The sequence below is a fragment of the Stieleria tagensis genome (genome assembly GCF_024129865.1).
Classification (GTDB): Bacteria; Planctomycetota; Planctomycetia; order Pirellulales; family Pirellulaceae; genus Stieleria; species Stieleria tagensis.
Genome location: NZ_JAMYFE010000058.1, coordinates 115,344 through 164,234 on the forward strand (window position 1 = coordinate 115,344; position 48,891 = coordinate 164,234).

Sequence of the window (48,891 nt, forward strand, 5' to 3'; positions counted from 1 at the left end):
CTATTGAGTGGTCTGTGCGGTCATCGGCAGCGCAAGTGTCGCGCTCGGCCTGAATCCGGAAGTATAGGAATGCTAAAAACTTACCGTCAATAGAAGGCCGACTATTCGGCGGCGTGCTCCTGCAGCTCCTCAAGCGACGCAAATTCCAGCGAGGAAATGTGTGTGGACGCCAGCACCACATCCGGTGCCTGGCCCGCGTCGTAAGCTTCTTTCCAGCGGGCGGCACACAAACACCACCGGTCGCCTGGCTGCAGCCCCGCAAAGCGGAACAGTGGGTTGGGCGTGCTCAGATCGTTCCCCCGAGACTTGCTGAAGGCCAAAAATTCGGCACTCATCACACAACAAACCACATGCAATCCCGTGTCCGAAGCCCCCGTGTTACAGCAACCATCACGATAAAACCCGGTCATCGGGTCGGTGCTACAGCTTTCCAAATCGGTACCAAGAACGTTTTTGGCCATGTCAGGTCAAATCGGTGAACAGCGGGACGGAGAATCAACCCTTCAAGTGTAGCGTTTGCCCCAGCGAAATGTGCGCCGGCGTGGCCGGTCCTGCCGCGATCGCTATGATGGTTTGTTCCGCATTCTACGCCTCGCTTTCGATCTTGTTTTTTGCCGCCCGCACCAGCCATGGATGATCCCCACAACGATGCCGTCGACAACTCGCTGTATCGAGAATTGACGCCGCCCCAACGAGACGCGGTCGGGCACATCGACGGCCCGATGTTGATTTTGGCGGGCCCCGGCAGTGGCAAAACACGCGTGGTGACGCACCGCATCGCCTATCTGTTGTCGCAAGACATTCCCGATTGGCAAATCGCCGCGCTAACGTTCACCAACAAAGCCGCTGACGAAATGCGACTGCGAGTCGATCGTCTGGCGCCCGGCCAAAATGTTTGGATGGGGACCTTCCACCGGTTCTGTGCCCAACTGCTGCGACGCTACGCAACGATGGTCGGGCTGCACGAAAATTATTCGATTTACGATACCTCGGACTCCAAACAGGCGATGAAGCGGGCGATCGAGGCCGCCGGGGTCAGCACCAGTCATGCCTCGCCAGACCAAATCGCCAACTCGATCAGCAAAGCCAAAAACCAGCTGATCACGCCCGAGGTCATGCAGAATCAACATCTGTCACCCAAAGACACGGTGGCGGCCAAGGTCTATCCGGTCTACCAACGGCAATTGCTAACGGCCAACGCGGTCGATTTTGACGACTTGTTGCTACACATCGCGAATCTGCTGCGGCATAACCCGGAACTGCGCTCCGAACTGGACCAGCGGTTTCGCTACATCCTGGTGGACGAATACCAAGACACCAATCTGGCTCAATACGCAATCGTCCGCGCACTGTCGATCGACCACCCCAATCTGTCGGTCACCGGCGATCCGGATCAATCGATCTATGGCTGGCGCGGCGCGGACTTGAACAACATTCTGGATTTCGAAAAGGATTACCCGGCGGTCAAAACGGTCCGCCTGGAACAAAACTATCGCAGCACACCAAACGTGTTGCGAGTCGCCGACCAACTGATCCGTCACAACCGTCGCCGCAAACAAAAGGACTTGTTCACCGACAACGACGAAGGCGATGCGGTGATTCTGCGGTTGTTCGAGACCGGGTACGAAGAAGCCGATTCGATCGCCGATGAAATCGTTGCCGCAATCTCGTCGGGCACCGCTCAAGCCAACGACTTTGCGATTTTCTGTCGGATGAATTCGCTGACGCGTTCGCTGGAACACGCCTTACGCGGACGCGGTGTGCCCTACCAAATCGTTAACGGCGTCGAGTTTTATCAGCGCAAAGAAATCAAAGACGTCTTGGCCTATTTGCACCTGATCAATAACCCCGGACACGACGTCGCCCTGACCCGTGTGATCAACACACCGACTCGCGGAATCGGTGCCAAAACGGTGGAGCGAATTCAACAGTTCGCAGACATCAATCGAATCCCGATGCTCGAAGCAGCACGCCGCGCCGACCAAATCGAATCGCTTGCCAAACGTAGCAAGACGATGGTCAAAAAGTTTATCGCGATCTATGACCGTGTGGCGACCAAAGCCACCGCGCCGCTGGAAGACTTGATGCGGTTCTTGGTGCAAGAAACCGGGTATGACAAATTCCTGGAAAAGAGTGCCGTTGATAGCGATGATGCCAGTGCCTTGGCAAATGTCGACGAACTGATTAGTGCCGCGGTTGACTTTGACCGTCGCCATCCCGACGACGGATCGCTGGAAGCATTTTTGGAACAGGTCGCCTTGGTCAGTGACACCGATGCCTTCGAAGAAAGCGACCAACGCGTCACGCTGATGACGCTGCACGCCTCCAAAGGACTGGAATTTCCACGCGTGTTCATCGTCGGCGTGGAAGACGACCTGCTGCCGCACAAACGGTCCAAGGAAGACGACGCCCAATTCGAAGAGGAGCGGCGATTGTTGTTCGTCGGGATCACCCGCGCCCAACAATGGTTGCAACTGAGTTGCTGTAAACGACGCATGATTCGCGGCGATACCCGTCCGGTGATCCCCAGCCCGTTCTTGAACGAACTTCCACTGGACGAAATGCAGCGGATCGAATCAGCCGTCCGTCGTGATTGGTTCGACCAAGACGTCGATCAAAGTTGCCCCGACACATGGGATCTACCGGAAATCCAAGTCAATCGGGCCGCCACCGCGGACAATGGTGCCGACACGTCGTTTGACTTTGGCGCCAACCACGCCGCAATCGATGACGACGATGCATTGATCGATCAAACCAACGAACCGGTCACCGCATTTGACGCCAGCGATTCCAACCCGCCGACAACCGCATCACCAGACAAAGCGTCGGCAAACAATGCGATCCCTGACATCGGCGTCCTCAAGACGGCAGCCGATCTGTTGACGACCAACCGCCCGCCCCTGACGGCGTTTCGCGAAGGCACCACGGTGCGGCACTACGAGTACGGCGAAGGCACGATTTTGGCCGTCAGCGGACGCGGCCCCAAACGAATGGCCCGCGTTCAGTTTGCCGACGAAGAACGCAATTTCCGCCTGGCATTCGCCAAACTAGAAGTCGTCCAATAGCTCCACACCGTTGGAGTTCACGCTTTAGCGTGTCGGTACCCAACCCCAACCGTAACAACCTGAAGGTTGAACTCCACACCGTTGGAGTTCACGCTTTAGCGTGTCGGTACCCAACCCCAGCCGTAACAACCTGAAGGTTGAATTCCAACGGTTTGGAATTCACGCTTCAGCGTGTCTGGCCCCACCTGAATCCCACAACCTACAACTTGATTGCCAGCGGATCTTTCATCTCTTGCTGTAGAGCTTTGAAACGCTGCTTCAGTTCCTGCAGCGTTTCGGCATGCTGCGGCGATGCCGCCAGGTCGTTCATCTCCAATGGGTCCGCTTGAATGTCAAACAACCGCACCACGTCGACATCGGGATAGATGATCAACTTGTATTGGTCAGTCCGCAAACTTCGTTGCTTGTCCAGATAGGCACCATAGATCACGTCGTAGGGACTTTCACCACCTTCGATCATCGGCAATAGACTGTGGAACTGGACGTGGTTGGGTTTGTCGACGCCCGCCAATTGCAAGGTCGTCGGCATGATGTCCTGCAAGTACACCGGAGCATCGATCTTGCGGCCGGCTGCAACGTCCGGCCCGATCACAAACAAGGGCACTCGCACGCTGTGGTCATACAGATTTTGCTTGCCCATCAGCCCGTGCTGTCCACAAGCCAAACCGTGATCTGCGGTGAAGAAGATCCAGGTGTTGTCCGCTTTTCCCGACGCCTGCAGGGAGTCCAAAATTCGTCCGATCATCGTGTCCATGTGCGTGATGATCGCGTAATATTCTTGACGATTGGTTTTGACCGCGTAGGGCGTCCGGGGAAACGGTGCCAATCGTTCGTCACGCAATTTGTGCCCGGCCCCCATCGCTTCGGCATAGGGATACTCTGGCAAAAAGTTTTCTGGCAGCTGAACCTGCTCGACGGGATACTTGGCGACATATTCCGCGGGCGATTGCCTGGGGTCGTGTGGTGCATTGAAGGCCAAGTACATGAAGAACGGATCGTTTTTCTGACTCGCTTCTTCGATGAAATCCACCGAGTGTTTCGCGACGACTTCACTCCAGTGTGTGCCGCCTTCCCAGAACCCACCAAACTTCGGATCACTGGGCGACCACGGATCGGTGATTTCACCGGATTCTGGATCAACGATCGGCCGGTTGTATCCCGTTTCCGTTTGCTTGGGCATCCCGCCACGCACGTCACGAACTACATCAAACGACTTGGCGGCGTCGGCCCGGCAGTGCCATTTCCCGGTCATGTAGGTGTGATAGCCGGCGGATTTCATGTACTCGCCCCACCATCGCCCCTGCTGACGCTCTCGCTCGGACGTCGCCCAAACCGGTTCGGCGTCCCAAATGAACCGCCCTGAATTCAACATCATGCGACTGGCGACACAAACCGCACCGGACCAAGACCCCATGTTGTAGGCATGTGTGAACGTCGTGCCTCGCTTGGCCAATCGATCCAAATTCGGCGTTTCCACTTCTTCGTTTCCCAGTGCCGCGATCGTGTCAAAGCACTGGTCGTCAGCAAAAATGAAAACGATGTTAGGTCGTTCATCGGCGCGAGCGACCGATGACAGGCCGACCGTGGACAAACAGGCAATCAAATAGGTCAAGCGTGCAAACATGAGAGAGTGAGTGTGTTGGCAGGGGAACGTGGGGAATCGCTCAGAGCGGTATCCGCCCAAGATAATCCAAAACAGCACTGTCCGGGGAAGCCGCGCGCACGATGCTGAAACCTCAGCCTGTCCCCCTTGTCACTCTCTGGGCACTACGACCGACGGCGTCGCTGCCAGACGAACATCGTTCCGATGCTGGCCATTAACGCCATGCAACTGGGTTCCGGAACCGCGGTGATGGTCAGATTGTCCAACGCGAAATAGGACGGTGTGTTCATCCCGTAGTCGCTCGTATCGCTCGATTCCAAGTTAAAATGCAGACTACGAGCACCAGCGAGAGAACCGAAATCGAGTGTCGTCCAATCGTCAACGATGTAGTCATCGGCGCTATCGGCGAAACGAAAATCCGCCAACAGAAAGTCGACGGTTGTCCCCAAAACCTGGTCACTTGCGTCGACGCCATATACGGTCAACTTCAAAAAATCCGGGTCCGTTCCACCGGCGCCCCCAAATTGCTTGGCAAATCCGTCGCCGTCTCGCATCGAAAGTCCAGTGTAGGTGGTATTGGTCACCATGGCTGACCGGGCCACTGTGTTGGCAGGCAAATAAAGACTTGGCAACTGTCGCAGTTGGTTTGCATCGGTCGGATCGAGAACCAACGACGGTCCGATCACTGGCGTGGTTTGGGTGTCACGGTAGCCAAACGCGACCCCATAGTTGGAAGACCCCAGGGCACCTGAACCGGCGATGGCGCTGTACTGGTTGCCGAAGCCCGGCGTCAAGCTATCGGTGTGGTTGGAGACGGCAAAACCACCCCAACTGAAATCGCTACTGCTGTTGGAAAACCCGACTCCGTCCACCGCAAATGTCCCGACCTGTTCCTGTTGCGATCCCCACCAGTAGTGTCGAGTTTCTTCCACCGCATTTGCTGCGGGGCCGTCGAAGACGCCTGTGGAATCAAGTGAAAAACTTTCGAAATCAACAATGGAATCGGCGTGGGTTGTCACGGACATCGCCATCACAATCACCGATGACAAAAAAATCAAAGAGGATGGACGTCGTGGTTGCATCAGTTTCATTTTCAATCATTCAAAGGGTTTAAAAATCAGTAATCCATTCGCCGCCACGTCGTGACAACAAGGCGGCAAACACTGCCAAATCAAGCTGCTCGGTGATCAATCGCGCCGAACCGTCGGCCAACAGGAAATGCGATCCGCCGGGGTGATAGCTGTGAAACTCCTGGCCAAAATCACAGAAACCGCCTTCTAGACTTTTTAGCGCTGGTGAGCATGACGACCAAGACGTTCCCGCTTTCACCTGGGCGTTGATCGGTGCACTTTGGTCAAACAGGTTCTTGTGTCCGATCCAAATCGAATGTCGGCCTTCGGGGGCTTCGCCGAGCGCGATGGTGTTGGATGAACCATCCAGGATGTCTCGCATCCCGATCTGGGGATCTTTGCCAAACAACAACACACCGCGACCGGTGCCGGATGAAATTCCAATGTCGGCATAGTTGTTCTGGCAATTGGTTCGTGGCGCACAACGCAAACCACGTTCGCCATAGTTGCCACCGTAATCGGTGCGTCCAAACCGCACCGTTGCTGTCAACGTGTCCCCATTGGGTCGACGAAGCACGGACTTGGGCGCCGAGGGACACAGATAGGTCGGCACGATCACAGCCCCCGGGGCGTGGTTGACGCGATCCAAGTAGGGCACGTCCAAATCGATCTGTTGATACAACGCGGACTGTTCAATGAATGGCAACAGCGCCGTGCCCCAACTCGGTCGCCACAAACGTTTCAACGCCGGATTGGTTGCACTGGCGACACCTGCACCACCAAAGGGGAACTTGTTGTAGGCCGCGTGGTAGCTGTGCAGCCCCAGCCCCAACTGTTTCAGATGATTGACACATTGCACCCGCCGAGCCGCCTCGCGAACCGATTGCACGGCGGGCAGCAACAGCGCTATCAAAATGCCAATGATGCTGATCACAACCAGCAGTTCGACCAAGGTGAATGCCGGACGTTTGGGCAACGGGACCGCTTGTTTAGCCGCCAGCCGCGCCCGTGCCGCGACGACGACCTGTTGTCGCCGCTGGTTGTCCAGCGAACTCCATGACGCGATCTCATTGCGAGTGCGACCACAGCCGATGCAAACCTGATCAGCTGCCAGCGCACAACGCGCGGTACACGGCGATGGCAGCGGACCTGGCGCCGGTTCTGAATCTGCCGCTCTCAAAGAGTCTGACATCGGTTGAAACACCCTGTTTGATCACCCCTGACGGAGCAATCCATCGCTGAGCGCACCCTCGCGGTCGGCTTCGGATTCGAAACTCAGCTGCGTGATGATCGGAAATGGTCCAATGCAGGGCAGGTGCCACACATTGCAACGTTTGCCTCAATCCAAGAAGGCACGAAAACGTCTCATTCAAGGTAGGTCTTCTGACTCACCACCATTTCCAATCGCTCACAGCCTTCTCACTTGGTTTTGACGTTCGAAACTCGCGTTCCCAACAATCCAATCACAAGCAATGGCTCTTCCAATAGAAGGAGCGACGGATGCGATCCCCTGGATCGCAGGCGGCACACAGCGGCCGGACCGTCCCGGTATTTCACCGGAGTTCCCTGTTCGCTCGCCCGACAGAAATCGAACGAGTCACCTTGAACGCACGACAAACTACTGGCTGGCAGGGCTTTGTCAACTGCCTTTCCAATTCAATTGGAATGCCAAAACGCCACCTGGAATCCTTCACTCTCCCCAGCCCTTCAAGCCCACTGGTGTGGTCGGCCGATCAGCGATTCTAGATCGGCAAAGAATTCGGGATAGGTTTTTCCGGTGCAGGCGGGATCGACCACCGCGACGTTGTCGGCCGCCAGCCCGGCCAGCGAAAGACTCATCGCCATTCGATGATCGTGATAGGTTTGCAACACGGCCGGACGAATCCCATCGGCGGGCGGATCGATGGTCATTCCATCTTCATGCTCCTGCACCGTCGCGCCCAACTTTCGTAACTCCGTTGCCAAGTCACCAATGCGATCGGTTTCCTTGAAACGATTGTGGGCGACACCACGCACCCGCGTCGGTCCATCGGCGAACAAAGCGACCACGGCCAAGGTTTGCACGGTGTCACTGATGGCATTCATATCGACATCAATCCCCCGCGCGGCGCGACCCGAGATCGTCATCCCATCAGAATTCGATTCAAAGGCACATCCCATCTGTTCCAAGACGCGGCAAAACCCCACATCACCTTGCATCGCGTCGGGCGTCAAACCTTGCACGGTCACGCGGCCACCGGTGATCGCCGCCGCGGCCCAAAAGTAGCTGGCTGCGGAAGCATCGGGCTCGATCGCGTAGGAGATCCCTTGGTAGCCCCCGCCACTGACGACCACTCGCGTGGAAACCGTTTCTGTCGCTGACCGATCGATATCGTTGATCGCGACCGTCGCGCCGAACGAGCGCATCACCGCTGCCGTCATTTCCACATAGGGACGGGAAACCAATTCGCCGATCACATCGATTTCAATCGCATCGACAGCGGTGTCGCCGCGGGCGAATAGCGCGATCGGTGCGGCCATCATCAGCCCGCTCAGGTACTGGCTGCTGACACTGCCGCCGACCTGCATGCAGTTGTTTTGCCAACCGCTTGAATCGATCACCACCGGAGGACAGCCCTGTGCAGACTCGGTTCGGATCCTGCCGCTTTGAACCATCGACAACGCATCCACCAAATCTGCGATCGGTCGTTGGTGCATCCGATCGACGCCATGCAAGCGATATTTTCCTGCAGCCGCCGATAAGGCAGCGGTCAAGAATCGAATGGTGGTTCCACTATTGGCGATGAACAATTCTTGTTGAGTGTCATCACAGGGTCGCCGTTGGGTGCCGTCGACCAACAATGTCTGGCCGCCGTCTTGAACGTCGATCATGACGCCGCACTTGCGCAGCCCCTGGATCATCACCGTCGTGTCTTCGCTGCGCAGCGCGCCGCTGAGGGTGGACTGTCCGTTGGCCATTGCCGCACAGACCAGTGCGCGATTGGTCAGACTTTTGCTGCCCGGGGGGCGAATGATGCCGTCGACCGGACCGCCGGGTTGGACCGAGACACGAGCCGGTGTGGACTGGGCCGGTGTGGACTGGGATTGAGAATCGGTGGAAGACGTCATTCGATCGATGGGTCAGCAGGTACGACTTGGCGGCAGATTCAACGCTCAGAACAAAACGTCTGATCGTGAGCGATTATTGCGAATCGCCGCCAAGTCCATAACCCAGAGACCTCCGAGCCGACCGACATCGGGGGCGGATCTTTAACAAACTCCACGACCGCACTGAGAGACTCCACTACCGCACAGAGAGACGACTGCGAGACGACCGCACAGAGAGTCAGATTGCGATTTGGCCTTCGCGGCTGGGAACCATGAACACGCCCAAGACCATCATCCCTAGCGTCATCGTGTGGATCAACCAAACCTCGTCGTGGCGGATCACCGTTCGCAACGTGACCAAACTGATGATCACCAACGCGACCAAGAACCGACGTTCGGCACGGCGCAATGCTTCACCGACACACAATTTGGTTGCCAGCAAAGCCCATAATCCAAGGAGTGGCAGGGCCGAAGCATCAACGACAGCGGCAAGTAGGGAGAGTTCAGGCATGGCGATCCATCGTCCAGGCAAGCGAAAAGATGAGTGAGCTGGCAGGGCGCGTCATACGCCCTGCCAACGACACAATCGCAATTCCGCAGTCGACCTGGGAAGTCGGACTTTAACGAAAATTGAAAAGAATGCGAAAAAACTTGCGGCCGCCGCTAGCTGCGGATCATCACGCCAACGGCATCCAGGTACTTTTGCACCGTTTCCACGTCCACGTCGCGCCAGTCGGTGGCTTTGTGCCGCAACACGGATAACTTCAACATTTCGACGGCGTCGGACAGGTCATCGGGCAAATTGGGCAGTCCGATGAAGGGCTGAACCGGTGCTGCCGACCCCGCCTCGTCCATCTCGACTGCACCGGAATCTCCGCTGCCGCCGTCGGCCTGACCGGCCAGCGATTGCAATTCTTCCTCGTCGCCAAAATCAGGGCCTTCGAACGACGGTCCGGCGGCGACGTCCCCGCTGTCGTTGTCGTACTCGCGGTCGCTGCCGCCACCTTGGGCGGGCAACGTCACGTCTTCGTCAGTCTCAACTTCGACAATCTGGCTGTCAGTCGGACGCTGCCCATCAACAGCCCCTTCGGCTTGCCAGCGTTTTTCACGCATCGCCGAAATACTCCAGCGTTCTGCCGCAGCGCCTTCTAACCACATCGGAGCGTCCTCCCAGTCCAGAGCCGCCAGGAAGTGACTCCAATACAACGCGTCGTAGGACTGATAGGTTTCGGCAAAACGGTCGTAAACGCGGCGCAAGCGACCGACGTGGGGTGCGGTGACACCTCCGACGCGGCGTGACCAAGCTTCATCGGAATACTGGGTCGCGTCGACACCGGATTCGATCAATTGTTGCCGCCACTCGCTAATGATCCGGCCTTTTTCCCAATTGGTGGTGCTGATCAGCGTGTTCCAACGACCGACATAGGGTTCGGCCAATTCGGCGGCCTGACGCAGCGCTTCGTCGCTGATCACGGCGTCAGTCGACGGGGCATCGTCTTCCCAAGCAGCTTTGGCCGCGTCCAAGTCGTCATCCTGAATCGGCTCGGGCTGGACCGCAGCTTCGACCGACGAGCCGTCCATTTGGGTCTCGGCGCTGGACTCGGCTGTCGCAGTGTCAGCGGATCCAGTTTCATGGGGATTCAATTCACTGGGATCATCCGTCGTGATGGTTTGCTGGGCATCCATTTCGGTGTCGATGGTTTGTGCGTCGGTCTGGTCGGCGGCAGAAAGTTCGTCCTGAGGCATCACGGTCCGTATGGTTGTTTATCAGTCGCGGGGAAGGGTTCGGTGACTCGGTCACGAGGGTGCACACGCTACCGCAAGAAACCGTGTTGGAGAAACGGTCGGCGCCCAAGGTTCCGGCGACTCGACGATTTTCGGATTCACAGACGCCGACTGGGCAAACTTTGTCATGTGGAAAGACTGTCGGCCGACGCGACAAGAAGCGGTCGACCGTATTGCCCCGGCCCGAACGGGGGGGCATGGCGGCTGCTCTGCGGCGGCCTCTGGGTTTGGAGAGTGAGCGGCGAGCGGCTATTCTATAGGCCCCACCTTCAATCTCTCCCGCCGCTCGATTCATGAATCCATTCCACTTGATTGCTCTCGCGATCAGTCTTGCCGTGCTCTCGTTGACGACCACTGCGGATAGAGCCACCGCCGCTGAAGCACCGGCCGAGACGATCTCCAAAGACGATGAATCGTTTTTCGAAGCGAAGATCCGCCCGCTGTTGATCGAGCATTGCTATGAATGTCACTCGCGTGAAACCGGCGAGTCATCCGGCGACCTCTTTTTGGATGATGCCGCGTCGACACAGCGCGGCGGCACCCTGGGCCCCGCCTTGATCGCTGGCGATCCGCAAAACAGCTTGATCATGAAAGCGGTTCGCTACGACGATTCTGAATTGCAAATGCCTCCCGAAGGCAAACTCGACGACAGCGAAATTGATTTGTTGGAACAATGGATTCGCCGCGGCGCCCCCGACCCCCGCAGCGCCCCGCATGGCACCGATCCGTCTGGCCCCGACAAAATTTCTCCGATGGAGATCGATCCACGGTCTCACTGGGCATTCAATGTTCCCCTGCCCTCTCAAACCACAACGCCTGGCGACGAAAGTGATCGTGATTTGATCGACACCATCGCACGGCAAGCCGCTGATGCGGCGGGGATTGCGATTTCGCCGCCCTGTGATGACGAACAATTGATCCGTCGTTTGTATCACGACCTGACGGGATTGCCGCCGAACTTGGATCAAATCAAGACCTACTGTGAATCCGATCAAATCGATAAACGCGAGCGGTTGATCGACCAACTATTGGCCTCGCCTGCCTACGCCGAACGCTTCGCCCGCCACTGGATGGACATCGCGCGTTATGCCGACACGGTGGGCTATGCCTTGGCCGGCAAAGAACGCCGGCTCGAGGGCAGCGAGCGCTATCGCGACTGGCTGATCAAAGCCTTTGCCAGCGACATTCCCTACGATGAAATGATTCGGCTGCAAATCGCGGGCGACCGCCTTGACCCGGACAACAAGGCCGGCAACCTGGACGCGATGGGGTTCCTAACGATCGGACGACGGTTTCTCAATCGTTTCGATACCATCGACGACCGGATCGACGTGATCACTCGTGGACTGTTGGGGATGACCGTTGCCTGTGCCCGTTGTCACGATCATAAGTTCGATCCGATTCCAACCAAAGACTATTACTCATTGCTGGGGATCATTGACAGTAGCGAGCAACCCAACGAGGGTGCGAGCCCTCTGATGATGGTTGACAAAGAATCGCCGGCGGACAGCAAGGTGTTCGTGCGTGGCCAACCACACAATCGTGGCGAAGTCGCTCCGCGACAATTTTTGACCGCACTGCGCCAGCCCGATGAACCCAGGTTTAACGACGGCAGCGGCCGACTGGAACTGGCCCAGCGAATCGCATCAGCGGACAATCCGTTAGTGGCTCGGGTGTATGTCAATCGAATTTGGACGAACTTGATCGGACGTCCGTTTGTCGATTCGGCCAGCGACTTTGGCGTCCGCACCACCGCGCCGCCGCTGGTTGAATTGTTGGACGAATTGGCGGTGGATTTTTCCAGCGACTGGAGCGTCAAGCGTTTGATCCGCCGGATCACCAATTCGCGTTTGTATGCCCAATCGGCGGAAGCGGGCGATGCCGACGCGTTGCAAGCGGACCCGGAAAACCGCTTGGCTGCGCGAGGAAATCGTCGTCGCCGCGATTTCGAATCTCTCCGCGACTCGATCCTCGCCGTGTCCGGACAATTGGATCGCAGGGTCGGTGGTGCGCCGGTGGAAATCCATCTCGGTTCGCCCAGCCCGCGGCGCACGTTGTACGCGATGATCGATCGTCAAAACCTGCCGTCCTTGTTCCGCACCTTCGATTTCGCCAGCCCCGATGCGCACACGCCCAAACGGTTCTTCACCACCGTTCCCCAGCAGGCGTTGTTCCTGATGAACCATCCCCAAATCGGAACCCTGGCTGAATCCATCGCCACGCAATCCGAACCGTCCAGCGTCGACCACCAGATACAGGTCCAGCAGTTGTTCAATCGCATCCTTTCGCGAGCTCCAAGTCAAATCGAACTCGAAGAATGTGTCGCCTTTCTCAGCCAAACGGCTCGGTCACGTCAACCGCCTTTCGATTCGCGTCGTGCGTGGCAGTACGGAACCTCACCAGCGAACCCGGAAAGCCGCGTGGAAACGTTTCGTCCATTGCCGGTTTTCACCGGATCCAGCTGGCAAGACGGCCCTGAAATCCCGGCCGATACCGAACTGCGCTATGCGTCGATCGGCGTAGAAAATGGGCACCCCGGCCCCAGACACGCGGTCGTTCGTCGTTGGACAGCACCGGCCGACGGACGCGTCACCATCAGCGGCATGGTCGGCCACCGCAACGAACAAGGCGATGGTGTCGAATTGGCGATTTGGGTCGGCGGCGAGCGTGTTTGGCGCGAGAACCAAAAGAGCAACAACCGACCGTTCAATCAGATTCACGGCGATATCCAAGCCGGTCAAACGGTCGACTTCGTCGTCTCACCACGAGAATCGGACAACAGTGATAGCTTCTACTTGCGCTGCCAAATCTCGCTGGCCGGCAGCGATGGAGAGTTCTACGAAGGCGATTCGCAAAGTGATTTTGCTGGACCGCAAACCGATGAAGCGTCCGAGTCACTAGACCGATTAGCACAGCTTGCACAAACGCTGATGTTGTCCAACGAATTTATCTTTGTGGATTGATCCATGCCATTGGCATCGATCGGCGTGAATTCATCGTCGTAAATTTGTTACGAGAACCAGTCAGAAAAGATACTGCGCCAATCAACCGGCACGCGCTAGCGTCCGGTCCCTCGGACTTGGCAATGTCACGCAGACGGAACCGTGAGCTAGCGTTCAACGGCGGATGAATCATCCGCGGCGAGACGTCTGGCTTGGGTGAGCTCGTTACTGATGGAGCGGCGGCGTTAGCTGGCTTTGGACCAGGTTCGTTTATGGCGGCGCCGTTGCTGTTTGGGAACGCTCAGGCGGGCGTGGGGATCAAACCGGATCAAGCGCGGTGGCTCGATTTCGCTCGTCTGTCCGACCGTTGATTCGAGGTCGTCAGCGAGGTTCGCGGAGGTAGTTTGGCGAGCGCGGAAACGAAGCGGGTGGGGCTGTCGCCAAAACTGTGCCATCACGATTTTCTTTAAGGTGCAAGCGAGCAGGACCGCGAGCATAGGGGGACCTTCTTTGGCAGCAGGAGAGGTGGGGAGGGAAAAAGATCCGCTCATTCTCGCCAGGAGGAGGGAGCCTGTTGAGAATGAGCGGATCAGGCAGTCGGTTCCGAATCAAGGTGCGTGCCGGCAGGATGGAGAAGACCGGCTTGATTCGTTGCGTTTGCCGAAAGCATCTTCGATGCAAAGCATCATTCGCGTCGTGTCGCGTCGTGCTGAGTTCCACGATTACGGGCAACCTCAATCACGTCGCTGAGACGGAAATTCACTTCGTCGAACACACTTTGGGCTGCGTGGACCCACTGCATCAGTGTGGCACTGGCCTGGGCGAGCGGTTGCTCCATCACGGGCTGCGTCATGCGCCCCTGCGGCAACTGCTCCGCGGCCTCGGCTCGGGCCAACAACTTTGCTCCGCTACCCGGCTTCGGTTCTGGCGGCGCTGGTTTGGTCGGCCATAGTTGGGCCAATCCGTCTGCCATGTGCGCCGCCACCTCGTCGCTGCTCACCACCAGCGATGCGACGTTGCGTCCGATTGCTTGCGGCCGGAGCTGATCGGCCCATTTCACTAACACTCTCTCTGCTGAATCGACCAGGGCCGGGTCGACAGCAGGCATCGCCTGTTTGTCCGCTGTTGCCGAATCGATGGCTAGCGGACTCCAACCGGGTTCCCTAAAGGCGGCCAGGGAACGAATACAGAACGGCTGTTCGGCGGGTGAGAACAGTCCGTCCGCCCAGACCAATTGGGGTCTGTCTGTTTCGGCGGAGGGTGGCGTGACTGGCAGGTCGTCGGTACTGACCTGCGAATCCAATTCGGGATCGATGTCACGCTCAGCCAAATCATAGGGCAGGTATGCTTCGGGGATCGAGACGATCACCGCAGAACTGCCCCGCAGCAGATCGCTGTTGTCTGCCTGGGCCACAACCGCCATCGCGGGCGCGTCCACCTGGCCGTCAAAATCCACCAGCGGAACAAATTCCGTGGGCGGCAGGCTTTCAACAGGTGGCACGCTCTCAACTGCGATCGAATTCGGTTTGGTCACGGGAGGCTTGATGTCGGCCTGCGTGATCATCCGCATGCTTTCGTCAAACCAGCCTTGGAAGGACGTGATTTGGCTGTCGCCGCCGGCCGATCCGATCATGGCGAACGGTTCGGTCCAATGGCCAAACGGAATCGGATTGCCGGTCGTGGCCGACGCTGCGATGACGGCAAGCACCGAGTTGAAATCGGTTCCGGTGCGTGACGATGCGGTGCGGGTGTCGGTGGTGACTCGCGGCGTCGGTTCGCTGACCGCTGCCGGCGTGTTGGCTTGTTCAATAGCCAGCGCGTCAAGCTCGCTGAGGATTTCAGCGGCGACTTGATTCGCCGGCGGTTCGGTACTCGGCAGATCCGCCGCCTCCACGACCTCTGCGACGTGTGGATCTGTGCTGGGCAGATCTTCGGCGGTGTAGGCACCGGCCGCTAGGTCTGCAGCGGCCAAATCGGTCACCGCCGTAGCACTCGCAGTCTGGTTGGCGTTGCCCAGGGTATCCGCCAACCAGGTATCGTAGTTGCAGGTGTTGATGGAAAGTTGTTCGCTAAAGGTGATCGCGAAGAACTGTGGGACCAAGATTTCCGTCGATCGGTTTTTGCCGACGTTGGCTGACTGAGTGACCGGATTCGCTGCCGCTGAATCCGGTCCAAATTCAGTGTTTGAGAGGTCTTCGACCCATCCGCACAGATCGGATGGAAGAGGGCTGCTGTGGCGTGTGTCCGCTGCGACGCTGAATCGGGAGGATTCGAAGCCACCGACGGTGGTGGCTGCCACTAGGCACAGTAGTGCATAGCGTCGAAGTCGTTTGCGGATCGTCCGTGTGATTGTCATCGTGACTTTGCTCCTTCCTTCAAAAAGACTCCATCCCTGGTGGTTGCCGATCGTCCGGCTGCCGAGAACGTTCGATCAATCAGCCACCGGGCCGGCAAGAGTCACGCTGCTTCGAAGCGCGTTCCATCCCTCTTGTTTGGCCCAGCCCCGCGTCATGCGGAAGCCGAGAAATCGGTTGCTCTGGTCAGAGTGTGAGAGTCCTTTCTGCTGGATGAACCTGGGTGGTGTTTAGGCGGGAAACGGTTTGGGAGAACCTTGATCGTGGGGCCTGTGTGATCAGGCGGTTATCCCGGCCGGTTGTTGTGGGAAGCGATACCGTTTGCGGGACATGAACACCTATCGGAAACTTTGACGGCTGCGGCTTCTGTTGTGCCTGGGAAAAGATTGGGTTTCGCTAAAGCGAGTCTGGTTGTGCAGACAGTGTACATCGGTACGACTGAGACGTTTTCGCGGACTGCGAGAGTCAACGGCACAGCCGGCTTGTTGCGCGGCATCATGACGCCAGTTGATGGTTGGCATGCGATGCATTCGCAATGCCTTTCATGTTCCACCGATCGCGCGGTTGCAAGGCATCAATGTTGTGCATTGCTCCGTCAGTCTGTCGCAATGAAAGCGTGGGTGACTCTGACGCAGTTTCCAATGGTGCAGTGCGATTGTGGGGTCACGGTTCGGTTTAGCACACAGAGGCTGTGTTAAGACTGGCATCGTAGAGGCCGGCGACAGTGGTTGAAGAGAGGCTGCAAGCCAGTCACCGGTGACTGGCTTGCCAGCGCGACGGGTGACCCGGTGTCGCGGGTGGGGATCTGTGTGAAACACGTGAAACTGGAAAGCCGGTTTTGGAAACTTGAATCTAAGTTAGACACTGCCTATCTTTTCTTTGCCGACGGATGAGCGGCGAAAGGAATCTGAGGCCATGGCAGCGCTAGACGTTGCTTTCTGCGTAGGCAGCGCACGACGGGGCCGCGATGAGATGAAAGAACTTGAATCTTTTTCTACGTCGCAATTGAATCGACCAGCATAAAAAGAACGTCGCGCGTTAATCCGTAGCGATCAAACCAGCTGGTCCGGTTTCCCGTCGGACGGTTTTTTGACCGGGCATCTTTTGTGTCCTATTATTCGCGTGGCCGCCCGCTGTGGGTGTCTTTCGCGGCCGTTATGAGAGCACGTTGACCGGCCCGGTTTTACGACGGCTCTTCGCCCTCCCTCCTCCTTCCTAGAGACACCCCATGAGCCGAATCGGTATGTCAACATTCGCACGGGTTCTTCAATCACTTACGCACCGTCCCGGTCCGATGAAGTTGCAGCGCACAATGCAACGCTCATTGCGTCGGTCGGCGGTCGTGCTTTGTCTGTCGGCTGTGACATGCTCACCCGGATTCAACGCCAACGCTCAACAACCATTGGACGTTGATGCATCGACCGCGATTCAAATGCAGGCCAGCCCGATGGCGCTGGCGATCAGTCAGGGAGAGACACTGGAGGAGAATCGGAAATGGAGTGAGGCGATTCGGCACTACGAAAAAGCGACCCGCGAATTTCCTGGCTCGCGTCAGTTGTATCAACGGCTGGTGATCAGTCGCCTGCACTACGATGTCAATCGTCGCTACAGCGACAAAAGTTTTGTCGCCTCGGCGCATGATCTAGATCCGACGCAGGCGCTGGATCTGTATGCCGAGATCCTGTCGAATTTAGAAACGCATTATGTCGATTCGGTCGACTGGTCACGCGTGCTGTTGCATGGAACGGCCGCGCTTGAAATTGCACTGACCGAAGAGAAATTCATTCATGACGCGCTGCCGCAAACCGATCGCGGACGGTTGCATCAGTTTCAACAAACCATTCATCGCCGCATCGCCGATCGGCCGGCCGGCAATCGATTCGACTTGCGTGGCACCGTGGCGTTTGTCGCCCAAGTCGCTCGCGAAGAACTGGGGCTCAGCCCAACCGTGACGGTGCTGGAATACGTCAGTGGTGCCGTGTCGACATTAGACCCGTACACACGTTTGCTGTCGTCCGATCAATTGGACGATATGTTCTCCAACATTGACGGCAACTTTGTCGGCTTGGGTGTGGAATTGGAAACGACCGAGGACGCGTTGAAAATCTTGTCTGTGATCCCCGGTGGTCCCGCCGAGGAAGCGGGGATGAAACCGGGCGAGCGAATCGTTCGCGTCGAACATGCCGAAACGCATTTGTCCAATCCCAACATTGCCGCCGACCTGCTGCGTGGTCCGGAATTGTCGATGGTGTCGTTGACGGTTACGTCCCCGCAAGGCGAGCGACGTGAGTTGTCGGTGCAACGACGGCGAGTCGAAGTGCCATGTGTGGAAAACGTTCACATCGTCGATCCGAACACACGCATCGGTTACATGCGTCTGACCAACTTTCAAAAAACCACGCGACGCGAAGTCGAGGCGGCGTTATGGGAATTGCACCGCCAAGGGATGCGAGGCGTGGTGTTGGACGTTCGTGGCAATCCCGGTGGATTGTTGGACGCTGCGGTCGAAGTCTCCGACCGATTCCTCAGCAACGGGCGAATCCTGACGACTCGCGGGCGCAACGCTCGAGAGAACTTTGACTATGTCGCCAAACGCGCCAGCACCTGGGATGTCCCGCTGGCGGTGTTGATCGACAAAGACAGTGCAAGTGCGAGTGAGATTTTTGCCGGAGCGATCTCGGACAGTGACCGAGGAATCTTGATCGGCCAGCGCAGCTATGGCAAAGGCACCGTGCAAGGGATCTTTCCGATGCGGTCCGCCAAGTTCGGGTTGTGTTTGACCACCGCGAAATTTTATTCGCCCAACGGCACCGCGATCAGTCATCACGGAGTCGATCCGGATTTCCAAGTCGAATCGCCTTACATCGCCGCACGTCCCACCGACGACGGTCACCTGATCACCGATCTGGAAGACCAAGTGTTGCAAGAAGCCGTCACCCAGTTATCGGCCAAAAGCCAATTGATCAGCCGCCGGCCGTAATTCGGTTGTATCGCAACCCGACGCGTGAGTTTTGAAGCCAGCGCTTTTATGGTAACCCGAAGCGTCAGCGAGGGATTTAGGGTTTTAACGGGATCCCTCGCTGACGCTTCGGGTTACCAAAAACCAATGCCCCACGCGAAAGCGTCACTGCAAGACTCACGCATAGGGTTAGCAACGGAAGTCTGTTCTTGGAAGTAATGAATGACGCACCACTATGCCCTGCGGCGAAGCTCAACGGCCAGTCGCATCATGAATCGCACGGATCGATAGGCTTCTTTGAGGGTCAGTTTGCTGTGTCCCAATTCGCGTTCGGTGAACGTGATCGGGACTTCGGCCATCTTGCCGCCGCTACGATTGATTTTCACCAACAGTTCTTCCAAGACGGCATAACCGGTGCACTGCAGCGAATCCAACTCCAACTCTTGCAACGCTTGCGTTCGATAACAGCGCATTGATCCGCTGCAGTCTTTGACCGGCAGGTTCAAAAAACCGGTGGCAAAGCGATTGACCATTTTGCTCATGATGCGACGACGCAGTGGCCAGCCGACGATCTTTCCACCGTCGACATAGCGCGATCCGATCACCACGTCTAACTCTGGATCAGATTCTGCGGTTTGCAAAAGTTTAGGAAGCTGGCGCGGATCATGACTTTGGTCGGCATCCAGATTCAGAAAATAGCGATGCCCATTGGCCACCGCATGTTTCATCGCTCTAACGATCGCCGATCCCAATCCACGTTCATCATGCCGAACGATCAATTGCAGGTTGTCGTCGCCTGCTTGCATCCGCCGCACCAATCCGGCCGTACCGTCGGGAGAATTGTCGTCCACCACCAGCAGGATCGCATCCGGAAACGCCTCGCGCAGCCCATCCACCATGGCACGGATATTCTGTGCCTCCTGGTAGGTACATAGCGCGATCAAGGGCGCCACGGTCAGCGGCGTGGAATCGCTGGAATCGTCCAAAACGAGCGGGGCAGACAATGGGTTCACGCGGGAAGAATCGGGAAGGAGCAATCAGTCGCGGCCTGAATCACCGGCCAGACACAGTGTTTAGTTTCGATGAAGATCGGATCTGATTCTACCACCCATAAAAAAACGCACCGAAATTCTTCGGTGCGTTGGGGAATCGGCCGGGGCCTGATCAGGATTGATTTCGCATCTTTTCCAACATTTCCCGATAATCGATGCTCAACTTTGGCGCGTCGGTCTGGGCCGCCGGATCAACGCGATGCGGCGAGACACCGGCCTCAAGTTCCAGTTCGCGGCGCTGGACATCGATGTCTTCGGTGATCCACAGCAGGTCGCTGTCGTCGCTGCGTGGCGAATCGAAGTCGTCGGTTTCGCTGGCGAACGATTCGGGTTCGTCGTACCACAGCACACTTGGGTATTCGATCTCGTCGTCTTTGCCGTCAGCTTTTGCAGCGGTCGATGCCGCATCGGATTCAATCAAGGTGTCGATCGAAAGTTCCTCGGAGACGTCTTCGGTTGCGTCTGTGTCGCTGATCGAACCCTGCACGCTTTCGGCTGCATAGTGACTGAGACCGATGATTTCCGAGTGCAACATGGATTCGAAATCCAAGTGCGTGGATTCGGCGCGTTGTTGTTTCTTGGCACCGACACCGATCTCCAGGCTTTCTTCGTCGTCGAAATCACCAAACAGTTGCACGGGGTCGGTGGCTGGTTCGGGGGCGAGTTGCAATTCCGTTTGGCACTCCGCTGACTCAACCGTGGCGTTGTCATCACCGACCAGCGCGCCGACTGTCTCACAGTCGAGTTCACTGAACCTTTCGCTGCTCGAATCGTTGTCCATTGCATCGTCGGCGGACAACTCACCGAACTCAATGACAGACGACTGTCGTTTCATCGACGGTTCTTCGGTCATCGGACCGGGCAATTGCTGCAGGCTGGCCCAAGCTTTGTCGACGGTGTGATCGTCGATCAAGTTTTGGTCCAACTCGGCCGCACAATCAATGGCTTCGGTCATCAATTGGTTGATCAAACGGGGCACACCGTAGGTCGCGTGAAAAATCGCTGACACGGCCGAATCGGTGATCGTTTCATCGGCTGATGCGTCACAAGCTGTGATGGCGCCGCGAATGTAGTCGCGTGTCTCGCCGGCACTGAGTGGATGCAGATAGCAGCGCGAGGCGATGCGTTGGACAAACGGTTCCATCGACGGCGCGGTCAAGGTCTCGTCCAGTTTGACGCCGCCGGCGACGACGGCGCTGACCATCGGCTTGTCGCGGAGCATCAAATTGGTGACGCGGCGAATGGATTCCAAGACCTCCGCCGACAACGAAGCGGCTTCGTCGACGATCAAAACCAGACCGTTGGGGTTGGCGTCTTTGCCCGTTAATCGTTCCAGAAGCAACAGCTCCAGATCGTCGTGTCCGCTGGTATCCAAGGCGACGCCCAAGCGGTGCAGTAGAAATCGGTAGAAAGCGGTTTCGCTGTTGATACTGGTCTCGCCGATCAAAACGACGTCATGAGAACCCGCAAATTGTTTTGCCAGCAAGGCACAGGCAAGAGATTTTCCGGTCCCGGGGGGGCCGATGACCAGCGAGATGGCTTCACGGGCGGTCACACTGCGCGCAACACGTGTGACGGTGTCCAAGACCGGACCCAGAGAAACGTAGCGGTTGGTGGAAGGAAACCCGGGAAACGGCGGCAGAGTGAAATCGTGCTCGGAATTTTTCATCGTTCGTTCGTGTCCGATTGGCGTGTGGCAACGGGAAACGCTGGTGCGAGGCGTTTTCCCTACAATCGGAACAATCGGCAGAACTTCACACGGTCCTTCAGTGTGTCTGGTCTGGATCAACCAGAAATCACGGTTTTTTCTAAAGCCACATCGATGCGGCGCTCAGCATTGCCAGCAGGACGAACCCCCCGAAGGTGCCGAGCCGCGCGAGCACGGCGATCGGCTGTTCCTTTAGTGGCGCATTGTCGCGGGTCGGTACACACAGATTCCATTGCTTGTAACCGCAGGCGGCTACCAGGGCGATCAGGAATGCAAAGTGAAATGCCAGCTGCGGCCAGACCGATGGGGTGACTTGCTGGAACACCACCGGCACGCTCTGGTGTGATAGCGCGGCTTGCATCGTCGCTTCAGCGGATTGTTGGACGGTGGCCCAATAATTCGTGTCGCTGGGGCTGGCAGCGGATTCTTCCATCGTCCTTGACTGGTCGAAGCCGACCAACTTCACGTCATCGGCGGTATCGTCGTCGGCGGTTTGCAGATCGTCGCCTGTCCCCGATTCGGACTCGGATTCGATTGGTTTGGATGGCTGATCAAACGACGCCGTGGTGACGCTATCGGACAGGGTGGCAGTGGCCGGCGTGTTTGCCGCGGCCGACGGGGCGTCAACGTCCGGATTATCAGCGCGCGGTTGTTCGCACTGTTGATAGAATTCGGCCAGCTCCTTTTGCCATTTCGCGGTCACATACTGGGGGTCGGATTCGGGGACGTTCCAGCGGTGGACCTTTTGTTGCAATTCGTTCAAGCTAGGGTCGTCCACGGCGATGCTGTAGGTTTGCCAGCCTTTGTCGACGGTGTTGCAGCGGACCACCAATCGCGGCGTGGTCTTGGGCCAAACTGCCAATGCGATCACAAACGTGGCGGCAAAAACAAGTGCCAGGTCGATTAACTTGGATCGATCTTTCATCGCGTTGCGGGCTCCGAGCAGAAAGCGCAGGGGAAAATGGACGCCTAGGACCAGGGATTTCGTGGCATCGGCGTTATCGACATCGCCCAACTGGGGTGGCCAGCGGAATCATGAGAGTTTGTTGGGTTTGTAACGATTGACCGGGGGATGCTGTGTTTCGAGTCAAAATCTGTGGTGTTCGACTGGACCAGGACGTCGCGGCGGTCGCGGCGGCCGGTGCCGATGCGGTCGGGCTGAATTTCTTTCCGCCCAGCGTTCGTTATCTGGATCCACAGTCAAATTCGACCCGCGAACTATCTCAACAGGCCCACACCGCGGGCCTGTTGCGGGTCGGGGTGTTCGTCAATCAGAGTGCCGAGTCGATGTTGACGGTGGCTGATCGAGTTGGGTTGGACGCGATTCAGCTGCATGGTGACGAAAGCATCGAAACGGCGGCGGTTTTGCTCCAACGCGGGCAAACCGTGATCCGCGCCATCAAATTGCCTAAATTGCCATTTGATGTCGAATTGATGGAGCGACGGTCGGCCGACTGGATGCTGTTGGGCTGTCACTTATTGTTAGACGTTGACGCCGGGGCAGCGATGGGCGGCAGTGGTAAAACGCTCGACTGGGCGTCGGTCCGGGCCTGGGCGGCGGCGTATCCGGACGTGTCTTGGACGCTTGCCGGCGGGCTGAAACCGGAGAATGTGGCTGCGGCGATCCGGGCCACCGGCGCCATTTCAGTAGACAGCGCTAGCGGCGTCGAATGTCCCAAAGGAGTCAAAAATGCCGAGCGAATCGCAGGGTTTGTCGCGGCGACTGGACTTTGCCGAATCGACCCTGGACGCTAGACTGTTGCGTTCGATCGAGTCACTTCCTTTCGGCGTGTCGCCGAATCTCGATCCGACCCACTGTGGGACTGGGAAGCTTGCCGCTGGCAAGTGAGGCCGGACGCGCAGCGGGTCTGCAAACGCGTTCGGGGAGCGCGTGCCAGCGGGAGTCCCTGTGGTAGGTTCGTATTCCCCTCAAACGTGGTTGAATCTCATTCACCACAATGCTGGAGTATACCGTGTCGCAAGTCGATACCGACCGATTGCCGTACAAAGTCAAAGACATCTCACTCGCGGAATACGGCCGCAAAGAAATCAATCTGGCTGAGACCGAAATGCCAGGTCTGATGGCACTTCGCAAAAAGTACGGTGCGTCGAAACCGTTGGCCGGAGCCCGCATCGCCGGCTGTCTGCACATGACGATTCAGACCGCGGTCCTGATCGAAACGCTGATCGAGCTCGGTGCCGAAGTGACCTGGAGCAGCTGTAACATTTTCAGCACCCAGGACCACGCCGCCGCTGCGATCGCTGCCGCCGGAATCCCGGTTTACGCCTGGAAGGGCATGAGCGACGAAGAGTTCGATTGGTGCATCGAGCAGACCCTGACGTTCCCGTCGGGCGAAAAATTGAACATGATTCTGGACGACGGTGGTGACCTGACCGCCATGGTTCACGATCGTTTCCCTGAGCTGCTGAACGACATCCACGGCGTCAGCGAAGAAACCACCGCGGGCATCCACCGCTTGGAAGTTCTGAATCGTTCGGGCAAATTGCAAGTGCCGTCGATCAACGTCAACGACAGTGCGACCAAGAGCAAGTTCGACAACCTGTACGGCTGCCGCGAATCGCTGGCCGATGGTGTCAAACGAGCAACCGACGTGATGCTTGCCGGCAAGGTGGCTGTGGTCTGTGGCTATGGCGATGTCGGCAAAGGCTGTGCCCACAGTCTGCAGCGATATGGCTGTCGCGTGTTGGTCACCGAAATCGATCCGATCAACGCTCTGCAAGCTGCGATGGAAGGATTTGAAGTCACGACGATGGAAGAGGCCTGTAAGGAAGGCCGTCTGTTCGTGACCACAACCGGCAACAAGGACATCATCTTGGGCAACCACATGGTTGAAATGCCCGAGGATGCGATCCTTTGCAACATCGGTCACTTCGACACCGAGATCGACGTTGCCTGGTTGGAAAACGAAGTCAAAGCAGGGCGTGCGACCAAAGACGAAATCAAGCCGGCCGAGATCGGTGCGGTGGATCGTTACACGTTCAAAGAATCGGGCCGCAGTGTCATCATCCTGGCCAAAGGCCGTCTGGTGAACCTGGGTTGTGCCACCGGTCACCCCAGTTTTGTCATGAGCACCTCGTTCACCAACCAGGTGTTGGCCCAACTGGAACTTTGGCAAAACCGAGACAACGACACCTACGCGGTCAAGGTTCACATGTTGCCGAAACGGTTGGACGAAGAAGTCGCTCGATTGCACCTGGGAAAATTGGGCGTCAAATTGACCACCCTGACACAGGACCAAGCGGATTATCTAGGCGTGCCGGTCGAAGGGCCGTTCAAGCCAGATCACTATCGCTACTAAGCCGCCCGCTCGGAGGATGCTGTTGTTCGCAGCAACGTTGAACGGACATCGCTGATTCAAGATGCGCAGCCGCCGGAGTCCCACTCCGGCGGCTGTTTTTCGTTGCCGACAGGCCAGGTCGGCTTTGTCGCTCGCAACCTAGGAATACTAGGGTGGCGGTTTGCTGGCTGCGCTCACAAGGCCTCCAGGCCGGAGGCCGACACATGAATTGCCGGTGGCATCAGCCACCGGTCTGGAACCTTGACGAACCCGCCAAGCCCCGGAGGGGGCGACACAGTTGCCCATCTGTGTCGCCCCTCCGGGGCTTGCGATTTCATTGCCACTCTTTCCGGTGGCTGATGCCACCGGCAGAGGTTATGTCGGCCTCCGGCCTATTGCTTGAGATCACCCATGGGCTCACGCCCATGGCGACATGCTGCCGCCGCTTCGCGGCTCAGGACCATGTCGTTCTGAGAGACACCGATCATCACGAGAAGCGTCGGAAAGACAATCGACGTCCCCAGAGACCTGCGACAACGCGGCCGGCCGCTTGCCCGTGTTTCCTCTGTCAAGGGCAGTTTCTTGTGAAACCGATCTTGTTTCACCAACCGTACTTTGCCTAGTTTCCCGCGAAACCAAATCAACGAACATCGACGAAACATTTTTGGGGGAGAAAGGACGTGGGACGGATCCTGTGCGTTGTCAACCAGAAAGGCGGTGTCGGTAAAACGACGACTGCTGTGAATCTGGCTGCATCGCTTGCGATCGCCAACCAATCCTGCCTGTTGATGGACATGGATCCCCAGTGCAACGCAACGACATCGCTTGGCCAATCGCCGACCGCCGGCCATGCCCTGGTCAGTGATCGCAGTGTCAGTGAATCGATCGTGGTGACCAAGCTGCCAAAGCTTGCCTTGCTGCCAGGCAGCCGTAGTTTCCAAGACGTCGACCTGTTAGCCACCTCGGACGACCAGCAAGCCGTTCGCGTTCGCAAACACTTGGACAGTGTGTTCGAGTCCTATGACTTTGTCCTGATCGACTGTCCGCCCAGTGTCGGCGAACTGACACAGACCGCTCTGGCCGCCAGTACCGAAGTGTTGATTCCGATCCAATGCGAATACTTCGCGATGGAAGGACTGACACAGCTAATCAAAACAATCAAAAAGGTGATTGTCGCCACCGATGGCAGACTGACCTTTGGCGGGATCCTACTGACCATGTACGATCCCAGTTTAGAACTGACTCGCGAAGTCGACCAAGAGGTCCGCGAGTTCTTTGGTGACATCGTGTTCGAATCTGTCGTGCCACGGGACGTCTCGCTAAGCGAAGCGCCCAGTCACGGCGAAACGGTTTTTCAATACGCGCCGCGATCCCGCGGAGCGTACGCATATACGCAGTTGTGCATGGAGGTGCTACAGCGTGACTAGTTCATCTGCCGGGACGAAGGATCGTCGATTGGGAAAAGGTCTGGCTGCTCTGTTGGGCAGTTCGATGGATGACGAGATGGCCGAACTGGGTGAGTCGGGCGGTGAACGTCCAGCGAGCGAATCGGCAGCGGCGAAAGCCGGCGTGCAATCGTTGACACTGCCGGTCGACCAAATTGAGAACAATCCGTTTCAGCCACGACGGGAATTCAATCCTGACGAGATCGCATCGCTGGCCGAGAGCCTGAAAAGCCACCAGCAACTGCAACCGATTTTGGTTCGCATTGTCGACGGACGCTATCAGTTGATCAGCGGCGAACGACGTCTGCGAGCGACCATCCACGCGGGGCTGGCCACGATTCGCGCCGAAGTGCGTGAAGCCGACGATCGTTTGGTCGCCGAACTGGCCATCATCGAAAACCTGCAACGCAAGGATCTGAGCCCGATCGAAAAGGCGTTGTCGTTTAAACGCTACATCGAAGAACACAAGTGCAAGCAGGATGATCTGGCGCGTCGATTGAGCATCGACCGCAGTACGATCGCTAACCTGATGCGGTTGCTGGAATTGCCCCAAGGCGTGATCGATCTGTTGCAGGCCGGTGAAATCACCGCCGGACACGCACGGGCACTATTGCCGATCGGTGATGAACAAGTCCAAGTGGTCACGGCCAAAAAAATCATCGCGGAAAAAATTAGCGTTCGCGCGACCGAAACCATGGTCGCCGAAATGCTGAAGACTGAAGAGGACCAAGAGACCGGACGCAAGGTCGTCAACGCGACCCGTCAAAAGCGACGCCAGACATCGCCGCACATCGAATCGATGCAGCAAGAGATGCGGATGGTGTTCGGGACCAAAGTCGAAATCAAAAGCAGCGCACGCGGGCGTGGCAAGATCACGCTGCACTTTAGCGATGCAGAGGAATTCGAGCGTTTGCGAGCGATGCTGACGCAAGAAAGTCGACCCAAATTGCGGGTTGCCGGCTAAGCTTTCGCCGGACTTTTCCGCCGGGACAGGCGTCTGGCCTGTCCCACATCTTCGCCGCAGAGCTCTTCTCTGCCCGCCAACCGCCGCTTAATCCTTTGATTGAGCGACCTCGCCCTAGGGATTCTGTGCCCTATAATGCGATGGGCGTTGTTCTTGGTGTTTTTGGAGTTCGCGATGGTGAACCTGCGTGCTTGGCTGTCGTGTTGGATCGTTTTGCTGGCGGCTGCATCAGCGGCCTGGGCGGCGGACACAAAAAACGGATACGTCCTGGACGTGCCGGTGCCGTTGTCCGGACCGGCGGCAACCGATCTGTTGGGCCAGTTGGAACGGTTGGTGAAATCGGCGCCGCAGGGCGATCGTTTAGACGTGGTGCTGCGCTACAGCCCCGATTCCACCGGCGGTCAATCCACTGCGTTCGAAGATGCGCTGAAAGTCGCCCGGGGAATGACCGGCGATCAATTGCGCTCGCTGCGGATCGTGTCGCTCGTGCAAGGCAGAGTCGATGGACATTCGGTCCTGCCGATCCTAGCCTCCGATGCGGTCTTGGTTGCCCCCGCCGGTCAGTTGGCTGACGCATCCGTCGGCGAGACTTCCGGTGATGAAGCGGTGGAATTGTTGTATCAAAACATCGCTGCAAGACGCGGGTTGTTTCCACCGCCTTTGGTCAAAGCCTTGATCGATCCCGGCACCGAATTGGCCTGGGTCAGCAAGGTCGGCGGTGGCAAGACATTTGCCGCCGGGGATTCCCTCGTGAAACTGCGGGAAACTGGGCAAGTTCTGGCCGAAGAAGTTTGGAGTGGACCGGGGGTTCCGGCAGTGCTGAGCGCCGAACAACTGCGATCGGCACGCATTGCGGCAGGGATCGTCGACTCGTTGGAGGATGCCGCCCAGGTGTTGGATTTGGCAAAACTGTCTCCGGTGGAATCCAGCGGGATCAGTGGCGAAGCAAAAGGTGTGTTGTTGGAGGTCGCAGGATCGGTCTCTCGCAGTCGCGTTCGGCGTTGGCAAAGCAACTTGAACGGATCATTGACTGACGATTCGATCAACACTTGGCTGGTCACGATTGATTCGATCGGCGGCGACATTGACCAGAGCGCCAGCCTGAGCAGTTTGTTTTCGGCACCCGAACCGCCGCTGCGGACCGTCGCCGGTTATGTCAGCCATGAAGCACGCGGCGATAGCGCGCTGCTGGCGATGGCCTGTAAACCGTTGTATCTAAACCCCAGTTCAATTCTTGGCGGTGTGGGGGCCGACGAAATCTCGCTGCAGGACTTGGACAACCATCGGGAGTTGATTGATGCGATTGCCAATGCCACCAAGCGTCCCAGCGGATTGATTCGCGGATTGCTCTGTAGCGAACTGGAAGTGTACCACTACACCAACAAAAAAACCGGGCAGATTCGCTACGCCACGGCGGAGGATTTGGTGGCCGGCGTCGACGACCCGCAATTGGAAATTGACCGCTGGGAAAAAGGCGAACGGATTGAGTTGGCTGAGGGTCTAAACGCAGTCAAGGCGGTTGAGCTGGGGTTGGCCGACGGGCAGAGTGATTCACTGGGCGAAGTGGCATTGAGTGTGGGTTTGGATTCGGTTCCCCAACCGGTGTCCGATCGAGGGCTGGTGCGTTTTGTGGAGCGGTTGGGGCAGAGCAAAGGTCTGATGATGATCTTGTTGATGGTTGGGTTCGTAGGCCTGTCGGCTGAGATGAATGCTCCCGGTATGGGGGTGCCCGGTTTTCTGGCGATGGTTTGTTTTGGGCTGTTCTTTTGGATGAACTATTTGGCGGGAACTGCGGAGTGGTTGGAATTGGTGTTGCTGGTGCTGGGGCTGGGGTGCATCGCCATGGAAGTGTTGGTGATTCCCGGATTTGGCGTGTTTGGGATTGGCGGTCTGTTGATGACGATCGCTTCGATTGTGTTGATGAGCCAGACGTTTGTGCTGCCACACAATTCCTATCAATTGGCTGTGATCACACGCGGATTGTGGGCTGCCCTCGGCAGTTTGCTGGGTTTGTTTGGCGGGATTGTCTTGATGCGACAATTGTTTCCTCATGTGCCCTTGTTTCGTCATCTGGTAATGGAAGCACCGGATCTGGCTGCGATTGATCAAGCTGAAAAATTGGCGGACTACAGTGGGCTGATGAATCAAACCGGGCGCACCACGACCGCGCTGCGACCGAGCGGCAAAGCCCGGTTCGGTGACCAGATTGTCCAGGTCGTGAGTGATGGTTCGATGATCGAGAAAGATGCCGAGGTGACGGTGGTCGAAATCCACGGGACCAAGATCGTTGTCGAAGGGGGCATCCAATCGCCCTAGCTGGCCCCTGTCAGGCCACTTTTCCTGTAGGTGGCCTCTGCGAGACCGCTTTCCCCGCGCTCAATAGAACCCGGCGACAGAGGTTGGTTTTGTTTCACGTTGTTGATCATGATTTCTAGATGCCGCTGACTTATTCGATCGCTCTGCTGTTGCTGTATGTGATCCTGCTGGTGGGTGAATTTTTCATTCCCAGTGCAGGAACCGTCGGCGTTGCTGCGGCGATCAGCGCGTTGGCATCGATTGCCATCGCGTTCACTCACAGTCTGACGGCGGGAATCGTGATCACGCTGTTCGTGGTGATCATAACACCGCTGATTTTGTACTTGATGATCCAGCACTGGCCGTCAACCGCGATCGGCCGCAGGATTCTGAATCGTCAGCCCGGCCAGCTGGACGAACCGACCGAGAGCCGACTTCGCAGCGGCGCAAAACGGAAGGAATTGCTGGGGCGTGTCGGAATCGCCCAGACCCATTTGATGCCGAGTGGTTTGGTCGTCATCGATGGCATGCGTCTGGACGCGGTGTCCGAAGGGTCGGTGATCGACGCGGGGACTCAGGTCGTCGTGATCAGTCTAGTCGCCGGCAAAATTCACGTCCGCGCTGCTGGCGAAAGTGACATCATGCCGGAACAATTCCAGATTCAACGCCAAGTCGAATCGATCGAATCCAGTTTGGAAACAATGGATTTGGACGGTTTGGAAGAATGAGACGAGTGTTCGGTCAAATGCGTGGCAGAACCCGCAGAATCCCGTGATGCCCCGGGCGCTGTCGCGGTCGGTATTCCGATCGGTTACATTTTGTTTATCCAAAGACTTACTTGGGAAAGCGATTTTCGCTCGCCCCTGGTTGAACTAGTTTCGCACCGACAGGATGAAACCCAATGAATTTCGGGTCGTTGTTTTTTTCGCTCCCGGCAACTTCAAGGCTCGGTCTGTTAGCAGCCGACGCAAGTGATTTGACAGTGCCGGCGCTGATCGGCGCGTTGATCTTGATTGGCATCATGCTGGTCGTGTTCTTTGTCTTTGCCAGCTACTTTGGCATTTGGGTTCAATCCTGGTTGACCGGCGCAGGAGTCGGTATCGGAGACTTGATCGGAATGACGTTCCGCAAGGTCAATGCGCGCTCGATCGTGCGCAGCAAGATCATGGCGGTCCAGGCCGGATTGGACGACCCAGCCATGACCAGTGAAGCGCTCGAAGCTCACTACTTAGCCGGCGGTAACGTGCAACAAGTCGTGCGAGCGGTGATCGCTGCCAAGAAGGCCAAGACCATCTCGTTGACTTTCCGCGAAGCTGCCGCCATCGATTTGGCCGGTCGGGATGTGTTGGAGTCGGTGAAGACGAGCGTCTATCCCAAAGTCATTGATTGCCCGCCGCGAGGATCTGTGAAACCATCGTTGGATGCGGTGGCAAAAGATGGAATTCAATTAAAGGTACGAGCTCGAGTCACCGTTCGTGCGAACTTGCAACAATTGATCGGCGGTGCGACCGAGGAAACGATCATCGCCCGAGTCGGCGAAGGCATTGTCAGTGCGATCGGCAGCGCCAAAGACCACGCGGCGGTGTTGGAGAATCCTGATGTGATCAGTAAAGCTGTGTTGGCAAAACGTTTGGATTCGCAAACCGCATTCGAAATTGTTTCGATCGACATCGCGGATATCGACGTCGGAGCGAACATCGGTGCCCGACTGATGGCCGACCAGGCCGAAGCCGACACGCAAGTGTTTCGTGCTCGCGCCGAAGGTAAACGGGCTGCCGCGGTAGCCGAAGAAAAAGAAATGGAGGCCAAGATCGAAGAGAGTCGCGCCGAATTGGTGATGGCACAAGCTGCGGTGCCGGAAGCGATGAGCGAGGCGTTCCGATCCGGCAAACTGCACATCTTGGATTATTACAAACTACAGAACGTTAGCGCCGACACGGAGATGCGAAAGTCGATCGCGTCGACGGGGCAGAAACGAACTTTCGACGAACGAAACGGTTAATTCAATGGCAGGCGATCTGGAAGAATTTCTTCGCCGCGCTGCCGAGCGGCGGGCACAAAAACAACAGCAGCAAACGGGTGCAAAACCGGCCGCCCAACCCCCGCGGCCCAAACCCCCTCGTCCCAAACCGGAATACACCGACTCGCGCCGCGAACGACAGGTTCGCAAACCGGTCGAGGAAGCGATTCCCGTGGCCGAGATCGTCCAGCCGGTCAACCCGTTGGCCGAACAGCAACGACGGTTGGCAGAATCCCAAAAGAAAGCCGCCGCGGCCAAAGCTCGGGTTGCCAAACAGCAATTGGACATTCATGAGCCGGGAGAACAGAATCGCGGTGTGATTTCGATCGCCGGTGGTTCCCCCGCCGAACAGTTGCTGGATTTGATGCAACGCCCGAGCGGATTGCAACAAGCATTTCTATTGCGCGAGATTCTCGAACGCCCCGATTTTGATTGGTAGGCATTCGGCGATTGAATCGCCGAAGCGGCTTGAAGACGCGGCTTCGCCCGGGGCATTGGTTTTTGGTAATCCGACGCGTCAGCGAGGGATCCCGTCAATCGGCTAAATCCCTCGCTGACGCGTCGGGTTGCGCTAAACTGCCGTTTCAACTCAAATGGATCGGCAAATTGCGACTTCGATTTCTTCACTCTCCCGCGGGGCGGGAGAATGAAATTGAAACCCACCCGCCGCACGAAAATGGACTATCGCGTTTGCAGAATCGATGTGATGGCGGTGATGGCACCGATCACGATTCCCAGTAACAGTCCGACGACGAAACCGATGGGAAATCGCTTGCGTCGGCTGTTGGGCATGGAGGGATCAATCGGCTGATCCAACAACGGCGGCATTTGTGAATCGGAGGTTCCCAGTGATTCATTGGAACCCAACAGATTCGACCCGATTTGGCTTGAACCCAATTGTTCCGAGCCGATTTGCGGTGCCGCGCCGACCGCTGGCACTGCCGCCCATTCGTTTCCGCCGTCCATCCCAATTGGTGGTGCCGTCCAAGCCTGGCGTTCAATCGGCCGATCGACTTCGAACGATTGCGTGCACCAGGCTTCCAATCGCTCTGCGACTTCGTTGGCCGACGCAATCCGTCGCGCGGGATCTTTCTCCATCATGTCGGCGATGGTGTCGACAAAGTCCTCAGTCAACTCCGGCGCAAACTTGCGAGGGTGCCAAGGGGTTTGTTCACAGTGACGTTTGCACTTGCTGCGAGAATCGCCGCCGGGAAAGGGGACTTTTCCGGTGACGGTGTAATACAGCGTGCAACCGAGCGAATACAGATCGCTGGCCGGTCCGATCGAGCGTGGATTGCGGATCTGTTCAGGTGACAAATAGTCGGCTGTCCCGACGATTTTTCCCGCCCGCGGGTCATCGTCCAGCCCCATGCTCCACGCAGCCAATCCGATATCCGAAACTTTGGCGTGCCCATCGGGCGTGACCAAAATGTTCCCGGGTTTCACATCACGGTGAACCAATCCCAAGTCATGGGCATATTGCAGCCCCCGCGCCGCTTGGGAAACCACCAGAGCGGCGTGATGCATGCTGAGCGGGCCACCGCGACGGACGAGCTTCCGCAGATCGGTTCCGGGCACGTATTCAGTGACCAAATAATGCACGTTGCCGTCTTGTCCGGCGTCGAATGCGCGCACGACATAGGGACAATCCAGTCCGGCTTGGACGCGGATTTCTCTTGCAAACGAATCGCGCGACAGCGCCGTGGATTTCTCCAGCGGCAGTACTTTGACAGCGCATTGCCGCCCCATCACGTTGTGCACCGCTTTGAACACTTGCCCCATGCCGCCTTGCCCGATCCAGTCAGTGATCAAGTACGGGCCGAGCGTTAACTTGGTGCGCCCGGCGTGCAACTGTTGGGCTTGGTACTCGGTGATGATGCCGCTTTTGACCAGTGTGGCAGCGATCAGTGAATTGTCGCTGGAGCCGACTTTTTCGGTGACCTTGGCCATCTGGCGTTTGCTGACCAGACCGCTGCGAATCGCGGACTCTTGAAACACGCTGGACATCATTAGCTCTCCAACTTCATGTCGCCGGCGCTACACACCAACGCGACGCGAGGTAGTTTGCCAACCAAGGCCACCAAGTGTTCCAAGAACTCGCCATCGTCGCCCTGTTCGGGGATCGCAAATCCTAGGTACACGAACGCCGCGTCTCGACTGGTCGATTGAATCGCGTCGGCCGCATTGGCAGACACGACGACCTTGGTTTTGCCCACAATTCTTGCTTCGCGCAACAGCCCGTCCAAATGTGATTTGACTTCGTCGATCGCAGACTCGTTTTGCACCACCCGCAACAACCGCAACTTGCGCCCGCGCCAGGTCGAGTGCGAAAGCATCAAGTGAGCCAACAGCACCATCAGTTCGCCATTGGCACGTCCTCGCCACCAAACATCCACAGTGCCCGGCGGCGCGTTATCTTCCCCATCGGATTCGTCGGTTTGTCGCAGCACCACAATGCTGCGATCCAATTCCCGCAAGTTTCGCAGCAAACTGCCGAACACGACCATTCGATCGCGCGACAGTGGACATCCCATCAACACCACGTTCGGTCGCAATCGTCCCAGGCCCTGGCATTGTACAAGGGCTTGAACGCCGGCGGTGTAATCACTGGCGACAACGACGGCGGGAAAAGCAGCGAGTTTTCGGTCTTTGATGATCGAGTGCAGGATTGATTCTTGGTTAGAAAGACGTTCGCTGTTGTCATCCAACCCACCGGGGATGACTTGTCCAAGCGTCAGGATTCCCGTTTCCCGTGTCAGCCAACTGCCGAACACAACCAGGTGTGGACGTGAAAACCCGCTGCCACTGAACGCCAGAATAAACGGCCGCCAATTCTTGGGGTGGTACAAACTGTCTTCTAATTTCAACAGGTTCTGTCGGGTGCGTTCGAACAACAGCCCGCTGTTCAAATCACCCCAGGATGCGTTCAGGTTGGCGCGGGTCAGATAGAAGTGCAGCGCTCCGATCAAGCCACTGGCAACCACAGCCCAACGCCAATCGATCAACAACATCACCAGTCCGCAACCGATCGCGCCGGCCAGCGATGTGGCACGATTGCTGTAACGAAATTGAGGCCGATAGCTGGGGTTATTGGTGATCAGCTCATAGAACGTTGCCAAATTCAACAGGCCATAGGTCGACAGGAATGCCATCGTGATCAGTGGCGCGATGGTGTTTAGATCAGCGACCAAAATCCCGAATTGTGCGATCATTGCGGTGGCAAAGATCGCCCGCCGCGGTTCGCCGTCTTTGCTGCTGGTCCCAAACGGGTCTAATCGCGCGAACACTCGGTCGCGGGCCAGCGACTGTAAAATCCGAGGCGCCCCCATCATGCTGCCGATCGCCGAGGAGAGCGTGGCTGCGAAGACGCCTAGACTGATCAAAATCGGAACCGCCGAGACATCGCTGACCACCATGTTGTTGCCGATCAAATCGTCTCGGCTGGCACTGCCACCTAGAAACACCGCCTGGGAAGCGTAGACCATCAAGGTGACGAAAACGGCAGCCAGGGTGCCGCGGGGGATCGAGCGTGCCGGATCTTTAAGATCTCCCGACATGTTGGCACCCGCCATGATCCCGGTCACCGCAGGAAAGAACAGTGCAAACACGGTCCAGAATGATTCGCCATCGCGATAATCACTCGCCCAGTTACTTGCCAGGGTCTGTACGTCAAACTGTGCGGCCGCTCCGGTGTAAAACGAGATCAGCGAGATGATGACGCTCGCCAAGATCACGAACTGGACTTTGATTGCCCATCCGGCGCCGATCCAAACACAACCGGCGACCAACAAATTGGTGATCGTCGCCACCAACGTGGACGAGATTCCAGAGGGCAACAGCACCATCATCGCTTCGGTGAATCCGATCACGTACATGGCCACCGACAGCGCCTGGGCGGCAAAGAACACGACCCCGATGGCGCCACCAAATTCGGGGCCCAAGGAGCGGCTGATCAGAAAGTAGGCGCCGCCGCCTTCGACGCGCGTGTTGGTCGCGATCGCTGACAGCGAAAGCGTGGTGAGTGTGGTGATGATTTTACTGGCGATCACAATCACCAACGCCGCCATCACGCCGGCCTGGCCAACCACATAGCCGAACCGCAGGAACATGATGACGCCAAGAATCGTCAGCACGCAGGGCGTGAAGACACCTCCGAATGTCGAAAACGAATTCCCTTTCTCACCCCCCTTCACATCATTCTCCGGGTCGGTTGTAGGCAGTTTAGTCGGGCGGCAAAATCGCGATGCGGTAGTGGATCTTGTGAAAGATCCCCCTCACGCAACGGATCTTTGACAAGATCCACTACCTGATGGCAAAATCCATGTGCCGCTAGGTCCGTGGTGTGAAGTCGAAACGTTTGCTCTTGGAAAAGAATTCGATCGGGTTTTCATAGACGACTTTACGGATCAGGGACTCGTCCAAACCGCGGCGTCGCATTTCAAAGATCAAATCGGGAACCGCCGTCGGCTTGCTCGGCCCCCAGTCGCCAGCGGAGTTTGCCAGTAGTCGCTCGCCCCCGGTTTGTTCGATCATATCAACCGCACGCTCCGGCGTGCACTTGGTGATCGGGTACAGCGTCATTCCCGCCCAGAATCCACGGTCGAGCACCTCGGTGATCGTGTGTTCTTCGACGTGATCGACCAACACCCGATCGCGTTGGATCCGTTGGTCATCACACAGCATGTCCAGGATCATTCGCGTGCCCTGGTACTTGTCTTCCAAGTGCGGCGTATGAATCAAAATCGATTGTTCGTAACGGATCGCCAATTCCATGTGCTCCAAAAACACCGTGGATTCATTCTTGGTGTTTTTGTTCAATCCGATCTCACCGATTCCCAGCACGTTGGGTTTGTCCAAGAACTCAGGAATCATCGCGATCACTTCACGCGATAATCCCACGTCTTCCGCCTCTTTGGCGTTAATGCACAGCCAAGTGAAATGCTGGATCCCGAATTGCGCGGCCCGGGCCGGTTCGGTTTCGGTCAATTGTCCAAAGTAGTCGCGAAACCCGTCCACACTGCCGCGGTCGTAACCGGCCCAAAAGGCCGGCTCGCTGACCGCAACGCACCCCATTCGCGCCAGCGTCGCATAGTCGTCGGTGGTGCGAGAGACCATGTGGATGTGCGGGTCGATGTAATCCATTGAACCATCAAATCAAAGAAGGAGAGAGAAACGGGGTGAAGACAGACCGCCAGCGTGATCAGTCTGCCATCAATCCGAATTGCGTTCGCCAATCCGATTCATACTCGCGCGAGAACAAACGCTGCAATCGCTCGGCGCGGTCGGCACCGCCGGAGAGCAAAATTTCCGTCGCTTCGGTCAACTGTTGTTGTTTCATCCGAGCGTCATCGCCCAGCGATTGGTCGCCGCAGCAGCGATCGATTCGATCGAAGGTCGCAGCAACCTCCAACAATTTCGCGCGGACATCTAAAAACGATTCTGCGATCACCGCGTCGCCGTTGCGTACGTTTGACATTGCCAGGCCCATCGATCTGCGACACCCAAGAGAGAGAACATGAAGCACCCTTCAAGTATAGCCTAGGGGTCGCTATCAGCTAAAGTCCGCGAAACTCACCAAAGACCAATCGACGCAGGCGATCCCAACAGTTCATCGCATCCACGTGGACCTCCACAACCGCCACAGAACGCTTTGCCAACGGAATCGGTGCGGAGTCCGCAAAATCGATCTGAACCAGATAGTGGGGCTGTGCAAGATCTGCATCTTGCAGCGACGCCGCAAGTTCAGCGGGCAACTGATCTGCCGCCCCACGGTCGATTTGTCGCACCCGGCCACTGTATTTAGCGGATGAAAATGTGGGATGCCGAAGCCATACCGCCTGGTCGACACGGATTGCATCAATTTGTTGTTGGCTGGCGATTGCGTTTCCACCGCGTTTGGTGGGGTGTCCCAGCCAGCCGATCTGGGTTCCGGATTCGATCCACTGCCCCGGCTGTAAATCACGATCCAGCGGTGACCGGGGCTCAAGCGGACGAATGTCAAAACGTCCCGCTAGGGGTGATTTGATGGTCAATCGATCGGCTTGGGTTTGTATCTGTTGCAGATCCGTTATCGCGATTTGAAGCTGTTTCTCAGCCAACAACGCCCCGGTCGAACTTCCCGATTCGGCGCCGCGGCGCAATCGCCATGCTTCCCGGATTGCGGTCGCATGCGCCACTTTGGCTTGTGCACGGTGCAATTGATCTTCGATCGACGTGTTGGCTAACTGCACCAGTACCTCGCCGGCATCGACCGTGCAGCCGGACGGTTGCGATCGTACAACGCGCCCGCTTTCGCTGGCATACAGTTCTTGTTCGCCACTGGGTACCACCAGCACCGGCAACAGAATGGTTCGTGGCAACGGGATCGCTAACAGCCCCCATGCCAACAGCAGCGCCAACGCAATGATCGTCACCACACGCGGATTCTGCCACCAGCGAGACGCCGACAGATCCGCCGCCGCATTGGACGCTGGGTCAGACGGTGCAGTGGAGCGAGTCGTTCCATCAGCCGGCTGCAATAACGGCGAGACGGCGCGAATCAACATTCCACCTAAAATGGACAGCCCTAATGCCAGGCCCAGCCAGCCGAGCCCCAACCCCACCGTCGCTTTGTAGATCACGAGCGAAATCACCGCGATGACAAAGGTCCGATAGAGTCCGCTGGAAATGCCATAAGCCAGCAAGGCCGATTCAGGCAGTCGCCGTCCGATGCGATCCGGGTGGGCCACCTCTTCAACGCCGTGGCCCACGGCGCTGCCCCATATGAATTGCCGCAACCGCCGTCGCAATGCTTGACTGGATTGCTCGGCCAGGTTTGGGACTCTCAGCCAGTCTGCCAACATGAAGTAGCCGTCGTAGCGTAACAGAGGGTTGGCATTGACCAGCACGGTCGAGACCGAACACACCACCATCACGACGAGCGCCAGATCATGCAGGGTGGATGGATGGGTGACGGCCCAGACGACCGTCGCGATTGATGCCAATCCGAGTTCCGCGATCATTCCCGCCGCCGAGACAAAGACGCGCTTCGATGTTTGCGGCACCGTCCATAGATCGGAGACGTCGCAGTACAGACACGGTGTACCCAGCAACAGCATGATTCCGATTTCGCGGCATTCCGCGCCCACCATCCGACAGGCGACAACATGTGCCAGTTCGTGAATTGATTTGGCAATCGCGATGGTCACCAGAACCCAGATCCACCACATCGAATCGCGGCGAGAAAACGCTGCCGCGATTTCAGTGGCCAAAATATCGAACCGGCTAAATACGATCGCAATCGCAACCATCCCGACCAGCATCAGCGCAATCAACACCGCGGGACGCTGCAGCGGTTTTGTGATGGATCGCAGGGTGCCGGCAAAGACGTTGGGGTTAAAACCGGGAAATCGGTACGCCAACAAACTGGCCAATCGACGTCGCGGCGGGTTGGAAACAACCATTGAATCGGAGCTGCTGGCAAACCGTTCCAACGGCCCGGACCCACCGACCGTGATCAACAATCCACTCCGCCGGGCGTGAATCAAAAACGAAACCATGGCGTCAAAACTGGTTTCCAGCGGCCGAACCGCTTCGATCGCCAATTGGCAAATCTCTGCGATCGAGCGTCTGCCGTCGGCCAAACTCAGAATTCGTTTTTCGATTCCCGTCAAACAAAACCATTGCCTGGCCAACGGGTCTTTGACCACCCAGTAACCCTGATCGGCACTGGAACCATCGACCCAGCGAAATTGCAAATCCGCGCGCAATTGCCACAGGTCACTGGAAAACGCGTTGGATCCCATCGTGTCAGTCAACTTGCCAGTGGATGTCGACGCGGTCGCCCGGCAGAAACGTCCCACCGTCCAGTCCCACTAAAAAGCGAACTTCGCCGCTGACCGAATCACGCTCGGGATCGACAAACTCAATTCGTCCCGTCAACTGTTTGTCGGCTGATGACAATCGCACCTGTTGATCCCGCTGCGGCAATACATCACCGCTCAGGAAACCCTCCGCATGCAAACGATCGACGTTGACCACACGAACCACTGGATCGCCCGGTCGGACCCATTCCCCACGCCGACGATAGACCTCCACGACCACCCCATCGATCGGCGAAACGACGGCGTGCATCGCGACATTTAAGTCACGCATTTGCAGCGTCTTTTGTTTGGCATCCACGTCCAACTGCAACTGCTTGGATTCGGACATCGCCACGGTGTGTTGCAATTGGGCACGGTCGGCGGCCAATTGAGCGGCCTGGACCGCATGCGATTCGCTTTCACTGGTCAACCGGTCCATTCGCAGTTCAAACTCCGCCTGGATGCGTTCCAATTGGGAACGCTCGTATTTCAAACGCAGATTGTCGATCTCGGATTCGGAAACACTATCGACAAATTTCTGACGCGCTTGGGCGGCGCGTGACCATTCGTTCTTGGCCACCGCTTCAGCCTTTTCGGCCGCCGACACACGCACTTCGTTCTCCGATTTTGCCTGCGAAATTTTAGCCAACAGCCGCTGTTGCTTGAGCGCGGCTTGTTTTTCCAAACGTTCGGTGTCGGCAATGCGATCGCTCTTGTAATCCGCCGCGTGCCGTCGGCTGATCGCCAAATCGACTTCGGCCAATGATCGCAATGCCACACTATTGCGGTCATCGATTTGCGCCAGTGCTTGTCCTTTCTGCACGGTTTGACCGACCCGCACGGCGACACTCTCCAATGCCCCAGGTTGCAACGCGGGAACCTCGACTTGGTCGATCAGTTTGATCACCAATTGCCCGACGACATTCGGAGTCGCGTCGTTGGCGTCCTGGTCGATCGGCGGGCCTGCGGAACCGTCACTGATCGCCGCCAGGCCGATCATGGCAGCGATGCAACACACACATAGACGGGCTTTCGTTTTGTTTTTCATTACAACCATCCCCATAGTCTGAATCGCTCGATCAATTTGCGACAGAGTACAAATCCGGCCGGAGCACGATCGCAATCGATCCAGCCGATCACGCCGGCCTGTGGTGCAAACGCGAGCGTTGAATCAGTCGGATGGATCGTTGCCACGACAACCAGGCGGCCATGCGTGTCAAACGAAGTCGTCTCGCTCAACCGACCGAGCGTGGCGTCGTAGCGAGTCTCTGGCTGCGAGCGAACACGAAATTGACACCGCAGCGGATCGTCCGTTGCCGGCCGGCTGGCATGCTCGATCCGGTGTTGCAGGGCACGCTGAACATATCCGATTTCTTGATCGGGCACGTCGAGTTCGATCACAGACCCGCCGGCCGGGTCGATCACTCGGATCACTTGCTGCCCCAGCTGGACCGGGCGCCCCGTGGAAATCTTACCGCGATCATCTTGCAGGATCATGCTGACCCGGCCATCGATCGGACTGAGTATTGTTAATTCTTCACGCCGCTTTTGCACGACATCCAGCTGTTTGTTGAGTTCCTGAAGTTTGACCTCCAGCACCCGTCGGTCCGCTGTGATCTCTCCCGCCGAATCGTCACCACGACGTGTCGCGGCGATCTGCAATTGTTCTTGGACCGTCAGTATTTCACCACGCAGCCGGCTCGCATCGAGTTCCAATTCGTGGCTATTGAATTCGCACAACACTTGGCCGGCACTCACCGTCTGGCCGGGTTGGCAGGCGACACGCACGATCTCGCCGGTCACCGGCGCGTAAACAACATGCTGTCGTTCGGGAACGACCCGACCATCGGCGCTGACACGAACCGTCAGCGGTAAGAACAACAGTGCCGCGACCGCAATGGCGATCGCAGCCAGCCGCGTTCGATTCGACCTGCCCACGAAAATGTTTGACAGTCGCTGCCGCGGCGAGGGTCGCTGACCACGTTGGGCGGCGGCGAGCGCCGCATCGAATGTCGACTGCTCCGCCGGCGACAACTGTTTCGGCAGTCCGGCCGCTGTGAATTGCTCGCCGATCGCCAGCCAGTCTGCGGGCGCAAATTCGGCCACACAGATCCGCTGACAGTTACCCGCTGTCGCAAACGACAACAGATCCCGCTGGTCCGAAGGGATCCGATCACAGTCCAGCAGCAGGAACGCAGATTCGCGATCCTCCAATTGTTGACGCAAGGTCGATGCGACCGATTCGGTCGCCAATGCACGTTCGGACCGTGGATCAAATCTCGCTTGCACGGAACTGGCAACCATCACGTAGCGACTGCCCACGCGTTGTAGCAGATTGATGCGTTCGATGTTCATCCAGTTGGCCATCGCCTGGGCCACTTGATGCAGCTGTCGTGACCGGTCGGCGGTCGCGGCAAGTTGGCGATTCAAATCAGAAATCCGTGCCAATTCCTGATGCAGGGTTTGCAGTTCAACGCGTGCCAAACCGCTGACCAGTAATCCCACCACCGCTTCGGCGGTTTGCTGAAGGACCCCGGCCGCCGTGTCGGAGGAGCGACCATTCGCATTCAGCTCGATCCGTAATCTGCTGTTGTCGGTCACCGGCGCGCAGCGATCAATCACCAGCGATCCGGTTTGATCGGATGCTGCGCAGCCCGCCGAAGCGAGCTTGGTAGGTTGGCCTTCCGATTCAACGACTATGACGACTTGATTGAGTTTCGGGATCGATTGCAGCAAATCGTCGGCGGTGATCTGAAACAACCTGTCGGTCAGATTCGACTGTAGACGGGACTCCAGACGCGCGACCAGCGCCGCACAGGTCTCCAATAGATCATTCGCCATCACAACGCCCACTTCATTCGGGATGGGCCTCATGTTCCGCTCTCAAGCGTCGCTTCAGTTGGGTAAACCGCATCATTCCTGTCACGGCAAACGCGATACCCAGTGCGACCAAGCACCAACCGATCACAATCAGGGCAAACGACGAGTCGAGGAACTGGACCAAGGAGACGCCGGTTCCGACCAGCATCAATGCCGTGCGGCCGTACGCCAACAAGGTCCGCTCATTGGCCAAATCGGTGCGAATCATTGCCAAGTCAGGCAGGGGGGGCGGTGGAGGACTGCCGCCGGATGTTGCCTGCGGATCGGTGGGCATGGGTCTGGATCGCCACTTCGAAGAAGGAATCAGATGCAGATCAGATGATAACCCGAAGCGTTCACCGGCGAGGTCTCTCGCTGGATGCGAATTATTCATCAGCCGTAAGCATCAGCCGTTAAGCGCTAGCTCACGGTTCCTTGTTACTAACATTGCAAGGTCAGAGGAACCGGACGCTAGCGCGTACCGGCTGATTTGGCGCAGAATGTTTTCTGGCGGGTTTTCGCAACACCTACCAATTCGGATGGGGGCAATTGCAGGGGTATTGGGGGTTTGACTTCACCCAAGTTATCTAAATAGCTCAAGTTTCCCGACCGGGAGGGTTCATTTTGAAAACTTTTGGCGACGAACAGGTTTCCCACCACCGGTTTGCCGAACCACAGAAACTTCACTAACCCTTCATGCTACCACGGCTTACGTCGATTATCGGGTGGCTGACTGGTGGTGGGGTGTATTGCTGGCATTGATATAAAGCTCTGACAGCAAAGGAGTTGCGAATCTTGGGCGAATTTCATTGACACTGGTTCGGCAATCCCTAAGATTCCTCGCGTCGCCCATATCTAGTGCTTTTCGCGACGGATTCCACTACCGGTAGTGACATCATTACTGATAGTGACGGTTTCATCGCGAAAGACCAGAGCAGGACAGCGTGAGTGGTCGGGACGGATTCCCCAGAGGAAATCTGTGCCGTCATCTCGGCATCCTCGTTGGGCGGACGCGACCGTTGTGTTCTTGCTTCCCCCTTATTCACGGATGACCACTGCCGTTCCACTTGTGCTGCGAATCGCCCGGCGATGAACGCTGGGCGCGGGCACACGAACGATGTTGGTCCCACGGACGATTCACGGAGTCTGTTTTAACGATGGCTACTGTTCTTCCCCCCAAGTCAGAATCTTCGATCCACGGTGACCCGGCACTGGAGAAAGTCAATGAGCAACACGGTCTGGAGTACGCCAACGGCGTCTTTGGGACGACACTGCGTGGTGATCGCACCGGTTTGAAGATTGATCCGGTATTCTGTCCTGCCGACGGCAAGACGCCGTTCGCAACCACCCAGTGGGAACTGCGCTCGGCAGCCATCCGAGACGAGAGCGGCAGCGCGTTGTTCGAGCAAAACAATTGCGAAATCCCGGCCGATTGGAGCCAGTTGGCGACCAACGTTGTGGTCAGCAAGTATTTCTACGGCGACCCCAAAAACGCCGACGAACGCGAGCGTTCGGTTCGCCAGTTGGTGCACCGCGTGACCCGCACGATCGCCGACTGGGGAATGGCGGACGGTTATTTTGACAGCCCGGCTGATGGCGAAAATTTCTATCGTGATCTGACCTGGTTGTGCTTGCACCAACACGGTGCATTCAACAGCCCGGTCTGGTTCAACGTCGGGCTACACCAGCAGTACGGTGTGACCGGTGCGAAATGCAACTGGGCGTGGGATCGCACTGCCGGAGAAACGTTTCAGCCGGAGAACCCGTACGAGTTTCCGCAGGGAAGTGCGTGTTTCATCCAAGCCGTCGATGACAACATGGAAGACATCATGCGGTTGGCCTGTGCCGAAGCGATGTTGTTCAAATTCGGATCGGGCACGGGTACCGATTTGTCGACCATTCGATCGGCACGCGAGAAGCTCTCTGGCGGTGGAACCCCTTCGGGCCCGCTGTCGTTCATGCGGGTTTATGATTCGATCGCCGGCGTTGTCAAAAGTGGCGGCAAGACCCGCCGCGCGGCGAAGATGCAGTCGTTGAAGGTCTGGCATCCAGATATTTTGGAATTCATCGAGTGCAAATGGTCGGAGGAGAAGAAGGCGCACGCGTTGATCCGCGAAGGCTACGATTCGAACTTCAACGGCGAAGCCTACAGCAGCGTTTGTTTCCAAAATGCGAACCTGTCGGTGCGGTTGACCGATGATTACATGCACGCGGTGCGCGACGGCAAACGATGGCAAACCCGCTGGATCACTGACAAGGCGAACGGTGACGCGCCGTCCTACGACGCCAAAGAATTGTTGAACAAGATGTCCGAGTGTGCGTGGCACTGTGGTGACCCGGGCGTTCAATACGACACGACCATCAACACCTGGCACACCTGCCCCAATAGCGGCGCGATCAACGCATCGAACCCGTGTTCGGAATACATGTTCCTGGATAACACGGCGTGCAACTTGGCTTCGATCAACTTGATGAAGTTTGCCGGCAAAGACGGATCGTTCGACGTCGATCGCTTCCGTGCTGCGTCGCGATTGTTCTTCATCGCTCAAGAAATTTTGGTCGACCATGCCAGTTACCCGACCGAGCCGATCGCTCGCAACAGCCACAAATTCCGTCCCCTTGGATTGGGATACAGCAACCTGGGATCGTTGGTGATGTCACGCGGCATGGCCTATGACTCGGACGCGGCCCGCGGCTTGTGCGGCTCACTGACCGCGCTGTTGCACGGCGAAGCCAACCGCACCAGTGCTGAAATCGCTGGCGTTGTCGGTCCGTTTGACGGCTATGCCGAAAACGAAAAACCGATGCTAGGCGTGATGCAGATGCACCGCGATGCCGCCGACAGCATCAACGATGACGGCCCAGCGATCTTGAAACAGGCCGCTCAAAAGTTGTGGGACGATGTGCTGGAGATCGGTGCAAAGTACGGTTTCCGCAACGCTCAAGCCACCGTGTTGGCACCGACCGGTACGATCAGTTTCATGATGGACTGTGACACCACCGGGATCGAGCCCGATATCGCCCTGGTCAAATACAAACAGTTGGCCGGCGGTGGGATGCTGAAGATCGTCAATCAGACCGTCGCCCGTGCGTTGGAGAAACTCGATTACAGCCCCGAACAAATCGAAGCGATCTTGGCGTTTGTCGACGTCAACGACACCATCGAAGGCGCGCCGGAGCTGAAGACCGAGCATCTTTCGGTGTTCGACTGTGCGTTTACACCCGCCAACGGTGTCCGCAGTATTTCCTGGCGGGCACACATCACGATGATGGCTGCCGCCCAGCCGTTCCTGTCCGGAGCGATCAGCAAAACCGTGAACATGCCACAGGAAGTCACGCCGGCCGACATCGCCGACGCGTACTACTGGGGTTGGGAACTGGGATTGAAAGCGATCGCGATCTACCGCGACGGAAGCAAGCAATCGCAACCGCTGAACACTCGATCGGAAGAAGGCGAAGCGGCGGCGGCTGAAAAAGTGATCACCAAGACGGTCGAAAAAATCGTCTACAAACCACGTCGCGAACGTTTGCCCGACACGCGTACCAGTATCACGCACAAGTTCACGATCGCCGGTCACGAAGGCTATCTGTGTGTCGGCCAGTACCCCGATGGACGGCCCGGCGAAGTGTTCATCACGATGGCCAAAGAGGGGTCGACCGTCGGCGGCATCATGGACAGCTTTGGCACCGCATTGTCGATCGCGTTGCAATACGGCGTGCCGCTGGAAGTCTTGGTCAACAAGTTCAGTCACACTCGATTTGAACCGATGGGCCACACCAGCAACAAAGACATTCGCATCGCAAAAAGCGTGGTCGACTACATCGCTCGTTGGTTGGGACTGACATTCATGAGCAACGACAATAGTGTTGACGGCCTGGCGCCCAGCGCTCCGGATTCAGTCAACAGTGCCAACGGCCCCGAAGTCATCGCGCCGGATGCATCGATCACCGCGTCGGAGCGTGCCGGACTGCTGGCCAACCTGAACGGCGGCAGCAATGGCAACGGTAGCAAGTCGAAAAAGGAAGAGGGGCGCCAAGACCAATTCGCCCGTTTCCAAATCGACGCCCCCAGTTGTGACAACTGTGGCAGCATCACCGTCCGCAACGGAAACTGCTATCTGTGCCACAACTGTGGCGCCAGCATGGGCTGTAGCTGAGTACCGGTTTTTCCGCCCTGATCCATTCGAAAATGCCCGCACACAAGTGCGGGCATTTTTATTTGCCGGTCCTGCGCCCAAGTTCTCTGCGGTAGCAGTGCGTAGACAGAGCGGAGTTTTATTGACAGAAAAATTGGGGACAGAAAAATTGCGAAGTCTGTCCTCCTAGCACTGAAATTTTTCTGCCCCCTATTTTTCTGTCACTCTTCCCGCCACTCCTGTCGTTCTGTCGAATCCGGTCGGCATCTCCGGCCAGACCAACTCGCGCGAAATCAGGTGGGAATGACAACGGCTCGCCAATGAGCTCTGTCCCCAGTCATCCTTGTTTTTAGTCATCGGACAGGGATTGATTCATCGTGCTTTGCTTTCTATTTGGGGTGGGGATACAATGGCGATACAGGAGTCAATAATGGATGTTTACACTGACACAATTCGAAACATGGCTGCAGCGGACAAGCTGCTGCTCGTCGAACGCATCTGGGACGATCTTGCAGCGGAGGAGGCTCCCCTTCCCCTTCCGAACTGGGCTGTAGCTGAGGCCGCCAGGCGGCGTGATGAGTTGCTGGCAGATCCCGAGCTCGGGTTGACTCACAAAGAGGTTTGGAAGCGAATCGGCGATTCTCGCAATGGCTAGGTCGCTGCGATACCACCCTTTATTTGACTCTGACGTGCTGGATGCATCTGAATGGTACGACCGGCGTCAATTGTTGCTCGGGGCAGATTTTGTGGTGCGCGTCCAAAAAGCGATTGGCCAATTGAGTTCTGATCCTACACGCCGCACCTCCGTCGAGCACGGTGTTCGTTACTGGCCGGTCGAACGTTTCCCATATGTGGTCTTCTTCGACTTCACGGAAACTGAAGTGCTCGTTCTTGGCGTCATGCACACGTCACAAGAATCCAAGAAGTGGCTTTCTCGACGTGGTTAGGGAAATGGTGTGGGGGGACAGAGCACTTTGGCTGACGGGTAGACACATCGGCGATGCTAGCTTTCGTTTTCGGTGCCGCTCGTGGTGCTCTGTCCCCGATGGAAGCTACCTTGGCAGTGCGTAGACAGAGCGGAGTTTTAATGACAGAAAAATTGGTGACAGAAAAATTGCGAAGTCTATCCTCCCAGCACTGAAATTTTTCTGCCCCCTATTTTTCTGTCACTCTTCCCGCCACTCCTGTCGTTCTGACGAATCTGGTCGGCGTCTCCAGCCAGACCAACTCACGCGAGATCAGGTGGGAATGACAACGGCTCGCCAATGAGCTGTGTCCCCAGTCGTCTGGTTTGTCGCTGATTGCTGCTTCTGAGGCGAAACATGTTGCTCTGACGGGCATCCGGATCGTTTGTGACCTAGAGTTCCATTGAGGGCCGCAAAATACGATTTCCGATTGAGAGCGTTGGATGCAGTTTTACGATCATCAGACTCGGTCACTTCGAGTGATTCTTGGCGGAACCATCGCAATCGTCGGTATCGTTTGGGGTGCGTTGCATGCCACGCCGGAGCTGCACGGGGCTCTGACGATGAGAAGCTCGCCGTCAGAGATGACGTATGAAGCGTTGGTGGAAAAGGGCATCACTGACAACTCATTCGTGCGGTTGGTCGATGTCAAAATGGACAACGTCTATGTGTATCCGAGCGAACAAACAGACACAAAGAAAACATCGGGTGTCAAAGTCGTCAGCACGCCGCAGATTCTCTCGGCTGCGAACCAGCAACTCAGCCGTTTCAAGACATTGACTGGGCGTGTGACGTATCAAACGGGACCAGGATTCGAAGTCGACTTGGCGAATCGGATCAACCATGTCGCACACCGGCTAGGCGGCAATCTGGATTTGCATGTTCCTAGCGAAACTCACAATCCCAAAGGGCTGTATGTTGTCGAGCCCATGCGAAGTCGGAACCTGGGAGTTGCGAAGTACTCGTTTGCAGCAAGCCTGATTGCCGTTGTTCTGGGGCTCGCCATTTGCGGATCCGGTTCACCTTCGCTTTTGTGCTGCATCGTCTTTCCGTTGTTCGCGATTGTCAGTCTGGTTGGACTGCCACTGCGGTACGGTCGCGGATCCACTTTCACACATGTATTGTACGCGGCCTTGGGGATGGGGTTGATCCTGCTTGCGTACGATTTGATGATCACCGAAGGTCAGTTCGGAGTGATCGGCGGCGATCCATCCGCGTCGGTCTTTGGATTTGCAGCAGGCTCGATCGGGATCGCAGCGATTTTTGGTGTCGTTTGCAACATCGTGGCGAGACGTCGAGAATTTGCGCCCGGCGGATGACGCCGAAGTGAAGTTTTGAGTTGGGGCTTTGACGTCAGGCATTGGTTTTGGTAACCCGACGTGTGATCGAGGGATTCCATCAATACCCTGAATCCGTCGCTGACGCGCTTTGAAGTTGCGCTT

The 48,891-nt window shown here is 57.2% G+C and carries 34 protein-coding genes and 1 riboswitch; of the genes, 15 read left to right on the forward strand and 19 right to left on the reverse strand.

The window, feature by feature from the left end:
* Positions 1–101: 101 nt before the first annotated feature.
* Positions 102–461: a DUF2237 family protein gene (locus tag NHH03_RS14730; RefSeq protein ID WP_253157353.1), complete on the reverse strand. Its 360-nt coding sequence runs from the start codon at positions 459–461 to the stop codon at positions 102–104.
* Between the two features lie 168 nt (positions 462–629).
* Between NHH03_RS14730 and NHH03_RS14735 the strand changes: the two genes are divergently transcribed.
* Positions 630–3,065: an ATP-dependent helicase gene (locus NHH03_RS14735; protein ID WP_253157355.1), complete on the forward strand. Its 2,436-nt coding sequence runs from the start codon at positions 630–632 to the stop codon at positions 3,063–3,065.
* Positions 3,066–3,264: 199 nt separating this feature from the next.
* Here NHH03_RS14735 and NHH03_RS14740 read toward each other — a convergent pair whose 3' ends face one another.
* The 6 genes from NHH03_RS14740 to NHH03_RS14765 all read right to left on the reverse strand — a co-directional run bounded on the left by NHH03_RS14740 (position 3,265) and on the right by NHH03_RS14765 (position 10,571).
* On the reverse strand, positions 3,265–4,689 hold the full coding sequence (locus NHH03_RS14740) for a sulfatase-like hydrolase/transferase (RefSeq protein ID WP_253157357.1): 1,425 nt from the start codon (positions 4,687–4,689) through the stop codon (positions 3,265–3,267).
* A 143-nt stretch (positions 4,690–4,832) separates the two neighbouring features.
* Positions 4,833–5,759 (reverse strand): DUF4465 domain-containing protein, encoded by a 927-nt coding sequence (locus NHH03_RS14745; protein WP_253157358.1) that lies wholly within the window; start codon positions 5,757–5,759, stop codon positions 4,833–4,835.
* 19 nt (positions 5,760–5,778) lie between these two features.
* Positions 5,779–6,930, reverse strand: coding sequence for a DUF1559 family PulG-like putative transporter (locus NHH03_RS14750; RefSeq protein ID WP_253157360.1), 1,152 nt, complete (start codon positions 6,928–6,930; stop codon positions 5,779–5,781).
* Between the two features lie 164 nt (positions 6,931–7,094).
* Positions 7,095–7,358: riboswitch (cobalamin riboswitch) on the reverse strand.
* Between the two features lie 87 nt (positions 7,359–7,445).
* Positions 7,446–8,846, reverse strand: coding sequence for a 3-phosphoshikimate 1-carboxyvinyltransferase (gene aroA, locus NHH03_RS14755; RefSeq protein WP_253157362.1), 1,401 nt, complete (start codon positions 8,844–8,846; stop codon positions 7,446–7,448).
* A 217-nt stretch (positions 8,847–9,063) separates the two neighbouring features.
* A complete protein-coding gene (locus NHH03_RS14760) occupies positions 9,064–9,336 on the reverse strand; it encodes a hypothetical protein (RefSeq protein ID WP_253157364.1) in 273 nt (90 codons plus the stop codon).
* A 152-nt stretch (positions 9,337–9,488) separates the two neighbouring features.
* A complete protein-coding gene (locus tag NHH03_RS14765; protein WP_253157366.1) occupies positions 9,489–10,571 on the reverse strand; it encodes a hypothetical protein in 1,083 nt (360 codons plus the stop codon).
* A 332-nt stretch (positions 10,572–10,903) separates the two neighbouring features.
* Between NHH03_RS14765 and NHH03_RS14770 the strand changes: the two genes are divergently transcribed.
* Positions 10,904–13,573: a PSD1 and planctomycete cytochrome C domain-containing protein gene (locus tag NHH03_RS14770; RefSeq protein ID WP_253157368.1), complete on the forward strand. Its 2,670-nt coding sequence runs from the start codon at positions 10,904–10,906 to the stop codon at positions 13,571–13,573.
* Between the two features lie 664 nt (positions 13,574–14,237).
* Here NHH03_RS14770 and NHH03_RS14775 read toward each other — a convergent pair.
* Positions 14,238–15,908 (reverse strand): hypothetical protein, encoded by a 1,671-nt coding sequence (locus tag NHH03_RS14775; RefSeq protein ID WP_253157371.1) that lies wholly within the window; start codon positions 15,906–15,908, stop codon positions 14,238–14,240.
* 1,310 nt (positions 15,909–17,218) lie between these two features.
* Between NHH03_RS14775 and NHH03_RS14780 the strand changes: the two genes are divergently transcribed.
* A complete protein-coding gene (locus tag NHH03_RS14780; RefSeq protein ID WP_253157372.1) occupies positions 17,219–18,886 on the forward strand; it encodes a S41 family peptidase in 1,668 nt (555 codons plus the stop codon).
* 212 nt (positions 18,887–19,098) lie between these two features.
* Here the strand turns inward: NHH03_RS14780 and NHH03_RS14785 are convergent, their stop codons facing one another.
* The 3 genes from NHH03_RS14785 to NHH03_RS14795 form a co-directional block, all read right to left on the reverse strand.
* On the reverse strand, positions 19,099–19,878 hold the full coding sequence (locus NHH03_RS14785; RefSeq protein WP_253157374.1) for a polyprenol monophosphomannose synthase: 780 nt from the start codon (positions 19,876–19,878) through the stop codon (positions 19,099–19,101).
* Between the two features lie 151 nt (positions 19,879–20,029).
* A complete protein-coding gene (locus tag NHH03_RS14790; protein ID WP_253157376.1) occupies positions 20,030–21,586 on the reverse strand; it encodes an ExeA family protein in 1,557 nt (518 codons plus the stop codon).
* A gap of 139 nt (positions 21,587–21,725) precedes the next feature.
* Entirely contained in the window at positions 21,726–22,550 is an 825-nt protein-coding gene (locus NHH03_RS14795; protein ID WP_253157378.1) for a hypothetical protein, read from the reverse strand.
* 152 nt (positions 22,551–22,702) lie between these two features.
* Here NHH03_RS14795 and NHH03_RS14800 point away from each other — a divergent pair, with 152 nt between their 5' ends.
* The 8 genes from NHH03_RS14800 (at position 22,703) to NHH03_RS14835 (ending at position 32,087) form a co-directional block, all read left to right on the forward strand.
* A complete protein-coding gene (locus tag NHH03_RS14800; protein WP_253157380.1) occupies positions 22,703–23,380 on the forward strand; it encodes a phosphoribosylanthranilate isomerase in 678 nt (225 codons plus the stop codon).
* 218 nt (positions 23,381–23,598) lie between these two features.
* Complete coding sequence (gene ahcY, locus NHH03_RS14805; protein WP_315861457.1) at positions 23,599–24,945, forward strand: adenosylhomocysteinase; 1,347 nt, start codon at positions 23,599–23,601, stop codon at positions 24,943–24,945.
* A gap of 659 nt (positions 24,946–25,604) precedes the next feature.
* Positions 25,605–26,351 (forward strand): ParA family protein, encoded by a 747-nt coding sequence (locus tag NHH03_RS14810; RefSeq protein WP_253157384.1) that lies wholly within the window; start codon positions 25,605–25,607, stop codon positions 26,349–26,351.
* Positions 26,352–26,415: 64 nt separating this feature from the next.
* A complete protein-coding gene (locus NHH03_RS14815; RefSeq protein ID WP_253157423.1) occupies positions 26,416–27,333 on the forward strand; it encodes a ParB/RepB/Spo0J family partition protein in 918 nt (305 codons plus the stop codon).
* Between the two features lie 135 nt (positions 27,334–27,468).
* Positions 27,469–29,649 (forward strand): NfeD family protein, encoded by a 2,181-nt coding sequence (locus NHH03_RS14820; RefSeq protein WP_253157386.1) that lies wholly within the window; start codon positions 27,469–27,471, stop codon positions 29,647–29,649.
* A gap of 119 nt (positions 29,650–29,768) precedes the next feature.
* Positions 29,769–30,356, forward strand: a complete 588-nt coding sequence (locus NHH03_RS14825; protein ID WP_253157388.1) for an NfeD family protein — start codon at positions 29,769–29,771, stop codon at positions 30,354–30,356.
* A 224-nt stretch (positions 30,357–30,580) separates the two neighbouring features.
* Positions 30,581–31,630 (forward strand): flotillin-like protein FloA, encoded by a 1,050-nt coding sequence (gene floA, locus NHH03_RS14830; protein ID WP_253157424.1) that lies wholly within the window; start codon positions 30,581–30,583, stop codon positions 31,628–31,630.
* A gap of 4 nt (positions 31,631–31,634) precedes the next feature.
* The gene (locus tag NHH03_RS14835; RefSeq protein WP_253157390.1) at positions 31,635–32,087 is read left to right on the forward strand and encodes a hypothetical protein; all 453 of its coding nucleotides are present in this window, start codon (positions 31,635–31,637) and stop codon (positions 32,085–32,087) included.
* A gap of 242 nt (positions 32,088–32,329) precedes the next feature.
* On the opposite strand, the gene NHH03_RS14840 is transcribed toward NHH03_RS14835, so the two are convergent.
* The 8 genes from NHH03_RS14840 to NHH03_RS14875 all read right to left on the reverse strand — a co-directional run bounded on the left by NHH03_RS14840 (position 32,330) and on the right by NHH03_RS14875 (position 42,643).
* On the reverse strand, positions 32,330–33,655 hold the full coding sequence (locus NHH03_RS14840; RefSeq protein ID WP_253157425.1) for a serine/threonine protein kinase: 1,326 nt from the start codon (positions 33,653–33,655) through the stop codon (positions 32,330–32,332).
* Between the two features lie 2 nt (positions 33,656–33,657).
* Positions 33,658–35,841: an amino acid permease gene (locus NHH03_RS14845; protein WP_315861455.1), complete on the reverse strand. Its 2,184-nt coding sequence runs from the start codon at positions 35,839–35,841 to the stop codon at positions 33,658–33,660.
* A 136-nt stretch (positions 35,842–35,977) separates the two neighbouring features.
* On the reverse strand, positions 35,978–36,790 hold the full coding sequence (locus NHH03_RS14850; RefSeq protein WP_253157394.1) for a TatD family hydrolase: 813 nt from the start codon (positions 36,788–36,790) through the stop codon (positions 35,978–35,980).
* Positions 36,791–36,848: 58 nt separating this feature from the next.
* Complete coding sequence (locus NHH03_RS14855) at positions 36,849–37,124, reverse strand: hypothetical protein (RefSeq protein WP_253157396.1); 276 nt, start codon at positions 37,122–37,124, stop codon at positions 36,849–36,851.
* A gap of 79 nt (positions 37,125–37,203) precedes the next feature.
* A complete protein-coding gene (locus NHH03_RS14860; RefSeq protein ID WP_253157398.1) occupies positions 37,204–39,489 on the reverse strand; it encodes a hypothetical protein in 2,286 nt (761 codons plus the stop codon).
* Positions 39,437–40,537, reverse strand: a complete 1,101-nt coding sequence (locus tag NHH03_RS14865; RefSeq protein ID WP_253157400.1) for an HlyD family secretion protein — start codon at positions 40,535–40,537, stop codon at positions 39,437–39,439. The genes NHH03_RS14860 and NHH03_RS14865 overlap by 53 nt, the downstream gene beginning before the upstream one ends.
* The gene (locus NHH03_RS14870) at positions 40,537–42,363 is read right to left on the reverse strand and encodes an efflux RND transporter periplasmic adaptor subunit (protein WP_253157402.1); all 1,827 of its coding nucleotides are present in this window, start codon (positions 42,361–42,363) and stop codon (positions 40,537–40,539) included. Before NHH03_RS14870 ends, NHH03_RS14865 begins: the two co-directional genes overlap by 1 nt.
* Complete coding sequence (locus NHH03_RS14875; protein ID WP_253157404.1) at positions 42,344–42,643, reverse strand: DUF202 domain-containing protein; 300 nt, start codon at positions 42,641–42,643, stop codon at positions 42,344–42,346. The genes NHH03_RS14870 and NHH03_RS14875 overlap by 20 nt, the downstream gene beginning before the upstream one ends.
* Before the next feature lie 862 nt (positions 42,644–43,505).
* Between NHH03_RS14875 and NHH03_RS14880 the strand changes: the two genes are divergently transcribed.
* The 4 genes from NHH03_RS14880 (at position 43,506) to NHH03_RS14895 (ending at position 48,768) form a co-directional block, all read left to right on the forward strand.
* Entirely contained in the window at positions 43,506–46,505 is a 3,000-nt protein-coding gene (locus NHH03_RS14880) for a vitamin B12-dependent ribonucleotide reductase (RefSeq protein WP_253157405.1), read from the forward strand.
* Between the two features lie 409 nt (positions 46,506–46,914).
* Positions 46,915–47,139, forward strand: coding sequence for an addiction module protein (locus tag NHH03_RS14885; RefSeq protein WP_253157407.1), 225 nt, complete (start codon positions 46,915–46,917; stop codon positions 47,137–47,139).
* Entirely contained in the window at positions 47,132–47,431 is a 300-nt protein-coding gene (locus NHH03_RS14890) for a type II toxin-antitoxin system RelE/ParE family toxin (RefSeq protein ID WP_253157417.1), read from the forward strand. The genes NHH03_RS14885 and NHH03_RS14890 overlap by 8 nt, the downstream gene beginning before the upstream one ends.
* A gap of 461 nt (positions 47,432–47,892) precedes the next feature.
* The gene (locus NHH03_RS14895) at positions 47,893–48,768 is read left to right on the forward strand and encodes a hypothetical protein (RefSeq protein WP_253157418.1); all 876 of its coding nucleotides are present in this window, start codon (positions 47,893–47,895) and stop codon (positions 48,766–48,768) included.
* Positions 48,769–48,891 lie beyond the last annotated feature (123 nt).

Coding starts and splice junctions, on each gene's coding strand:
- NHH03_RS14730 (WP_253157353.1), bottom strand. CDS start 461: ATGGCCAAAAACGTTCTTGGTACCGATTTGGAAAGCTGTAGCACCGAC.
- NHH03_RS14735 (WP_253157355.1), top strand. CDS start 630: ATGGATGATCCCCACAACGATGCCGTCGACAACTCGCTGTATCGAGAA.
- NHH03_RS14740 (WP_253157357.1), bottom strand. CDS start 4,689: ATGTTTGCACGCTTGACCTATTTGATTGCCTGTTTGTCCACGGTCGGC.
- NHH03_RS14745 (WP_253157358.1), bottom strand. CDS start 5,759: ATGAAACTGATGCAACCACGACGTCCATCCTCTTTGATTTTTTTGTCA.
- NHH03_RS14750 (WP_253157360.1), bottom strand. CDS start 6,930: ATGTCAGACTCTTTGAGAGCGGCAGATTCAGAACCGGCGCCAGGTCCG.
- aroA (WP_253157362.1), bottom strand. CDS start 8,846: ATGACGTCTTCCACCGATTCTCAATCCCAGTCCACACCGGCCCAGTCC.
- NHH03_RS14760 (WP_253157364.1), bottom strand. CDS start 9,336: ATGCCTGAACTCTCCCTACTTGCCGCTGTCGTTGATGCTTCGGCCCTG.
- NHH03_RS14765 (WP_253157366.1), bottom strand. CDS start 10,571: ATGCCTCAGGACGAACTTTCTGCCGCCGACCAGACCGACGCACAAACC.
- NHH03_RS14770 (WP_253157368.1), top strand. CDS start 10,904: ATGAATCCATTCCACTTGATTGCTCTCGCGATCAGTCTTGCCGTGCTC.
- NHH03_RS14775 (WP_253157371.1), bottom strand. CDS start 15,908: ATGACAATCACACGGACGATCCGCAAACGACTTCGACGCTATGCACTA.
- NHH03_RS14780 (WP_253157372.1), top strand. CDS start 17,219: ATGCAACGCTCATTGCGTCGGTCGGCGGTCGTGCTTTGTCTGTCGGCT.
- NHH03_RS14790 (WP_253157376.1), bottom strand. CDS start 21,586: ATGAAAAATTCCGAGCACGATTTCACTCTGCCGCCGTTTCCCGGGTTT.
- NHH03_RS14795 (WP_253157378.1), bottom strand. CDS start 22,550: ATGAAAGATCGATCCAAGTTAATCGACCTGGCACTTGTTTTTGCCGCC.
- NHH03_RS14815 (WP_253157423.1), top strand. CDS start 26,416: ATGGATGACGAGATGGCCGAACTGGGTGAGTCGGGCGGTGAACGTCCA.
- NHH03_RS14820 (WP_253157386.1), top strand. CDS start 27,469: ATGCGATGGGCGTTGTTCTTGGTGTTTTTGGAGTTCGCGATGGTGAAC.
- NHH03_RS14825 (WP_253157388.1), top strand. CDS start 29,769: ATGCCGCTGACTTATTCGATCGCTCTGCTGTTGCTGTATGTGATCCTG.
- NHH03_RS14835 (WP_253157390.1), top strand. CDS start 31,635: ATGGCAGGCGATCTGGAAGAATTTCTTCGCCGCGCTGCCGAGCGGCGG.
- NHH03_RS14840 (WP_253157425.1), bottom strand. CDS start 33,655: ATGTCCAGCGTGTTTCAAGAGTCCGCGATTCGCAGCGGTCTGGTCAGC.
- NHH03_RS14850 (WP_253157394.1), bottom strand. CDS start 36,790: ATGGATTACATCGACCCGCACATCCACATGGTCTCTCGCACCACCGAC.
- NHH03_RS14855 (WP_253157396.1), bottom strand. CDS start 37,124: ATGTCAAACGTACGCAACGGCGACGCGGTGATCGCAGAATCGTTTTTA.
- NHH03_RS14865 (WP_253157400.1), bottom strand. CDS start 40,537: ATGAAAAACAAAACGAAAGCCCGTCTATGTGTGTGTTGCATCGCTGCC.
- NHH03_RS14870 (WP_253157402.1), bottom strand. CDS start 42,363: ATGAGGCCCATCCCGAATGAAGTGGGCGTTGTGATGGCGAATGATCTA.
- NHH03_RS14875 (WP_253157404.1), bottom strand. CDS start 42,643: ATGCCCACCGATCCGCAGGCAACATCCGGCGGCAGTCCTCCACCGCCC.
- NHH03_RS14880 (WP_253157405.1), top strand. CDS start 43,506: ATGGCTACTGTTCTTCCCCCCAAGTCAGAATCTTCGATCCACGGTGAC.
- NHH03_RS14885 (WP_253157407.1), top strand. CDS start 46,915: ATGGATGTTTACACTGACACAATTCGAAACATGGCTGCAGCGGACAAG.
- NHH03_RS14890 (WP_253157417.1), top strand. CDS start 47,132: ATGGCTAGGTCGCTGCGATACCACCCTTTATTTGACTCTGACGTGCTG.
- NHH03_RS14895 (WP_253157418.1), top strand. CDS start 47,893: ATGCAGTTTTACGATCATCAGACTCGGTCACTTCGAGTGATTCTTGGC.